We start from the raw sequence: 57,294 nt of genomic DNA, 5'->3' as shown, positions 1-57,294 counted from the left end.
CCGCCTGGGCCCGGGTTGCCGAGACACGAGCCATCTGTGAAAATCTCAACTTGTTTAGTCATGTTTTGATACTATTAGCGAAAGCATTTTTTAAAGCAGAATTCTGCATAGTCTGACACACATATCATTATGAATACCAGTAACAATTCTGATCACCACCGTATCGTTGTGCTCGATACGGAAACCACAGGTATGAACCGAGAAGGTGGCCCGCACTATCTCGGGCATCGGATTATCGAGATCGGTGCGGTTGAGATCATCAACCGCAAACTGACCGGTAAGCACTTTCATGTCTACCTAAAACCGGACCGAGAAATTCAGCCAGAAGCGATTGAAGTGCATGGTATTACCGATGAGTTTTTGCTCGATAAACCGGAATATCGTCAGGTGCACGAGGAGTTTTTGCAGTTTATTCAAGGCGCAGAGCTCGTTGCCCACAACGCCCCCTTCGACGTTGGCTTCATGGACTATGAATTTGGCCTGTTGAATGCGGCGATAGGTAAAACCACCGATTTCTGCCAAGTGACCGATACGCTGGCGATGGCGAAGAAGATCTTCCCCGGCAAGCGCAACAACCTCGACGTGCTTTGTGAGCGCTATGGTATCGATAACTCGCATCGTACATTGCACGGCGCTTTGCTCGATGCGGAGATCCTCGCTGACGTCTATCTGTTGATGACGGGTGGGCAAACCAGTCTGGAATTTAACGCTAATAAACAAGAAGGTGGCGTTGAAGGGATTCGCCGCATTGAAGGGCGAAAATCCCTTAAGGTTTTACGCGCAACGGCCGATGAACTAGATGCGCATCAAAGCCGATTAGATATCGTAGAAAAAAGCGGAACTTGCCTCTGGCGTCAATAGGAGAATCTATGTTGAGGACATTATCAGTCGTTGTCATGTTTTTATTCAGTTGTGTGAGTCAGGCGGCGACAGAATCGACCATGTCCTTACTGGATAACCGTTTTCGTGTTGACCCGACTATCGACCAGATCACTTTTCTTATCTATCGTGAAAATCCGTCTCAGCCCGTGGTGTTGGTTCGCCCCGATGGGCGCAAATATTACGCGTGGAAAACCTACGACAACGTGCGTTGGTATCAAGAGCCCGCGATGGATATCGTTTCGATTGAGAATCCGATGCCCGGGCCGTGGCAAGCGGTGGGCAAAGTAACGCCGAAGAACAATATCCGCTTAATTTCCCATCTCACTTTAAGCACGGATCCGTTCCCTAATCGGCTCTATCGTGGTGAAGTGATTAAGTTTACCGCCCGTTTAGCATCAGATGGACAGCCTTTGGTGCTGCGTGATTTTCTCGACCGGGTGAACTTGCGTGTCACCTTGACTAAATACGTTGAAAATGAACAGGAATTGGTGAAAGAAGCGCGCCCGGTGCCAGTGGTACTCGGCGATTTTAGCGATGATGGGCAAGGTTTGGATGAAAGGCCCGGTGATGGCGTGTTTACCGTGCGATTGCCGATTGAAGTGGAACCGGGTAAGTACCGCGCACGAATCACCTCGGGCAATGGGGTGTTTTTGCGCGCTAAAGAGCAAAATGTGCTGGTTTATCCGAGCCCGGTGTCGACGACTTTTATTCAATCTCGCCGTGAAGGACAGCCGCACCGCTTTGTTGTCTCGGGTGAGCAGGGAATGGTCGCGCCGGGATCTCTTGCGGTGCATATTGAGCAAACTGCGCCGGATTCTTTTGTTAATTATGTACAAGGTCAGGCGCAGAAAGAGGCGCTGAAAGCGGAGATGAGCTTAGACAGCACCCATCAAATCGGCATTTACTCTTGGAAAGGTGACGTGTACGCCACCGATGCGGCTACTCAGCGCCCGCTTGTCTTTCCTATTGCAGAGCAAACCTTTAGCGTGGTTAAGGAAGTCGATATTGAAGCGGCTCGTAAAGCCAAAGAGGCGGAACTCGCCGAGCAGCGCCGTATTGAAGGAGAGCAACGCATGTTGGCGCAACGCGCAGAAGATCGTAAACAAGGTTTAATTATGATCGCGGTGGGTAACTTGGTGGTGATTATTCTTGGTCTGATCGGTTGGTTTGTCTGGAGCAAGATCCGCGCGAAGCGCCAAGCGATTCCAGAAATGCAGTTGGAAGTACCGAAGAAATAGTGGGTTTGAAACAAAGAAACAGTGGGTTGGAAACTTGCGACAAAGGCTTTAAACCCTCTTGTCAGAGAAGGGACTGAGCATACGATCTAACAAAAAAAGCGGGAGCCGATGGCTCCCGCTTGGTTTTTATGCAGTGAAGGTTAAGCGACGTTATCCATCACTTTACTTGCTTGGCTCGCGGCAAGATGCTCGGGAGCAAAGTCATCCACGTTGATGGTGTAGAGGCGATGTTGCTCGGCTTCTTTAAGTAGCTCGGCATCTTCGACACTGATGATCTTACGTTCCAGACCAATTTGTGCCACTTCATCCAAACGCATGAACGGGCGACGCTCACCGATCTCTTTGCACACTTTGTCAAATACCGGCTCCGCTTGCAAAATCACAGACAGTGCCAGCTCAATCTTACCAGCTGCGTTGTGCTCAGTCGGTTGCAGGTATTGATTGCGACCAATACGGCTGCGCGTTGCACATGGTGTTTGCAGAATGCGCGCCACTTGGCTGTCAATTTTGTCGCTTGGCGCTTTACGTACACGACCAAATGGCATGATCAACACGCGTAATGCTTTGCCAATCACCTTGTTCGGGAAGTTCGCCAAGAACTCATCGATGGCCACTTCGGCCTGTTTTAAGCTGTCTTGCAGACCCCAATGAACCAGCGCCAGATCTTCGGCTGGGCGACCATCTTGCTCAAAGCGTTTTAGCGTTGCTGAGCTTAAGTAAAGCTGGCTTAGGATATCGCCCAAACGCGCAGATAAGCGCTCACGACGTTTCAGTGAACCACCGAGAACCGCCATCGAGATATCTGAGAGCAGCGCCATGTTGGCACTGTAACGGTTCAACTGCTGGTAGTAACGCTTGGTCACATCTTTGGTTGGCGTGCTAGAGCCGTAGCCGTCGGTTAAACCAAACCAAATACTGCGCACTAGGTTACTCATGGTAAAGCTCACGTGACCAGCCAGCGCTGCGTCAAATTGCTCAACCGCATCCGATTTATCCGAATAGGCGGCTTCCATTTCTTGCAGAACATAAGGATGGCAGCGAATCGCCCCTTGACCATAAATGATCATCGAACGAGTCAGGATGTTCGCCCCTTCCACGGTCACTGCAATCGGTGCGCCTTGGTAGCCACGAGCCAAGAAGTTGGATGGGCCTAAGCAGATGCCTTTACCACCGACGATGTCCATCGCATCAATAATGCTGCGCTGACCACGATGGGTACAGTGGTACTTGACGATGGCCGAGATCACCGACGGTTTCTCACCCAGATCAATACCTGCCACGGTTAAGTTGCTCGCTGCGTCCATCACGTAGGCGTTACCGCCAAGACGTGCCAGTGCCTCTTCAACCCCTTCTAATTGACCAATCGGTTGTTTGAACTGACGGCGAATGCGAGAGTAGGCCCCCGTCGCCAGCGCCGCGGATTTGATGCCGCCTGTTGAGTTCGATGGCAAGGTGATACCACGGCCAACCGACAGACACTCAACCAGCATACGCCAGCCTTGGCCAGCCATTTTTTGTCCGCCAATGATGAAATCAATTGGCACAAAAATGTCTTTACCGCGGGTAGGGCCATTTTGGAACGGCACGTTGAGTGGGAAGTGGCGATTGCCAATTTCCACGCCTTTGATGTGCGTTGGGATCAAGGCACAGGTAATACCGAGATCTTCTTTATCGCCTAGCAGGCCCTCTGGGTCGCGCAGCTTAAACGCCAAACCGAGTACTGTCGCCACTGGCGCGAGGGTAATGTAGCGTTTGTTCCAAGTCAGGCGCATCCCAAGGACTTCTTTGCCTTCCCATTTGCCTTTGCAAACTACGCCATAATCTGGGATTGAGCCCGCGTCTGAGCCCGCTTCTGGACTTGTCAGAGCAAAACAGGGGATCTCTTTACCTTCCGCTAAGCGCGGCAGGTAGTAGTTCTTCTGCTCTTCTGTCCCGTAATGTTGCAGCAGTTCACCTGGGCCAAGAGAGTTTGGTACGCCGACGGTTGAAGAAAGAACGCCGGAAACGCCAGTCAGTTTTTGTAACACCAATGACTGCGCATAAGCAGAAAACTCCAGACCACCGTATTTCTTCTTGATGATCATGGCGAAGAATTTGTGATCTTTCAGGTATTGCCATACTTCCGGTGGTAAATCTGCCAGCTCGTGGGTCACTTGGTAATCGCTGACCATCGCACACACTTCGTTGACAGGGCCGTCAAGAAACGCTTGTTCTTCAGCCGACAGTTTCGGCGCAGGAATGGCGTGTAATTTTTCCCATTCTGGCTTGCCTTTGAACAGCTCCGCTTCCCACCAAACTGTACCGGCATCGAGCGCTTCTTTTTCGGTTTGCGACATCGCAGGCAATACCTGCTTGAACAGCTTCAGTGCCTTAGCACTGATGAGCGACTGACGCAGTGAGGGCACAGCAAGTGCAGCCAAAAGCAGAAAATAGCACAGCCAACCAACCGAACTGGCGTAGTCAGCAACGGTGAGCGCCAGCATAGTTAAGGTCAGCAGAGTAACGGATTTGGTTAGAGACAGACGGTGATAGAGCGTAAAGCCAAGCACCGCGGTCATCGCCAGTATAGAGAGCAAGATGTCCATATGTGTGTTCCTTATCAGACTGTTTGATTTATGGTACGTCTGTGGGTTGGTAAGAGGTCGAACCAGTTGGCTTAAGTGTAATCAAATTATTAAAGAAATGTAAAACCAAATTCTGAGCAAAAAGTGATCTTAGTAGAGCTAAAATTCTAAATTTGAGATTCCAATGGTGATTTCGACATCAGATCGCCTCAAAGCGCTTTACAAATCGCCGAAATCTCGCCCTCTGGTGTCGACACAATTTCCTGTTTGTGGGTAAACTCAGCCTATCTACGAGCAGGGGAGCAACGCGGCCCTGCCAACGTGAGCGCATTGCGTGACATGACAACAAAAAAAGAGAACATCTTATGTACCAAGATCTGATTAGAAATGAGTTGACGGAAGCGGCTGAAGTTCTGAACAAGTTCCTCAGCGACGAGCACAATCTTGCCCAAATTGAAGCGGCAGCAAAAATGATTGCTGATTCATTCAAACAAGATGGCAAAGTTCTCTCTTGTGGTAATGGTGGTTCCCATTGTGATGCAATGCACTTTGCCGAAGAGCTAACCGGTCGTTACCGTGAAAACCGCCCGGGTTACGCTGGCATTGCTATCTCTGATCCGAGCCACTTGTCTTGTGTCAGCAATGATTTTGGTTACGAATACGTCTTCTCACGTTACGTTGAAGCGGTTGGTCGTAAAGGTGATGTGTTGTTTGGTCTGTCTACTTCAGGCAACTCTGGCAACATTCTTAAAGCGATTGAAGCGGCAAAAGCGAAAGGGATGAAAACCATCGCGCTCACCGGTAAAGATGGCGGCAAAATGGCAGGTCTGGCAGACGTTGAGATCCGTGTCCCACACTTTGGTTACGCCGATCGCATTCAGGAAGTACATATCAAGATCATCCACATCATCATTCAATTGATCGAAAAAGAGATGGAATAACAGAGGCTTTGCCTCTTCTTTGCAGGGAGTTGTTTTAGCATGTGCGAATTGCTCGGTATGAGCGCGAATGTCCCCACTGACATCTGTTTCAGTTTTACGGGATTGATGCAACGTGGCGGGAAAACTGGGCCACATCGCGATGGTTGGGGGATTACCTTTTATGAAGGAAAGGGCTTTCGCACCTTTAAAGATCCCAAACCGAGCTGTGAGTCCAAAATCGCTGAACTGGTGCAAAGTTATCCGATCAAAAGCTGTTCGGTGATAAGCCATATTCGTCAAGCTAACCGTGGCGGTGTTTCGCTGGAAAATACCCACCCATTTACCCGTGAGCTTTGGGGACGTTACTGGACATTTGCCCACAACGGTCAACTGAGTGATTACCACACGCTTGATTCTGGTCGACATCGCCCTGTTGGACAAACCGACAGTGAAAAAGCATTTTGTTGGCTGCTCAACCAGTTAGAGCGACGCTATCCTGAAACTCCACAAGATATGGAAAGTGTTTTCACCTATTTGGCCTCATGCTGCGAAGTGCTAAAGGAAAAAGGGGTGTTTAACATGCTGATGAGCGATGGGGAATATGTGATGACCTATTGCACCAATCATCTGTACTGGATCACGCGTCGCGCCCCGTTTGGCAAAGCCGCTTTACTGGATGAAGATGTGGAGATCAACTTCCAAGAAGAGACCACCCCTAACGATATTGTTTCGGTGATTGCTACTCAGCCTTTGACGGGCAATGAAGCATGGCAACGAATGAAGCCCGGTGAATATGGCCTGTTTCACTTTGGTGAACGGATTATCACCAATGCGCCACAACTCAAAGATGTGCCGTTTGCTGCGCCAAAGCCCAGTTGCCAAGCGCCGACAGAACCACTGGAATAATCAAGATAAAAAGGTTGCGCAAAGCAACCTTTTTTCTTTCCAATGAATCACTTGCACTATTCGTCCGCTGCGTAGCCCGATGCGCCAAGCAGCAAGCCATCGAGATAGGCCGCTCCATTTTTCATTACCAAGCGTTCGTCAGCCAGCCATTTGACTACCAAAGGGTAAATATTGTGTTCCTGAGTTTGCACGCGTGCGGCGAGCGTCGCGGCATCGTCATCCGTAAACACCGGAACTTTGGCTTGTAAAATGACAGGGCCGCCATCGAGTTCTTCTGTCACAAAGTGCACGCTGGCTCCGTGTTCACTATCCCCTGCGTCAATGGCGCGTTGGTGAGTGTGTAAGCCGGGGTATTTCGGCAATAACGACGGATGAATATTGATCATTTTGCCTAAATAGTGGCGCACAAACTCGCCACTAAGAATTCGCATGTAGCCGGCGAGGGCGATGATATCTGGCTGATAAGTGTCGATTTTCTCCATCAACACTTGGTCGAAATCCGCTCGATTAGCAAAAGGTTTCGGATCAACAAAATGGGTCGCCACATCAAATTGCCGCGCGCGTTCAAGGCCGTAAGCCTCTGCTTTGTTAGAAAACACCGCGCGAACTTGGGCGTTAGTGATGGAAGATTGGCAGGCTTCAAGGATCGCCTGAAGGTTGCTACCGCTACCGGAGATAAGTACCACGATATTTTTCATCTGGGTGTCAATGTCCTGGTGAGTCTGTTTATTGCGCTAAAGAGTGGCAGAATACCTAACTCTTTCAGGGTTTTTAGTGGCGTAAATAGCAGAATGAGGACATAAGTCCTCATTCTGTTTGTTTGCCGTCGGCTGAAGGATCAGTGAATCTCAACCTGCTCTTCGCCGCTTTCCGCTTTCGCGATCGCGCCGATAACCCAAGCGTTTTCACCTTCCTCTTGCAGCAGTTTCACTGCGGCTTGTGCTTGCGCTTGTGGGAGAGCGATAATCAGGCCAACACCACAGTTGAATGTGCGATACATTTCGTGTGTGTCTACGTTGCCTTTCTCTTGTAGCCATTGGAAGATCACTGGCCATTGCCAGCTCTTGCCATCAATCACCGCTTTGGTGCCTTCAGGCAGCACGCGTGGAATGTTTTCCCAGAAACCACCACCAGTGATGTGCGAAATTGCATGAATGTCGTGTTCAGCAATCAGTTTTAGACCTGACTTAATATAGATTTTCGTGGGTTCCAGCAGGTGCTCGCCAATGGTACGTCCTGCCAGTTCTTCGTTCTTGTCTGCGCCAGACACTTCAAGAATTTTACGGATAAGCGAATAGCCGTTTGAGTGTGGGCCACTTGAACCGACGGCGATCAACGCATCGCCAACCGCCACTTTACTGCCATCAATGATCTCTTCTTTTTCGACCACGCCAACGCAGAAACCGGCGACATCATAGTCTTCGCCTTCATACATTCCTGGCATTTCCGCGGTTTCACCACCGATCAGAGCGCAGCCCGCCTGTACGCAACCATCCGCAATGCCAGAAACCACGGCCGCAGCGGTATCTACGTCCAGCTTGCCTGTCGCGTAGTAATCAAGGAAAAACAGAGGTTCAGCGCCTTGCACAATCAGATCGTTGACGCACATCGCGACTAAGTCGATGCCGATGGTGTCGTGTTTGTTCATATCCAGAGCGAGACGCAGTTTGGTTCCTACACCGTCGGTGCCCGACACCAAAACTGGCTGCTTGTATTTAGTTGGCAGTTCGCACAGTGCGCCGAATCCACCAAGGCCGCCCATGACTTCAGGACGACGTGTGCGCTTAACCGCACCTTTAATACGTTCGACTAGGGCGTTGCCTGCATCGATGTCTACACCAGCATCTTTATAGCTCAGAGAAGAGTTATTACCACTCACGGGGAAGTCCTCGTTTTAAGTTGGATATGAAAACGGCGCTATTCTACCAGTGCTCGAATATAAAGAGCAAACGTTTGCGCGAGTTTTTTTCTTGCGCTTTGTGACGAGAAATTCGTGACGAAATCGTTTATAATCGGTCAGTTTGTTTAAAATTTATCTATATTGCCGGAGATAGACATGAAAGTTGTTGAAGTAAAACATCCTCTTGTAAAACATAAGATTGGTTTGATGAGAGAAGGTGATATCAGCACTAAGCGTTTTCGCGAATTGGCAACGGAAGTTGGCAGTCTTTTAACCTACGAAGCCACTTCCGATTTTGAAACGGAAAAAGTGACTATTGAAGGTTGGAATGGCCCAGTTGCTGTCGATCAAATCAAGGGTAAAAAGGTCACGGTTGTGCCAATTTTACGTGCGGGTTTGGGAATGATGGATGGCGTTTTGGAGCACATGCCAAGCGCACGTATCAGTGTTGTGGGTATCTACCGCGATGAAGAGACACTTGAGCCAATCCCATATTTCAACAAGCTTGCTTCTAATATGGAAGAGCGCATCGCTTTGGTGGTCGATCCTATGTTGGCGACTGGCGGCTCGATGATCGCAACCATCGACCTTTTGAAAGAGAAAGGGTGTCAGCAGATTAAAGTGCTGGTTCTTGTCGCGGCTCCTGAAGGGATCGCCGCACTGGAAAAATCACATCCAGATGTTGAACTGTATTGTGCGGCAATCGACGAAAAATTGAATGACAAAGGCTACATTGTCCCAGGTCTGGGTGATGCGGGTGACAAAATCTTTGGTACCAAATAAGCCAAAGTAAAACTCGATTGCAAATAAAAACGCCTGGCAGCAATGTCAGGCGTTTTTATTTATACGAGATGAAAGTAGAACTTAGCTTTTCGCTTCGACTTCCTCTTCCATTTGCGCGTTATCCACCACGTGATTCTCGCCCAGGTCTTGTGGCAGGATCAGGTTGAGTGCGATGGCAACGATGCCACAGAGGCTAACGCCTTGTAGGCTGAACTCACCAATACCAAAGGCCATGCCACCAATACCGAACACCAGTGTGACGGCAACAATCACTAGGTTGCGTGACTTGTGCAGGTCAACATGATTTTTGATCAGCGTGTTGAGACCGACAGTCGCAATTGAGCCAAACAGCAAGATCATGATGCCGCCCATCACAGGTACGGGGATGGTTAGTAGGAGCGCACCGAGTTTACCAACCAGAGCGAGGACGATGGCGGTGATTGCAGCCCAAGTCATGATGACCGGATTAAACGCTTTGGTCAGCATAACCGCGCCTGTCACTTCACTGTAGGTGGTATTTGGCGGTGCACCGACCATAGAAGCGGCGATGGTTGCAATTCCGTCACCGGCAATCGTGCGGTGTAGACCGGGTTTTTTCAGGTAATTTTTGCCCGTCACGTTGGAGATCGCCAACATATCACCGACGTGTTCTACGGCGGGAGCGATAGCCACTGGGATCATGAACAGAATCGCGTTGATGTTGAACTCTGGCGTGGTGAAGTTTGGCATAGCGAGCCACGCTGCTTGAGCGACGGGCGTGAAATCAACCACGCCAAAACCTAAGCTGACCGCGTAGCCTGCGGCGATGCCACCACAGATAGGCAGAAGCTTCAGGAAACCTTTGGCAAACACGCTCATGGCGATGGTCACCAGCAGAGAAATGGAAGAGATCCACAGCGCGGCATTGCCATCGACCAGTTGTACTGCGCCATCGCCGGTTTTACCGAGAGCCATATTAACGGCAACGGGTGCCAGGCCGAGACCGATAACAATGATCACCGGACCTACCACCACAGGTGGCAGCAGTTTGTGAATGAACTCCACGCCACGGATCTTGATAAAAGCGCCAAGAATGATGTAAACAAATCCCGCCGCCATCAGGCCACCCATGGTTGCCCCGATCCCCCAAGCTTGGATACCGAACATGATGGGAGCGATAAAAGCGAAAGAAGAAGCAAGGAAAATAGGCACGCTTTGGCGGGTGATCAGTTGGAATAGTAATGTGCCGACACCTGCACCAAACAGAGCGACGTTCGGGTCAAGTCCAGTCAGCAAAGGCACAAGCACCAAGGCACCAAAGGCGACAAACAACATTTGCGCGCCCTGTATCGCGTTTTTCATAAAGGTTCCCTATTAACAAATATGCAGATAAATTCGCGGGATTCTATCACTTTGCAAACGATTGCTAACTAGTTTTGATCAATTTTTTCCAATAATGGTGCTGTTTGCTGAGATCTTATGCAACCGTGTGGCGATTTTTCATTAAACAAAGAAATAGAGCCTATCTCTGCGGTTTTCTTGCTCATGGTTTGATAGTTGCTTATCATCTTACTTCCCACGCAGTAAGTTAGGAAAAGTATGCGCTATTTAGCTTTATTGATGATCGGCTGGTTGGCTTTGCCGGTCTACGCGTTGACCCAGGTTGATATTTATCGTGCTGAAGTGGCTATTGATGCTGAAAAAAGCAATGGTGAAGAGCTGGCTCGTCAGCAAGCGATGCAGCAAGTGATTGTTAGGGCGTCGGGCTCGGTCGATTCGGTGAACAACCCGGTGGTGAGCAAGGCGCTGCAAGCAAGCGCACGTTATATCTCCCAGCTTAGCTACGGCAAGCTTGGTGAGCAGACGTCAGTGAAGCTGCTCTTTAATAGCGCGCAGATCCGTGCCTTACTGACCCAGGCGCAATTGCCTTTTTGGTCGGAAAATCGCAATAACTTGTTGGTTTGGTTGGTGGAAGAGCAAAATTATGACCGCGCGATCGTCTGGGAGCATTCCGGTGGTAGTGTCGTTGATGGGCTAAAATCTGCGGCTCGTGAGCGTGGTTTGCCACTCACTATGCCGATCGGTGATTTTGATGATATTACTGGCATTGCTATTTCAGATTTGTGGGGCGGCTTTGTGCAACCCATCAGTCGTGCCAGTCAACGCTATCCGGTTGATGGCGTGTTGGTGATTCGCGCGCAAGGCAATCAGTTACGCTGGAGCTTATACGATCAACCGCCAGAAGTGATGGAAACGGCAAACCAAGTGCCGATGACAGGTTCAGCAAACGGTGAGGATGCGAGTGCAACTCTAATCAATACCATTGCGGACTTTTATGCCAAGCGCAGTGCTGTGCTGGTATCTGGTGAATCCTCGCAATCAGTTGTGGTGAAATTTCTCAATATCAATAATGCCATCGACTTCTTTAGTTTAGAGAAAGCATTAACGGCGTTCAATTCTGTGGCAAGCCTCGACATTCTTAAAATCAAAGGCAATGAGCTGACTCTGCGTGTTCACTTGCTCGCCTCGCAAGCGGCATTTGAAAAAGAAGCGGAACAGTTGCCGCATGTGGTGAAGTTTGACGACCCGCTATCGAGCCCGGTAGAGGAAGAGACATTGGACTCAGATCCGGCAGCCCTTTCTCCTGAAGAGGGCGCGGCTCCGTCAACGCAAATCCCCCTGCCAGCACAAGATATCAGCGTTACGGAAACCGTTGCTGAGCCTCTATCCAATGGCGATCCCTTAGTGTATGAGTGGCAAGGCCGCTCTTAGAATCCCAATGCGATATTTTGGATTAAAAAAACGCCAACTTAGTTGGCGTTTTTGCATTGAAGCTAAACAGTAAGAAAAACTACTGCTTACCCATTTTCTCGTTGCCAAACTTGGCTTTCTCTTCTTTTTCGATCTGCGACAGTTTTTGCAGTTTCAACCCCAGTTCTTGGCCGCGCGTGCGGGCATACAGGATATTTCCCGCAAAGCCAAGTGCGGTGAGCAGCAGTTCAACCAAAGCCAGCCACCTTTCACCTCCATCCACATACAAGATGGTCAACGCATGCAGAAAGTAGAGCATTAACACAAAGTTAGCCCAAGCGTGCGTGTAAGGTTTCCCCGCAATAATGCCGGGAAGGGGCAACAGTAAAGGGATACACCAAGCGATCGCTAACGCCGTGCTGCTCAAATGTGGATGAGGAGAAAGAGCCAGTTGCCACAGGGCGACCCACGCCAGCAACGCCAAATTGCCAAACAGCGCCAAATAGCGAAAGCGACGCGTCTTGGCGCCCATAGAGAATGAGGACATTTACGACTCCTTTTGCTTACTGGCGATCTGTGCCAGACGTTTTCCTAGTTGCTGTGCCAGTTGGCTCTCTTCTGTAGTCAAGGTGGCTTCGTGGCCGACACTGCTCGCACCATAAGGTGTTCCGCCAGAGCGAGTTTGGTGCAACAGTGGTTCAGAGTAGGGAATGCCCAAGATCAACATGCCGTGATGCAAAAGGGGTGTCATCATGCTCTGTAACGTGGTTTCCTGCCCACCATGCATGGTGGAGGAAGAGGTAAACACGCAGGCAGGCTTGTCTATCAGATCGCCATTGAGCCATAAGTGGCTGGTTTGGTCCCAAAAATGTTTCAGTGGGGCAGCCATATTGCCAAACCACACCGGACTACCCATCGCCAGCCCGTCACACTGTTTCAACTCGTCCAGAGTAACCACAGGATCGCTCGCTTGCTGTGAGCTAGCGGTCAGTTCTGCTACGGTGCGCAAAGTCACTTCACATCCGTTTACGGAGGCAGCGCCACGGGCGATTTGTCGCGCCAACAGTTTGGTTTTACCGTGGCGGCTGTAATAGAGAATGAGAATATGCGTACTCATTGGCAGTTATAGAATCTCCAACACCGCTTCAGGCGGGCGACCGATGCGCGCTTGGCCATTTGCAACCACCACTGGGCGTTCGAAGAGCGCAGGGTGCTTCGCCATGGCGGCGAACAGTTGTTCATCACTGGCTTCGGCCAATTGCAGCTCTTTGTAGAGATCGTCTTTGGTGCGCATCATGTCCCGTACGGAGTCAAGGCCAAGTTGTGCGAAAAGAGTTTGTAACTGCTCGATGTCCAAAGGCGTTTGCAGATATTTCACCACTTCGGGAGTTACCCCGTTTTGCTCAAGTAGTTCTAGCGTTTGGCGGCTCTTTGAGCAGCGAGGATTATGATAGATAACGACTGACATGACATTCTCCATTTCATTATTGTAAGGCGAGGAAGCGATCGCGCTGCACCATCAGTTGATCAATGCGCGCATCATACCTCGCTTGTTCTAAGCTACCCAAAGTGGCCAGTTGGCTGGCTTGGGTGTAGTACTGAATTGCTTTGTTCCAGTTGGCTTGCAGCGCCAAGATCTCTGCTCGTGCCGCCAAATCTTCACCGCTGTTACCTTGACTGATATTGGCGCGCGAAAGCAAATGCCATCCATTGGTATCTTCAGGATTATCATGGGTGTAGCGCTGAAGTAGACGAACGGCTTCGGCGGTTTTTTCCGCTTCAAGCAACGCGTTGGCGTAGTTTATCGTCAGCACCGGGTTGTTGGGAATGCGTTCGAGCGCACTTTTAAGCATAGTTGCCGCTTTCGGTGCTTGTTTCTGCTCGATGTAGAGGTCTGCAAGCGCGTCCAAATAAAAGACGTTGTTGGGATCGGCTGCGCTTAACTTGAGTAAAATCTCTTGCGCTTCGGTAAGCTCTTTTTTGTCGAGATGGATCAAAGCTCTTCCATATTCAAACGCGGCTTTGAGCGCAGGATCGGCTTTTTTTTGTGTACGAGCAAACCAGTCCATTGCCGCGTCGGAATCAATACCTGCGTAGCGCGCGACGATGCGTGCCCGAGCCAAATGGTAATCCAACGACGGCATCTCGCGCAGCGGAGGATAGCTTTGTGCTCTGGCTCGGCTGTCGGTGATGCGATCTTCTGGTAGTGGGTGCGTCAGAAGCATAGGCGGAGGTGTGCTGGCGTAGCGATACTCATCGGCCAGACGAGAGAAAAATCGCGGCATCGCTTGGGCATCATAGCCCGCTTTGGCTAGGGTGTTGATACCAAAACGGTCCGCCTCTTTCTCATTGCTGCGGGTGTAGTTGATTTGGCTTTGCATTGATCCCGCTGTGGTGGCGGTGATGGCTGCAATTCCAGCTTCTGGCGCGGCGATCGCCAATAATAAAGCCCCAGCCAAGGCCGCCAACGTCGCGGGGGAACGTCGAGCTTGTTCTTCCATACTGCGCGCAAGATGCCTCTGAGTGACATGGGCAATTTCATGGGCAATCACAGAGGCCAGTTCGCTTTCGGTACGAGCATGCAAAAACAACCCGGAATGCAGTGCCACATAGCCGCCGAAGAAAGCGAATGCGTTGATATTGCGATCACGAATCATAAAAAAGCGGAATGGGGTTTTGACGTCATTGGCATTGGCTACCAAGCGATGGCCGAGCGTGTCGATGTATTGATTGAGGAGCGGATCGTTAATGATCGGCTGACTGCTGCGCAGCATGCGCATATAAGCATCACCATAAATGAGTTCTTGGTCAATCGACAAAGTGGCACCGGCGGCAGTGCCGATGTCTGGTAAGTTCAATGTATTGGCAAAAAGTGGTGCCGGGGTCACCAGACTCATGGTGATAGAGAGGCTTAGCAAGCTGCGAGCGCGTTTTAACATAGTAATCATTGAGTCTCCATATGGCTGCAACATTAAGACCCGCGGGCATAAAATTGGTTTCGTAAATAATCAGTAAAGAAAGCACAAACGAAGTGCCAAAACACCGGAGTAAACTTGGAGAAAAGCTGGCACCGGCAAAAAAACGCTTTACAATAACACGCCTATGATAAGCAACGGACAAAATAATGGAACCCACACAATTGGATCTCCGAGCGCATCGTTGCCCAATGGCCTTGTTGTTGGCTAAGCGCCACAGTGCAGAGTTAGTTAAAGGAAGTCAATCAGTTATTCTGATTTCAGATCAAAGTTCCCTGCAAGATATTGTCAGATATTTGCAAGCCCAGCGCTTTGAGGTTGAAACTCAGGTAAAGTCCGACTTTTATCTCCTACGTATTTTCAAAAAGGATGTGTCGTCAAATGTTTGAAATGATAAGCCGCTGGTATAAGCGACGTTTTTCAGATCCTCATGCTGCCAGCTTAGTCGCCATTTTGCTGTTCGGTTTCATCACCATCTACTTTTTTGGTCATCTCATTGCTCCGCTGTTGGTCGCCATCGTGCTTGCGTATTTGCTTGAATGGCCAGTAGCACAAATGCGTCGTCTCGGTGTGCCTCGTACCATCGCGGTCGTGACGGTGATCCTGCTGTTCATCGGCATCATGCTGGTGGCGTTGTTTGGCCTGATTCCGACTATCTGGACGCAGGTCGGCAACTTGATCAATGACATTCCTAGTATGTACACCGGTTTGCAAAAGTTCATCGCTACCTTGCCAGAGCGTTACCCGGAGTTGGCCAATTTACAGATTGTTGAGTCGATTGCCACCAACGCGAAGAACAAAGTGTTAGGTATGGGGGAAAGCGTGGTCAAAGGCTCGCTGGCCTCTTTGATCAGCATAGCGACGCTTGCGGTGTATCTGATCTTGGTGCCGTTATTGGTATTTTTCCTGCTCAAAGATAAAGATGAAATGATGAGCATGGCCAGCGGGTTGTTGCCGAAGAACCGCCGTTTGGCCAACAAAGTGTGGCATGAGATGAACGAGCAGATCTCCAACTACATTCGTGGCAAAGTGCTGGAGATTTTGATTGTCGGTGGCGTCAGTTACGTCACTTTTGCGGTGCTTAACCTGAGATACTCGGCGCTGCTTGCTGTCGCGGTCGGCCTTTCGGTACTCATCCCGTATATCGGCGCCGCGGCTGTCACCGTGCCTGTTGCGATTGTGGCACTCTTTCAGTGGGGGATCTCTAGTGAGTTTTACACTTTGCTGATTGCCTACGGCATTATTCAAGCGCTGGATGGTAACGTATTGGTGCCTGTACTATTTTCTGAAGCGGTGAACCTGCATCCGGTGGCGATTATTGTTGCCGTGTTGGTGTTTGGCGGGCTTTGGGGATTTTGGGGCGTCTTTTTTGCTATTCCGCTGGCGACATTAGTCAAAGCGGTGTGGAAAGCGTTGCCAAGCCAAGAAGGGCAAGAAGTCGCGGAATAAAATTAAGCCCGGTGAATGTCCGGGCTTACTCTTTCTAGTTTGCAATACCTTGATGCTAGCCTTGTGCGTTAAGGTAGTTGAGAACCACTTGGTGGTGATCCTTGGTTTTGAACTTGTCAAACACCTGCTCGATAACCCCTTGCTCGTTGATTAAGAAACTGATGCGGTGCAAACCGTCGTAAGTTTTTCCCATGAATTTCTTCAATCCCCATACGCCAAACTGTTCAGCGACTTGGTGGTCCTCATCCGACAGGAGCGTGAAGTTGAGGTTGTCGCGCTCAATAAATTTTCCGAGACGTTTCACCGGATCGGTGCTGACACCCAAAACCACCACATTGTGCGCGTCAAGTTCAGCCTTTACATCTCTTAGCCCCTGCGCCTGTACGGTGCAGCCGGGTGTCATGGCTTTGGGATAAAAGTAAAACAGGACTTTCTTGCCTTTGAAATCGGCCAAAGAGACAGTATTTCCATTTTGGTCGAGCAAAGAGAAGGCGGGAGCTGGCATGCCTGCTGTCAGCGTATTCATGATCGGGCTTCCTTTTTATAGTGTGTTTTTAATGAAGTTGAGTGAACCTTGTACGCTGAGCTTGGTACAAAGATCATTAAAGTCTTCTTGTAGTTGCATTAAGTTGCATTCGCTGTTGACCGACGCAGTAATCGCAATGTGGAACTGATCTTTCTCCAACTGCACCAGAGATTTGTCAATGGTTTGAGCACTGAGCATCGACAACCCAATTTGTTTGTCAGCAAAAAACTGGGTGAACTGTTCGGTGAGGCCGACGCGATCATCTGACTCGATAAACACCTCCAGCGTGTAGCAATTACTCAAGGGGTTGTGCGGCGAGGTGCGTTTCATGATGGTAATGAGATCTTGCTCCTGACCGAGTAACGGCAGGGTGGTTTCGACTCTGGCAATGCCGTTACTGCTGCCAGAGAGCAGCATGATCAAGGTGAACTCATTGCCAAACATGGCAATACGGCTGTCAATGATATTGCACCCTGCCTGAGTGACCAAATGCACGACTTGGTTGCAAATCCCCGGTCTGTCGGTACCCATGGCAGTAATTACCAGATGTTGAGTCATAGCGTTGCTCTTATTGTTCGTTTTCATTTTTCGCAGGATGGTAGCATATCCATTTGTACAAAATGTCGAGTAAGTTCGTTTTTTTATGCAAACGAAAAATATCGACCACTCTTCACCAAGCGCTGACAAGAGGCCCATCTCAAGTAACTATAGTCGAGCGCGAGAGCCTTTTCCCCCAAGGGAAAGTCACAGAAAGCCATATCAATTCAAATATTCATCCACTTGTACTCAGGAAGCGAGTTTGCGCTCTTGTTTTTTTCAATCGCCTTACAGTACCATGCATGAAGAATCAAATGAGGGAGAAAGACATGTTATCAGGAAGTATCGTTGCGTTACTCACGCCGTTCAAGCCAGATGGCGAAGTAGATTTTGATGGTCTACAAAAGTTAGTTGAATATCATATTGCGGCTGGCACAAACGGTATCGTGGCTGTGGGGACCACAGGTGAGTCTTCTACCTTGACGGTGGAAGAGCACGTTAAAGTAGTTAACAAAACGGTCGAATTCGTCAATGGTCGAATCCCTGTTATTGCTGGTACGGGTGCCAATGCCACCCATGAATCGGTCACATTCAGCCGTTTGCTGAATGATTCAGGCATCGATGCCTGCCTAAGCGTCACTCCTTATTACAACAAACCGACTCAAGAAGGTTTGTATCTGCACTACAAAGCCATTGCTGAAGTCAGCACGGTACCACAAATTCTGTATAATGTGCCGGGCCGCACGGCGGTTGACCTTTTGCCAGAAACCGTGGCGCGTTTGGCTGAGATCGATAACATCATTGCGCTTAAAGATGCGACTGGCGATTTAAAACGAGTTGCTCTTCACCGTGAACTTTGTGGCGAAGATTTTATCTTACTCAGTGGTGACGACGCGACTGGGCTGGATTTTGTTAAGCTCGGTGGTCAAGGGGTGATTTCTGTAACCAACAATATTGCGGCGAAAGACATGGCCGACATGTTCCGTTTAGCAAGAGAAGGTCGCTTTGAAGAAGCGGAAATCATCAACCAACGTTTAATGCCACTGCACAAAAACCTGTTTGTCGAATCAAGCCCAATTCCAGTCAAATGGGCCGCGCAACAGCTTGGCTTAATTGAGTGTGGTCACCTTCGTTTACCGCTGACTGAATTGTCAGAAAAAGCGCAGCCAATTGTTGCCAAAGCAATGACCGACGCTGGTATTTTCTAAGATAGATGTAGTAACGCCGGAGCATTCTCCGGCGCTTTAGGAGTTTCAATGAAGTTTTCTCGTCAGTTAGTGCTTAGCTCGCTGGCTGTTTTAGTGCTCACTGCTTGTTCAAGTAGTCCAACTCAACGTCGTCAAGCCAAAGACGATTTTACCTATCTGGAAACCGCTGATTTACAAACGTGGAATCTCCCCGAAGGCGCGACGGCGCAGTTTTATCCCAATTTTGATATACCACAGGGTAATTTTAGCGGCGGGATAGGCCAAGAGGTCGACATTCGTCCACCACAGCAGATTTTGGAATTGATCCCAGGCGCGCGCTATGAACGCAACCAAGGTGAGATCACGCTATGGCTGATCAAACAAGAAGAAGCGGAAGAGGTTTGGCAAACGGTGCTAAACATGCTGGCGGAGCGTCAAATCCCTATCGAGACCAGCTCAGAGACGCATGTTGAAACGGGGTGGCTGGTTTGGAAATCGGAAGATGAAGAGACCGATATCGGCAGCCGTTACTCAGTTGACCGTTTTGAAGCCAACAATCGTTACGGTTTTCGCATTAGCTTGATTGATTGGCGGGAAGGTACGCAAATAAAACCGGTCACCTTAACCAATAAAGAGCGCTACAACGTCTTTATGACCAACCTCGTCACCTCGCAATATGATCAAAACAAGCGGGACGAAGCACAGCGTAAAGCGCAAGAGTTGGTCAAGCAGATCCCCATTACCATGGGCAGCGATCGCAGCGGATTCCCAGTGATTATCGCGCGCACGCCATACAATGTGTTATGGCAGCGTTTGCCAACGATTTTACCGCGTATCGGTTTTAATATCGAAGAGCGCAACCAGTCTCAAGGGACGCTAAAAGCCAAGTACGCGTCACCTGATGATGAGTTTTGGAATGAGATTGGCGTGAAACCGATGGAGCTTAAATCCGGAACCTACACGTTTTTGTTTGGGGATTTGGGTAACCGAACCTCCATTAACGTGACCAACTCTGCGGGTAAGCCCGTGGAAGAGGAACTACTAAAATCCCTCGCACCAGTATTGGCCGCCGTGGCTAAGCAAGAGTAGCCGCCATAGTAAAAGCGCTTATTGATTTAAGATTGAAAGCCGCGTGTCGAAAGACATTCGGCTTTTTTACTTTTGCGATTGCTGACAAATGGCTGTCACAGTGTGTTAGCAATAGGATCGATACGGTGATGAAAGACAAAAGTGTGATGTAGCCTAGTTTGCAATTCCGCTCATAAAGGCAATTTTGTGTAGAATTAAAACTCAGACCAAATTGCCACAAGAGCACCGACTTCGCCATGCCTAGCAAATTCTCGCAGTTAGTTCAGCGCTTTACCCGCGTTGCAAAACCTATCCGTTATACCATTTATCTGCTCTTCGCTTATGTTTTGTATGCGCTGAGTTTGGGCGTCATCCTACCAGCGGTGATAGAGAATAAAGCGCCGCCGATGCTGGCTCAGCAGCTAGGTCGTGAAGTGAAACTCAACCAAGTTGCTATCAACCCATTTTTATTGCGGGTGCGTGTTGACGGTTTTGCCTTGCAAGAAGCCGATGGCGTGCAAGCGTTCAGTCAGTTTGAACGCTTAGAGCTGCAATTGAGTTTTTGGCGCAGCCTATTCACGCTGACGCCGACGCTAGAATACGTCACGCTCTCGGGCCCTCAAGTGCGCATACAGCGTCTGCAACAAGATAACCAAGTGCGCTTTAACTTCAGTGACATCTTGGACACTTTGGCTCAGCAAACGCAGCAAGTTCAACCACCATCGCCGCAAAGCACAGAATCCTCCCTTCCCGCGTTACGTATTGAAAAAATAGAAATCGCCAGTGGGCAATTCCATTTTCAAGACCAGTTAACCGGGGCGCAATTGAACTATCAAGGGCTCAACTTGCATTTGCAGCAGTTTGACACTCAATCGATGCATCTTGTGCCAGCGGACAATTCGCCGAAGCCGACCAAGGAAACGCAGGCCAATCAGTACGCTTTTGCTATTCAGGGAGCAGATAAGAGTGAGTTGCAACTCAGTGGCCAGTTTCAATTGCAACCTTTGTTCGTCGAAGGGACGGTTAAGCTGCAAGGGTTAACGTTGCCACCATTTTGGCCATTTGCCAAAGATCAGATGGATGCGGCGGTCACCGATGGCGTGGTTAACTTTTCTGCCCACTATCTGGCGCAACAAGCAGAGGGAGATTTTCTTTTTGCAGTGAGTGATGGGCAATTTCAGTTGAGCGACCTCACGGTCAGCGCCGAGCAGCAGGCTAAAATCACGTTGCCTCGTTTGGCCGTGCAGGATATCCGGCTCAGTAGCCAAACGAAGGATATTGATATTGCTGCGATTGAGCTACAAGGGCTTTGGCTTGACGCCGAGTTCTCCGATCAAGGGCTCGATCTGCAACGTTTGTTTCGCTTAAAGAATCAGCCCGCCGCCAAGGTAGAAGCCACCGCTGTCGAAGACAACAGCGATGCTGATAGTGCGTGGTTGGTTCGACTTGAGCAATTCTCATTAAGTGAAACAGACCTCAATCTCAAGGAACAAGCGCAAAGCTCAGGAGTATTCTGGCGTGTTTATCCGCTGTCGCTTGTTGCTGGACCAGTAAGCAGCGACCTCAGTGCTGCGGTTGATTACGAGTTGTCACTGGGGCTGAGTTCTAGTACGGCAGCGCCGCCACAAACGGCGCGCGGTGAGGTGACCACCCGAGGCAGTCTCGATGCGAAAGCGCTGAGCGTACAAGGGGAGATGGCAATTGATGGGCTCGATCTCACTCAATTGCAACCGTATCTGACGCCATATGTGAATATCGATTTCTCGCAAGGAAAATTGTCCAGCCAAGGGCGTTATCAGGCAGATGCAAACGGACAAGCAAGTTATCAAGGCACATTGTCGATCGATCAGCTGCTGCTTAAAGATGGCATGCACCATCAGCCGTTGGTGAAATGGCAGAAGATGGCGATAGATTCGCTCCATTTCGATGCGCAAAAGCATGCGTTGGACATTCAGACCATCCATTTTAACGCGCCTTACGCCAAAGTAATGATTGCGCAAGATAAGCAGACCAACATTGGTCATTTGCTGGTCCAGCAGAGCGATACGCAAGAAGAAACGGCCATTAGTGTGCAGAGCGATGAAGCCTCTGTGGCGTCCAAACCGCTGGCTATCGACATTCAAGCCATCACCATTACCAATGGGGCCGCCTATTTTGCTGATGAGTCGCTGACGCCAAATTTTGCATCTGGTATTGAAGCTTTACAAGGCAGTGTGCGTCATCTCTCTTCGACGCCCGGCACCAAAGCGCAGGTCGATATTAGCGGAAAAATCGATAGATATGCGCCAGTGACACTCAAGGGGGAAATCAACCCTTTGATTGAAAAGCCTTATTTGGATCTTGATTTACTGTTCAAAAGCGTTGAACTAACCTCGGTGAACCCCTATTCGGGCACTTATGCGGGCTATTACATCGACAAGGGACAACTGACGCTGGCACTCAATTATCAATTGCAAGAGGACCAATTGCTCGGGAACAATCATTTGGTGATTGATCAACTGCAACTGGGTAAACCCAGCGAGTCGGATCTTGCGACCAGTCTGCCGATCAGTTTGGCGATTGCGTTGTTGCAAGACAAAGACGGAGTCATCGATCTGGGCTTGCAAGTGTCTGGCGATGTCAACGACCCAGACTTCAGTGTGGGCGGTATTATTTTGCAAGCGATCAGCAATGTGATTGTCAAAGCCGTCAGTGCGCCGTTTTCACTGCTAGCGGACTTGGTTGGCGCCGATGAGGAGCTCAATCTCATTGCCTTTGACTCTGGTTCATCGACGCTAAATGCGAAGGAGCAAGAGCGGCTCAGTACGCTCGCCCAGGCCTTGTCATCGCGTCCCAAACTAAAAATTAGCGTGGCCGCTTCAGTGGCACTCGCGCAAGACAGTAAAGCGCTAGCCGAGCAGCAGTTGCAGCAGACGTTATTGCAAAAAAGTGGCTTAGAGACGCTGCCGAGCGATTTTAGTGCCAGTCGACTCTCTGACTCTAAGCCCCTGTCTCAAGCGGCAATGGCTCTGGCTGAAACTCAGTTATCCTTGGATATCGATCAAGAACGTAGCAAAGTCGCCGCGCAGTTGGCTGAAAAAGCGGGTGAGGGGGCGGTGTTAGCGGAACAAGTGGAAACCACTCTCATGATCGGTCTTTATAATCAGCTGCTAAATTCCATAGAGATCAGCAAAAATCAATTGAGCAATCTGGCTGAAGCACGCGCTAAAGCCGTCAAAGCGTTTTTGGTGGATGAGGCTCAATTGGCACCAGAAAGGGTTTTTCTGCTCGACAGTAAAACGCAACTGCGCAGCGAAGAGAGTGCGGTAGAACTCTCAGTCAGCGCAGACTAACGCTTCGCCTTCGTGAAAGCACAGCCACTGGCCTTACGGCTAAGGTCAGTGGTTGCGTTTCTCGTCATCAAGCTGGTGAGCTTTTTTGTCCAGCTCGTTGAGTTTGTCTAAGTCACTTTTATCGCGCTGTTTGTCGATCTGACCTATTTTCATTTTGGCCGTGTACTTGAGCGCCGCAATATTGCCGATGATAACGCTTAGCACAATAAAACTGATGACCCAAGGATTGGTTAAAATCTCTTTCATGTCGCCTCCGGCGGACAAATATTGGCGATAAATTGATTGTAGATGAGCGTCAGGTTTTCCAGAACACACGCCACTCCATCAATTGGATGCGCGTTTAATTGTCGCTGCAAATCGTTGATGGAGAACTGGGCTAAACAGCATGTGGCCGTTGCAATATGGCTGATGTGCCAAGGCTCGCTGGCCACGCCGCCCCGATCTCGCCGGTAGGGCAGGAAAAAGCCATAGTGAGAGACGTTTTGGCTGAGCCAGTGCGAAAACTCTCGTTGGTGGCCACGAGTATATTCCCAAGGTTCAAGCTGTAATGAAACGCCGTCTGGCAGCCGATCACGGGCATAGACATCAAAATCGCAGCCCCAGTGATGACGGCTGGCACCTGGCAGAGCAGACCAGCGCAGAATGGCCAGCATTTTCTCCTGCTCACTCAAAGAGGCTTTGTCCAGAGGCTGCGAATTTTGGTCTAAGATCGCCTTTGGACCGGAAAACTTGCCGTTCCAAATGGATTTTTGCCGAGCAAAATCGCGAAAGCCACTGGCAATTTCCATCTGAAAACCCGCACACTGAGCCGCTTGCACCAAAGTTTGCAGATCGCGCTCGACTTGAGGATGAAGCAAAATGGATTGGGTGCCCACTTGTGCGTCGATCAAGTGAGTATCTACATAACCGGTGAGCTGCTCAGGTGTCATCATGCCAATAGATGCTCCAGCGTTTTCTGGTACATGTCGGTCAGCTTTTCCAGATCATCGATTTTGACGCACTCATTGACTTTATGAATGGTCGCATTCACAGGACCAAGCTCTACCACTTGTCCACCCATGCGGGCGATAAAGCGTCCGTCTGAGGTGCCACCTGTGGTCAATAGTGCAGGCTTGGTTTGATTAACCTCATCCACAGCGGCAACCACGGCGTCTAGCAACGCGCCAGTGTCGGTTAAAAACGGGTCGCCATTGAATGTCCATTTCAGTTCATAGTTCAGATCGTAGCGGTTGAGGGTCGAGGTGACACGCTCGACGATGGTGTCATTATTCAGCTCGGTGCTAAAACGCAGGTTGAACTGGACATGAAACTCGCCCGGAATCACGTTAGATGCGCCGGTGCCTGCTTGGAGGTTAGGGATCTGGAAGCTGGTCGGCGGGAAGAACTCGTTGCCTTGGTCCCACTCGGTGGTGGCCAACTCGTGAATCGCCAGCAATGATTTGTGGACTGGGTTGTCAGCAAGATGCGGGTAAGCGACATGACCTTGCGTGCCTTTGACGGTAAGATCGCCAGTAATGGAACCACGACGGCCGTTTTTCACCACATCACCGACGATGGCGGTGCTTGAGGGCTCACCGACAATACACATATCAATGTTTTCATCGCGTGCCATCAAGGTTTCCACCACGCGCACCGTACCGTTGATAAACGGCCCTTCTTCATCAGAGGTGATGAGAAAACCGATCGAACCTTTGTGGTCTGGGTGCTGCGCAATAAAACGTTCGGTCGCGACCACCATGGCGGCCAGAGAGCCTTTCATATCGGCCGCGCCACGGCCGTATAAGTAGCCGTCTTTTTCTGTTGGCTCAAAGGGAGGAGTGTGCCATTGATCCAACTTGCCCGCCGGAACCACGTCGGTGTGGCCAGCAAAAGCAAACAGCGGCGCTTCACTGCCACGACGTGCCCAGAAATTGGTGGTGTCTTCAAACACCATTCTTTCGATTTCAAAGCCAAGCGCTTGCAATCGCTCGATCATCACGTCTTGGCAACCTGCATCTTCAGGTGTAACGGATTGACGGCTAATGAGGTCTTTGGTTAAAGCCAGTACGGGACTGTCTGTCATCCTTGATAATCCTTAATCAGTGAAAAATTTGCTGATATTGTTCGGCTTTAAAGCCGATATGTAATTGGTTGTCAACACGCAGAATAGGACGTTTGATCATCGCTGGCTGTTCGACGAGCAGGGCAATTGCACTTGCTTCCGTGAGGCTCTCTTTTTGCTCAGCGTTGAGTTGACGGAACGTGGTGCCGCGTTTGTTCAGTACTTGTTCCCAACCGAGCTGCTGACAAAATTCTGCGACCATCTCTGAGCTGATGCCCTGCTTGCGAAAATCGTGAAATGCATAGCTAAGGTTTGCCTCGTCCAGCCACTTTTTCGCTTTTTTTTATCGTGTCACAATTGGGGATGCCATACATGGTGATGGTCATGAGTTCTTCCTTCGAGCTGAATTATTATTTTGACTCTGCATCCTACCAAGAAGCCGTAGAACACTCAAAACTTGCGCAAGAATATTTTGTTGCTGAAAAAAAATCGTACTTTCTTGAGTGTGAATGGAAGGTTATTGATCCGCCTCAACAAAAGGCCGAGGAAAAAAGAAATAATGAATCAGCACAAATTTAGGAGGTGTCAATGGAATTGAGTCCTGTTTTTGCAAGGCGATTATATCTCGCCTTGTTGGTGGAGAACCTAGAAAGGCCAAATGTGCCTAAGTTGATCGAGCAAACGGGTTGGCCTCGTCGTACGATTCAAGATGTACTGAAGGCACTGCCGGGGATCGGCATTGAGCTGATGTTTGTTCAAGATGGGCGACGTCACAATGATGGCTATTATCAACTCTCTGATTGGGGGCCGTTTGATAGTCAGTGGGTGATGGAGCGTGAGAAAGACATCGCCACTAGCCTTGGATTTCGTGCTTAAGCCAGCGTTTGCTGGCTTTTTTCTTGTTCGCCATCTCGCTTTAATCTTTACGGCTCTCTTGCGCGTCGCAGTAATAAGCTGTGCCAAGCAGGCTTACAGAAGTAATGAAATTTTGCGTGGTGATAACATAAATGGTGTTGGCACCGAGCCGGTGAGCATTATTTTTTAGCTGATTGACGGCGCCTTGGATCAAGACGTCGTTAGCAAAAAACAGGTAGCTGTACCAATGACCTTCACTGCCAGTCACAGTCCCAAGATAGTGACAGCTATCGGGATTAAACTGTCCATCAAGGCGGATTTCTAAGCTTTCAGACTCAGTCGTTGCTTTATTGAGTGGTGTGCTACATGCGCTTAATAGGCCTAAACTGGCTAAGGCGACTACTGAACGTTTTAACATCTTAATTTCCTATCCAGAGATAAACGGCAAAACCAAGCCAACTGAGAGCGAGCAGTACCCAAGGCAGCTTTTGCGTTGTTGGCTGAGGAGTATCAACCATCTCAACGTTGTCTTCTAGCGCTAAATTGGTGTGGCTGTCACTTTTGAGCCTGAGCTGTTTTTTTCTCGCTTTGTCTGCTTGGCGATGGCGCTCTTTCTGCTGCTTTTTATACAGAGCGATACCTTTTTCGATGCCTTGGGCGATGAGTTTGGTTTGCTCTTTGGTCTGGCCTGGCTTTTGCGTGGCTCGGGCTATCTTGAGCGCTTCTTGTTGCGACTCGGGGGAGGGCGTTAGGGTATTTCTTTTCATCTTTGTCTAAATCATGTCAATTCCTTAAGGCAGTCTAACCTTCTCGGGTTACTAATTGAATCTTTTGCGTTAAAGTGTCGGCTGTTTCATTGATTTAGTACTTTGCTTTGCGATACTCATTCGACCATTACGACAGCCACGGATACCTGAAAGCGCCACTGATGCTCTGGTTAGGCTGGTTTTTTCTAGTCCGTGCCTGGGTAGTGTTTGCGGTGGCAGGTGTTAGCCGAGAAAGCGGAACACGCATTTTGCAATGGGTGTATCCGGATAACCACACCCTCTACCTTGGGCTGCTGATCGGCATTCCCAGTGTCGGTTTAATGTGGGTGATGGGGTTGAGGAAACCGGATCGCCACTGGGTGGACAAAATTACTCAGAAAGGACGAGCGGCGACGCTGGTACTTATCGCCGTGCAACTGCTGCAAACGCTCTATCACGTCTATTTAGAGCATGGCCAGTTTAACTGGGCCAACGCATTAACTTTGCTACTACTGCTGTGGTTTGGCATTTATCTTTTGAACAGTAAATGGGTCAAAGATTGTTTTAGTGTGCCCAAAATGCCAAACCAGGGCGAAAATCACTGATAATCATCAAAATATCTATCGCTATTTCGCTCTACACTGGGGCAAAAAAGAGGAGTTTATCATGTCACTTGCTCAATCCGCGATCTTGCCAGAAGCTGGGCCTTTTGCCCTGTACACCTTACTGAAAGTGAATCGCAATGCCGCTAAGGTGCTGGCTGAACTGCAATCTTTACCGCAAAAGGTGGAAACGCTCAACCAATCGCAACCCGGCGCCAATCTCACCGTATCGATCGCCTTCAGTAAAGCGTTTTGGCAACAGCTGGACGTCTCAATGCCGGAAGAGCTTATCGATTTTCCTCAGCTTGGCGCAGGTGACATTGTGGCGCCGTCAACCGAGGTTGATGTTCTGCTGCATTTTCATTCACAGCGCCATGACTTGCACTTCTATTTACTCAGAACATTACTGACAGAAATGGCCGACGACGTGACGGTCGTTGATGAAACATACGCTTATCGTTACCTCGACGCGCGTGATATGACCATGTTTATTGATGGCACCGAGAATCCGAAAGATGAACAACGTGCGCAAGTCGCTCTAGTGCCTGACGGCGAGTTCGCTGGTGGCAGTTATGTGATGGTGCAACGTTTTGAACACAACCTGCCCGCTTGGGATCGTCTCAATATTGCGGCGCAGGAGAAAGTGGTTGGCCGAACGAAGCCCGATTCGATAGAGCTGGATAATGTCCCGGCTGCTTCTCATGTTGGCCGTGTGGACATCAAAGAAGAAGGCAAAGGCTTGAAGATTGTGCGTCATAGCTTGCCTTACGGCAGTGTGACTGGCGCTCATGGCCTGCTGTTTATTGCTTACTGCCACACGCTACATAACTTTAAAGTGATGCTAGAGAGCATGTACGGTGTGACCGATGGAAAAACCGACCAGTTGCTGCGCTTTACCAAAGCGGTCACTGGTGCTTACTTCTTTGCTCCTTCGCTTCCGATGCTAAGTGAACTGTCAGTAAAATAAGCGCAAACCTCAAACTGCATCGCGGGGAGCATCAGCTCCCCATTTTTTATCCATTTTTTGCTCAAGATGTCGATGGATTGGTCGATAGGAAGCTAATCCCTCAATCCGTCTGTGAGAGCTCATGGCCATTACCGTCAATACCAACGTCTCTGCTCTGGTAGCACAAAGGCATCTGAGTAGCGCAAGTGAAATGCTCAATCAATCTTTGGAGCGACTGTCGTCAGGCTCTCGTATTAATAGTGCCAAGGATGATGCCGCTGGCTTACAAATCTCCAATCGCTTGCGCGCGCAAATGAATGGCTTGGATATGGCGGTGCGTAATGCCAACGATGGTATCTCTATCATGCAGACTGCCGAAGGAGCGATGAATGAGACCACCAATATTTTGCAGCGAATGCGTGATCTCTCACTGCAATCCTCTAACGGTTCCAACAGCCATGCTGAGCGCATTGCTTTACAAGAAGAGATGTCTGCTCTGAATGATGAGCTGAATCGTATTGCCGAAACCACCTCTTTTGGTGGACGAAAGCTGCTTAATGGTACTTTTGGTTCTTCATCCTTTCAGATTGGCGCGGATTCGGGCGAGGCGGTTCAGGTTCAACTGAACAACATGCGCAGCGACGTGGCGCAGATGGGCGGTTTTAAATATGTCGCCAACTTAGCCGCGGATGGGGACTGGAAAGTGGCTCCAGGGCAAAGCGATTTCAATATCAGCTACGTGAACGCTTATGGGGAAACGGAAAGTATCGATATTGAGGCCAAAGCGGGCGATAACATCGAAGAGCTCGCTACGTACATCAATGGCCAAACGGAGCATGTTTCTGCCTCGGTCAATGAACATGGCCAACTGCAGCTTTACATGGCTTACTCGCAGATTGACCCCATTCTTGGTCAGCCGATATTTTCCGGAGGGCTGGCGGATAGCCTGCAAATGGTCGCTGGCGGGAGTCAAATGGTTGACGAGTTGGACATCACTACCGTGGGTGGGGCGCAAAGCGCAGTCGCGGCACTCGACACGGCACTGAAATACGTGGACAGTAGCCGTGCCCAGCTTGGGGCTTACCAAAACCGCTTTGGTCACGCGATCAACAATCTCGACAATATCAACGAGAACTTAGCTGCATCCAATAGCCGAATCAAGGATACGGATTACGCCAAAGAGACCACACAGATGGTCAAGCAGCAGATCTTGCAGCAAGTGAGCGCTTCTATTTTGGCACAGGCTAAAAACGGTCCCAACTTAGCGCTCACCTTGCTGGGATAACCATGTAAGAGCATGGCTAAAGAAAAAATAACCGCTTTTATCGACGGAAAAAAATAAACCTTTAGCCCTTTTTTGAACTTTTTTATCACTTTTACCCTTTTCATCACGTATTCCTCGCTAAAGAATCTTTTTTCAAAAAAATCGTCTTTTTTTGCTAAAGGATTTTCCAACTGAGCCGTTAATAAAAGTAACTTTGAGAGAACTACTTGGTTTTCCGAGACGTCGGAAACCGTAACATCGGAAAATCAATTGGAGAATTCATCATGGCAGTGAATGTAAATACCAACGTAGCAGCAATGACTGCACAACGTTACCTAAACGGCGCAAACAGCGCACAACAAACGTCGATGGAACGTCTGTCTTCAGGTTTCAAAATCAACAGCGCGAAAGATGACGCAGCGGGTCTGCAAATCTCGAACCGCTTGAACGTACAAAGTCGTGGTTTGGATGTGGCGGTGCGTAACGCCAACGATGGTATCTCCATCGCGCAAACCGCCGAAGGTGCGATGAACGAAACCACCAACATCCTGCAACGTATGCGTGACTTGTCTTTGCAATCGGCTAACGGCTCAAACTCCAAAGCAGAGCGTGTGGCGATTCAAGAAGAAGTGACTGCGCTTAACGACGAGCTGAACCGTATTGCAGAAACCACATCATTTGGTGGTAACAAACTGCTTAACGGCACCTACGGTACCAAATCGATGCAGATTGGTGCGGACAACGGTGAAGCGGTGATGCTGTCACTCAAAGACATGCGCTCAGACAACAAGATGATGGGCGGCATCAGCTACCAAGCAGAAGAAGGGAAAGACAAAAACTGGACCGTTTCTGCCGGTGACAACGACCTGACTATCTCACTGACCGATACATTTGGTAACGAGCAAGAGATCAACATCAACGCCAAAGCGGGTGATGACATCGAAGAGCTGGCCACCTACATCAACGGTCAAACCGACCTGCTGAAAGCCTCTGTCGGTGAAGGCGGCAAACTGCAAATCTTCGCCGGTACCAACAAAGTGCAAGGCGAGCTCTCTTTCTCGGGCAGCCTAGCGGGTGAGCTTGGCATTGGTGAGGGCAAAGAAGTAACGGTAGACACCATTGACGTGACCAGCGTGCAAGGTGCGCAAGAGTCGGTAGCGATTCTCGATGCGGCGCTGAAATACGTGGACAGCCACCGTGCAGAGCTGGGTGCGTTCCAGAACCGTTTCAACCACGCAATCAGCAACTTGGACAACATCAATGAGAACGTGAACGCGTCGAAGAGCCGTATCAAAGATACCGACTTCGCGAAAGAGACGACTCAATTGACCAAAACACAAATTCTGTCGCAAGCATCCAGTTCGATTCTTGCTCAGGCGAAACAAGCGCCAAACTCAGCGCTTAGCCTACTGGGTTAATTTTAACCCTACAGAAAACTCATTGGCTCGTGGTGAGAGATGAGCGAGTAAAGCCTGACTTCGGTCAGGCTTTTTATTGCTTCTTAGCCAAGTCAGAGTATTGACGAAGCGACAGTGAACGCCGCATAAATCAACTTGAGATCACACTTTCGTCCGTTGGATGAGAAAATAGCGAAAAAAACTAAAATTCTCCTAAAGGTATTCTTAGCGCCGCCGTTACAGGACTGAGAGAAATGAGATGTGCCAGAGTGAGGTGAGAGACACGATGGTACATCAACTAAAGCCTAAGGAGATCAATTATGGCTATTAACGTAAACACCAACGTGTCAGCGATGACCGCACAGCGTTACCTAAATCAGGCTGCTGAAGGTCAACAAAAATCAATGGAGCGCTTGTCCTCGGGCTATAAAATCAATAGTGCGAAAGACGATGCCGCTGGCCTACAAATTTCTAACCGTTTGAACGCGCAAAGTCGTGGTCTGGATATGGCAGTGAAAAATGCGAACGACGGCATTTCAATTGCTCAGACCGCTGAAGGTGCGATGACGGAAAGTACCAACATCCTACAACGTATGCGTGACCTTGCGCTGCAATCGTCTAACGGTTCTAACTCTAAAGCAGAACGTGTGGCGATTCAGGAAGAAGTGACCGCGCTGAACAAAGAACTGAACCGTATCGCTGAAACCACCTCATTTGGTGGTAACAAGCTGCTAAACGGTACTTATGGTTCGCAATCTTTCCAAATCGGTGCCGATTCTGGTGAAGCCGTTATGCTCTCCATGGATAGCTTACGTACCGACACTGACGCAATGGGCGGTATGAGCTACAAGTCAGAAGACGGCGTTGCAGCAGATTGGAAAGTCACCAACAATACTGACCTCACCATGACTTATACTAATAAGGAAGGTGAAGAGAAAGAGATCACCATTAACGCAAAAGTGGGTGACGATCTAGAAGAAGTGGCAACTTACATCAACGGCCAGAACGAAGACGTGAAAGCGGCGGTGGGCGAAGGTGGTAAACTGCAATTGTTTGCTTCTTCTCAACGTGTGCAAGATGGCCAAGTTGAGTTTGGTGGTGGTTTAGCATCTGAGCTGACGATTGGCGATGGTGAGAAAACCAACGTACAGAAGATCGACGTAACTAGTGTTGCAGGCTCGCAAGAAGCGGTGTCTATCATTGATGGCGCACTGAAAGCGGTTGATAGCCAACGAGCCTCTTTGGGCGCGTTCCAAAACCGTTTCAACCATGCGATCAGCAACCTGAGTAACATCAACGAGAACGTAAACGCATCGAATAGCCGTATCCGAGATACTGACTACGCGAAAGAAACGACTCAGATGACCAAGACTCAGATTCTGCAACAAGCGAGTACTTCGATTCTGGCGCAGGCGAAACAGTCACCATCTTCGGCTCTTAGCTTGTTGGGCTAATCAGAGCGAGCTAAATTCAGGTTTAGCTCAGCTTTGATGAGTAATAGCTCATAAAGGTGGAAGGGAGATTGTTATGGAAATATCATCCTACACATCGAACATCCAGCCTTACGGCTTGCAAAATGGCACAAATGTTGCTTATGACAAAAGCGGTGCTGTGCCTAGCATGTCAGGTCCGAAAGAGAACTCTTCGCCGGAAACGGTGAAAAATGATGATGCTAACTTTTCAATTGAAGCTGCGGTAAAAATGTCGCAAGAGCGGCAGCAGCTCAATCGGGAAGAAAGGATCAAAATGGTGGAGAAAATGAATGAATTTATCTCTTCCATTAATAAAGGGGTCTCTTTTAAAGTGGACGAGGAATCAGGCAAAGATGTTGTGACGATTTATGAAGCCCGTACAGGGGACATTATTCGTCAGATACCTGATGAAGAGATGCTAGAGATATTCAGACGCTTAGTCTCACAAGCTACCCGATCTGGTTTGTTGGTAGATAAAGTGTAAGTCGTTGTTGAGGTGATTCAATGAGTTTAGGCCCTTTGGGGATGTCTGGTGGCATGGATATCAATTCCATGGTCAGCAAAGTTGTCGATGCAGAGCGTGTGCCAAAGCAGCAACGTATCGACAACGAGCGGGCCCAAATTGATACCAGCATCAGCGCCTATGGCCGGCTTAGAGAATCGTTGGATACGATGAAAAATATGATGGCGAACTTTCGTCAGGAGAAGGCTTTTGCTGTGCGCAAAGTCGACACGACTGACGATAGTATCGTCTCAGCCACTGCAACTACCGATGCGATTGCCGGTAAATATGCCATCGATGTGTTGCAGCTTGCTCAGAGCCATAAGGTGGCTTCGGACGTTCTGGCCGAAGACGCAAAATTTGGCCCTGGGAAGCTGCAGATTTCGCTTGGAGAAAAAACCTTTGACGTAAATGTCAGTGCCGATTCGAAACTGATTGATGTCGTTAGAGGTATCAACGCTTCTGGTAAAAACACGGGCGTTCGCGCATCGATCATCAACGATGTGGAAGGCCCCCGCCTGATCCTTGCCTCGACAGTCTCAGGTAAGGATAACCAAATTCGTATTCATGTGGACGCCGAGCGAGGCGATCCGCTGAAAAAACTCGAGTACAAAACCCTAGAAGAACGTGTCAAAGCGCTGGAAAAAGCGCGTATTGCCGCCGAAGAGGTGATGCAAGAGGTAAAACCTGACTCGGCAACAGCCTCTGCTGACAGTGTGGAACAAGGCGCAGAACCTCAGTTTGACGAGCAGGGCAATCCCATTCCCGCCGCAGAGGGGGCAAGGGATGCAGACAGTGACACCGAACTGAAAACAGACACTGATATCGCTGCTAAAGGCGATGACATGTCCCCTGATACGCAGAGCGACGAGCCTATCTCCAGCTTTGGTGCCGATGCCGCGAGAGCGGGTCAAGAAGCGCTTGATGCTGCCCAAGCCGCTGCATCGTTACTCCCACAAGACAACATTCCTGGCTGGACCGAAACTGCCTCCGGCACCTTACTCGACTCTTACTATACGCCCGAGCTTGAATTAGACGAAAAGGCGATAGAGAAAGCCCCTGATGTTCCTGGCTGGACCAATACCGCTTCTGGAACCTTGACCGACTCTTACGTGACGCCTAAAGAGGCACAAGCCAAATTAGAGGCCGAACAAGAGAAAGTCCAACAAGAGCTGGCTCAAGAGAAAGCGCGCATTGAAGAACAACTGGCGCAAGAAAAAGCCCAGTTAGATGAAAAGGTCGCTAAAGGGGAACTGACGGAAGAGCAAGCCAAGCAAATTCAACGCGCTAAGCTCGATCCGCAAGAGCGTGAGCGCCTTGAACGTATCGATCAGGCGCAAGAGGCGCTACAGCAAGCTCAAGAGTCCTTTGATACCTACAATGGTATGACTGAGGTGCAAAAAGGTCAGGATGCCATGGTCGTTCTGGATGGTGTTGCCCAGCTGTCGAGTAACAACAACATCATCGAAGATGCGATTGAAGGTGTCGATTTGGCCTTAAAAGGCACAACACCACGCAACAAAGCGCCAGCAGAAATTGGCGTTGAATACGATAGAAATAGCGTGCGCGAGGATATTGAGACCTTCGTCAACGCGTACAATCAGTTTTACCAAACCGCCAAATCCTTATCGGGTGTTGATCCGGCGACTGGGCAAAAAGGCCCTCTGGCGGGAGACAGCACTGTGCGTAATGCTGATTCACGACTTAAGAGCGTTTTTTCATCCCGAATTGAAAAAGCGCCAGAAAATCTCAAATCACTGACCGAATTTGGTATCACAACCACGCGTCAGGGAACACTGGAGATCAACTACGACATGTTGGATCGCCAGCTTAATAACAACTTCAACAAGTTGGAAGACTTCTTTGGTGGCAACACTGGATTTGCTAAACGTGTTGAAGATGCCATTCATGGAATCACCGGAGTGACCGGATCGATTCGTACCCGTGAGAAGAGTTTATCGGAACAAACTTACCGTTTATCCGATGAACAAGCGGCATTGGATCGCCGGATCAACAGCCTCCAGGAACGCACTCACGCGAAATTTACTGCAATGCAGGACGCAACGAGTAAAATGCAAGGGCAACTTGGCGCTCTGATGAATGCATTAGGATAACGTTGAATGACCTTGCTGGCACAATTGTGTGATTTGGATCAATTAATTTCTCTCGAACTGGAAAAAGACGAAATTAGTGCTGAAGATTTGCAGCGGCTGGTCGATAACAGGGAACAGTTATTGCAGAGCCTTCTTCAACAAGTGGCGCAAAACCCACAGTTGAAGAGTGAAGAAGAGTGGCGTTTGATGATCACTCGGACAAAAAGGTTGCTGGAACGTATGCAAGAAGAGACCAATAAAACCGGTTTACAATTGCAAAAGTTCAGACGAGGTCAGCGTTCGCTTCAACAGTACAAAAAGTTTACATAAAAGAGGAATACTATGCGCGGTTCATTACAGGCTTACAAAAAAGTTTCAGTGGATAGCCAACTCAGTGCTGCGTCTCCGCATAAAGTCATTCAAATGCTGATGGCGGGTGCGATTGAGCGTCTGATCCAAGGCAAAGCGGCCATGCAGGCGGGTAATATTCCGGTCAAAGGTGAGCGTCTGGGCAAAGCACTCGACATCATCATTGCGCTACGTAGCTGTTTGTCGATGGACGATGGTGGTGATATTGCACGCAATCTTGATCAATTGTACGAGTTCATGATCACGCAAATTTCCAACGCCAACCACAAGAACGATCCTCAACCAATTGATGATGTTATCGACATTATTCGTGAGGTTAAGTCTGCTTGGGATCAGATTCCGAACGAATATCACAATTTGACAGCAGCCGCAGTTGGTATCTGATGTGATATCAAACTTTTAACCGAGCTCACACCTCGTAATTGCTTGGTTGCCTTATTTTTTTATTCAAATAAAATAGAAGCCATTAGTAGCCCTAATGGCTTTTTTTGTTGCTGATTTTTCTGTTTTGTCTATCGTTAGTTGAGTGAAGTTGATAAAACGCTCACTTATTACCGTATCTCAAGATCTGGCCGCAACATACCATAAAACAAAGGCAATTATTCGTACTTATGCAAGGTTTGGCAAAGCTGCTTGTAATCGAAGATGATGAAAAAAATCGTCTCAATTTAAGCAATATATTGGAATTTGTTGGGGAAAATTGCGAAGCACTCCCTTCTGCTCAGATAGAAAGTGTTGATTGGTCAACGGTATGGTCTGGTGTGATCGTTGGCTATGTGCATGATCGTTCACTGGCAGCGGTGATGGCTAAGCTCCACTCGGCACATCATATCCCTTTACTGGTTATGGGCGATTTTGCCCATCCGGTTGACGACATGCCAAACTTAATTGGTGAATTGGAATTCCCGCTAAATTACCCGCAACTCAGTGAAGCGCTGAGACACTGCAAAGAGTTTCTTGGCAGAAAAGGGGTCAATGTTGTTGCTTCTGCGCGTAAAAATACCCTTTTCCGTAGCTTAGTTGGCCAAAGTATGGGTATCCAAGAGGTACGTCATTTGATTGAACAGGTGGCGGATACAGAAGCCAACGTACTGATTCTAGGAGAATCAGGCACAGGCAAAGAAGTGGTTGCACGTAATATTCACTACCATTCTACACGTCGCAACGGTCCTTTTGTGCCGATCAACTGCGGTGCGATTCCGCCTGATTTGCTGGAAAGCGAGCTGTTTGGCCATGAAAAAGGCTCATTTACTGGGGCGTTAACCACACGCAAAGGGCGCTTTGAGCTGGCCGATGGTGGTACCATTTTCTTAGATGAAATTGGCGACATGCCAATGGCGATGCAAGTAAAACTTTTACGTGTGTTGCAAGAGCGTTGTTTTGAACGCGTCGGAGGCAATGCGACGTTAAAAGCGAATGTGCGTGTTATCGCCGCGACACATCGCAATCTGGAAAACATGATCGACGATGAGAAATTCCGTGAAGATCTCTACTATCGGCTGAACGTCTTTCCAATTGAAATGCCTGCGTTAAAAGAGCGCAAAGAAGATATCCCGCTTCTGTTGCAAGAGCTGATGAGCCGTTTGCAAGCCGAGGGTGGACAGCCTATCTGTTTCACTCCCAGAGCGATCAATTCCCTGATGGAGCACGACTGGCCCGGTAATGTGCGTGAGCTCGCCAATCTGGTCGAACGTATGGTGATCCTTTATCCCAACAGTTTAGTAGATGTCAATCACTTGCCAACCAAGTATCGTTACAGCGATATCCCGGAGTTTCAGCCGGAGCTCTCTTCGTTTGCTTCCGTTGAAGAGCAGGAACGGGATGTGCTGGAGGATATTTTTTCCGAAAATTTCGATTTTTCTGAGAAAAGTGATTTTGATAGTAATATCAACGCACCGCAGTCTCTTCCGCCGGAAGGGGTGAACCTAAAAGAGTTGTTGGCGGAACTGGAAGTGAACATGATTAACCAAGCGCTAGAAGCGCAAGGTGGGGTGGTCGCACGTGCGGCGGACATGCTTGGGATGCGTCGGACGACATTAGTTGAAAAAATGCGTAAGTATAACATGCAGCGTTAGCCTCTTATTGAGGCGTCAACTTCTTGTCTCTCTGTTAACGTATTGAAAAATATATATAATAGCCTGGCATGCATTTTGCGTGACAGGCTATTGTAGTTTTATAGGCGAGAATTCGACACTCCATGGATAACCTCATCAATCAGTCTCACTTAGATTCGGTAGAAAGTCAGGTAGAACGTTACAAACAGGTTTTGGATGTGATGCCTGCGGGTGTTATTTTGCTCGATACTCAAGGGGTGGTCAGAGAAGCTAATCCCGAGGCGCATCGTATCCTGCAAGTGCCACTGGTGAACGAAAAGTGGTTTTCTATTATTCAGGCCGCGTTTGCTCCGCGTGACGATGATGGACACGAAGTGTCGCTGCGTAATGGACGCAAAGTGCGCTTGGCTATCTCGGCGTCGGCAACGGGCCAATTGATTCTAATTACCGACCTCACCGAAACTCGCCTGTTACAGTCGCGAGTGAGTGATTTGCAGCGCTTGTCATCGCTTGGCAGAATGGTTGCATCGCTGGCCCATCAAGTCAGAACCCCGCTCTCCAGTGCTATGCTTTATGCATCGAACTTGGGAGCGCCAAATTTGCCCAGCGCCACGCGGGAGCGTTTTCAATCCAAGTTGATGGATCGCTTGCAAGATTTGGAAAAGCAGGTCAATGATATGCTGTTGTTTGCCAAGGGGGGAGACAATAAAGTCATCAAGCCGTTTACTATCGAGCAACTGGTGAGTGAATATCAACCCATGGTCGAAACCGCGCTGCGTAGTAACCAGATTGACTACTGCCAAGAAGTGGAAGGTGAGCAGACGCAAATTCTCGGTAATGTGAATGCCATCGCTTCTGCTTTGAGTAATCTGGTGATGAATGCTATCCAGATCGCCGGAAAAGAAGCTCAGATCGATGTCTATTTCCGCCCAGTCAATGGCGAGCTTCGCATTTCTGTGCAAGACAGCGGCCCGGGCGTGCCCAAAGAATTACAAAATAAGATAATGGAACCCTTTTTCACTACTCGTTCACAAGGCACAGGCCTTGGGTTAGCGGTGGTGCAAATGGTGTGTCGTGCCCATGATGGACGGCTAGAACTACTTTCTGAAGAGGGCGATGGCGCGTGTTTTACCATGTGCCTGCCTCTTGAGCGCAATCAGCTTGCTTCGACGGAAGCAGAGAATTAACCACATTGGAGATCTGAAATGGCTCAAAGCAAGGTGTTAATCGTAGAAGACGACGAAGGTCTGCGCGAAGCGCTGGTCGATACATTGGCATTAGCGGGGTATGAATGGCTCGAAGCAGATTGCGCCGAAGATGCGCTACTCAAACTCAAAGCCCATTCGGTGGATATTGTGGTCTCTGACGTACAAATGGCCGGCATGGGTGGGCTTGCACTATTGCGCAGCATCAAGCAAAACTGGCCAAATTTGCCTGTGTTGCTGATGACAGCGTATGCCAATATTGAAGACGCTGTGTCAGCGATGAAAGAAGGGGCGATTGACTACATGGCCAAGCCTTTCGCGCCAGAAGTGTTGCTCAATATGGTCAGCCGTTACGCCCCTGTCAAATCGGACGACAATGGTGACGCGGTAGTGGCGGATGAAAAGAGCTTACGACTGCTTGCGCTGGCCGACAAAGTCGCGCGCACCGACGCCAACGTGATGGTGCTTGGCCCAAGTGGTTCGGGCAAAGAAGTGTTATCGCGCTACATTCATAATGCGTCGCTGCGTAAAGACGGGCCATTTGTTGCGATTAACTGTGCCGCGATCCCAGATAACATGCTAGAAGCCACCTTGTTTGGCTATGAAAAAGGGGCGTTCACTGGCGCAGTGCAAGCTTGTCCGGGCAAATTTGAACAGGCGCAAGGTGGTACGATTCTACTCGATGAGATCAGTGAAATGGATCTCAACCTGCAAGCCAAACTGCTGCGCGTACTGCAGGAGCGAGAAGTGGAGCGCCTGGGTAGCCGCAAGAGCATCAAGTTGGATGTGCGCGTCCTAGCCACCAGTAACCGTGACTTAAAGCAGTATGTTTCCGAAGGGAATTTCCGAGAGGATTTGTATTACCGTCTGAATGTTTTCCCATTGACTTGGCCTGCGCTACGTGAGCGCCAAGGGGATATCGTACCGCTCGCCAAACATCTGGCAGAGCGTCACTGCATGAAACAGGGGATTGCGGTACCTCGTTTTTCACCTCAAGCGCTGGACAAACTTACGCATTATCCTTGGCCGGGTAACGTGCGCGAGCTAGACAACGTGGTGCAGCGAGCCCTCATCTTAAGTGAAAACAGCGATATCGAGCAGGATCATATCCTGTTAGAAGGGGTAGATTGGCAAGACGCCAACAGTTTGCAAAATGTGGTGCAGCAGACCAGCGATGTCGTAGTGCCGGACGTCAAACCGGTCGCGCAGCCTGATGCGTTTAGCCGTAGTATCGTTGGCGGAGATAGCTTAGGTAGCGAATTACGAGATCAAGAGTATGCCATCATTTTAGAGACTTTAATTGAATGCCAAGGTCGCCGCAAAGAGATGGCGGAAAAACTGGGTATCAGCCCGAGAACCTTGCGCTACAAACTGGCTAAGATGCGTGATGCTGGTATCGATATCCCGGGATGAGTGTTCGCTGTTGGTCAGTTTAGTCAAGAAAGGGTAAACTGTGCCCTTGGTATGGCATGCTAATTGCGTTGTCAATATTACAGCGAAATGTCTGGTCAAACTTTTGGCGTTGAGGTGAAGATGAGAATTGACGGATTACAAGGCGAAATGCGCGCCATGATGTTAGAGGCGACCAACACATCTGCGCCTGCGACAGGGGCGAAAGTCAGTGCTGATTTTGGCAATATACTGAGTCAGGCCATCAATAATGTGAACGCGTTGCAGAAGTCATCCAGTGATTTACAAACCCGTTTTGACCGCGGCGATGCGGATGTCTCACTCTCTGATGTGATGATTGCCAGAAACAAATCCAGTGTGGCGTTTGAGGCCACCTTGCAGGTAAGAAACAAGCTGATTGAGGCATACAAAGACCTCATGAATATGCCAGTTTGAATTTAGGTAGTACATTGTGGCTGAAGAGAAGAAATCAACGGATCTGACAGTGACTGACGGAGCATCCAACAACGCCATGGTTGCTCAATCAGACATGGATCTCGACGGACAAAACCCCGATTTGGATGAGCGCAGTTCGTCCAAGTTTGATATGGCCGTTGGTGATCTTGATCTGTTGCGTCAGATTGTTCTTGTGGTTTCCATTTCCATCTGTGTGGCACTGATCGTCATGCTGTTTTTCTGGGTAAAAGAGCCCGAAATGCGTCCGTTGGGAATTTTTGAAACCGAAGAGCTGATCCCGGTTCTCGATCATCTCGATCAACAAAAAATCAATTACAAACTGGACGGCAACACCATTTTGGTGGAAGCCAGCGAGTTTAACTCAATTAAATTGGACATGGTCCGCTCGGGGCTGAATCAAAATACCCAAGCCGGTGACGATATTCTGCTGCAAGACATGGGCTTTGGCGTTTCGCAACGTTTAGAACAGGAGCGTTTGAAACTCAGCCGTGAACGACAGCTAGGCAAAGCCATCGAAGAGATGAAGCAAGTGCGCAAAGCGCGTGTGCTGCTTGCGCTGCCAAAACAAAGTGTATTTGTGCGCCACAATCAAGAGGCTTCCGCTTCGGTATTTTTGACCTTAGGCACCGGTGCTAACCTCAAACAGCAAGAGGTGGATTCGATTGTCGACATGGTGGCGAGCGCTGTACCGGGCATGAAAACCTCTCGCGTCACCGTCACAGATCAACATGGTCGATTACTAAACTCTGGTTCACAAGATCCAGTCTCCGCAGCTCGTCGCAAAGAGCAAGAGTTAGAGCGCAGCCAAGAGCAGATGCTGCGAGAAAAAATTGACTCTGTGCTTATCCCTATTTTGGGTTTTGGCAATTACACCGCGCAAGTTGATATTGAAATGGACTTTAGTGCGGTCGAGCAAACACGAAAGGCGTTTGACCCCAATACCCCAGCCACGCGCAGTGAGTATGCGTTAGAAGATTACAACAACGCCAACATGGTGGCGGGTGTGCCGGGTGCGCTCAGCAACCAACCGCCGGCAGATGCCTCTATCCCGCAAGATGTCGCTCAAATGAAAGACGGTTCGGTGACGGGGCAAGGTTCGGTGCGCAAAGAGTCGACGCGTAACTTTGAGCTTGATACCACCATCAGTCATGAACGCAAGCAGACTGGTATCGTGACACGTCAGACGGTGTCAGTGGCGATCAAAGATCGCGCAGCGGTCAACTCGGATAACGGCAGTGTCACCTATACTCCTCGTAGTGAAGCGGAAATTAATGCTATCCGCCAAGTGCTGATTGGTACGGTCGGTTTTAATGAAAACCGCGGCGACTTACTCAATGTATTAAGTATACAGTTTGCTGAACAGGAACCTGAAAAGCTGGCTGACGTACCGATTTGGGAACATCCAAACTTCAACGACTGGGTGCGCTGGTTCGCAAGTGCCTTGGTGATCATTGTGGTGGTGTTGGTGTTGATTCGTCCAGCGATGAAGAAACTGCTCAACCCTGCGAGTGACGATGAAAATGAAATGTACGGGCCTGATGGCCTGCCGATTGGCGCCGACGGTGAAACCAGTTTGATTGGTAGTGACATCGAAAGTAGTGAGTTGTTTGAATTTGGGTCAAGCATCGACCTGCCAAATCTGCACAAAGATGAAGATGTGTTGAAAGCAGTGCGTGCATTGGTTGCAAACGAACCTGAGCTGGCGGCTCAAGTTGTGAAGAATTGGATGACGAATGGCTAACGAAATTGCAAATCAGGAAGCAAGCGGCGAGATGGATTCAACAGGAATCGATATTTCGACCATCACTGGCGAAGAAAAAGCAGCGATTTTGCTGCTGAGTCTCAATGAGCAAGATGCGGCAGGCATTATCCGTCATTTAGAACCGAAGCAGGTTCAGCGGGTGGGCAGTGCCATGGCGAAAGCCAAAGATCTCAGCCAAGACAAAGTATCGGCAGTGCACCGAGCGTTTCTGGAAGATATCCAGAAATACACCAACATTGGTATGGGCAGCGAAGACTTCATGCGCAATGCGCTGATCGCGGCACTGGGTGAAGACAAAGCCAATAACTTGGTTGACCAAATCCTTCTCGGCACAGGCTCTAAAGGTCTGGATTCCTTGAAGTGGATGGACCCAAGACAAGTGGCGAGCATCATTGTTAACGAACACCCACAAATCCAAACGATTGTATTATCCTATCTGGAAGCGGATCAATCAGCGGAGATCATCTCCCAGTTCCCAGAGCGGGTACGCTTGGATTTGATGATGCGTATCGCTAACTTAGAAGAAGTTCAACCGTCTGCACTGGCAGAGCTGAACGAAATCATGGAGAAGCAGTTTGCCGGTCAAGCGGGTGCGCAGGCGGCAAAAATTGGCGGCCTGAAAGCAGCGGCCGAAATCATGAACTACCTCGACAACAACGTTGAAGGCTTGTTGATGGAGCAGATCCGCGATCAGGACGAAGATTTGGCAACGCAGATCCAAGATCTGATGTTCGTATTCGAAAACCTTATCGAAGTGGACGACCAAGGTATTCAGAAGTTGCTGCGTGATGTTCCTCAGGACGTGCTGCAAAAAGCACTCAAAGGCGCCGACGATGGTTTGCGCGACAAGATCTTCAAGAACATGTCGAAACGTGCTGCTGAGATGATGCGCGACGATATCGAAGCGATGCCGCCAGTGCGGGTAGCCGACGTGGAAGCCGCGCAAAAAGAGATCCTCGCTATCGCAAGGCGACTGGCCGACAGTGGCGAAATTATGCTCTCCGGTGGCGCAGACGAATTCCTCTAATCGATTATTTCCTCGCCCCGTTTCGGGGCGTTGTTTTCTGTACAAAGGTGTAAGTGCATGGCGGAAAGAAAACGTGGTTTTATTCGTCCTGGCGAAGATGACGCAGTCCCACAGCCAAAACGCTGGGGCTTGCCGGATTACGGTGCTGAGGTAAACAAACAAGCGAAAGAGACCGCTTTTAACTATGACCCCGGCTGGATGCCCGACTTTGAGAAAGCAGAAGAAGAGCCAGTTCTTGAATTAACCGAAGAACAAATCGAGCTCATCAAGCAAGGGGCTTATCAGGAAGGGCTATTTCAAGGTCAAGAGGCTGGCTTCAAACAAGGTTTTGAAAAAGGTAAGGAAGAGGGCTTTGCGGTCGGTCAAGCTGAAGGGCTAGAACAAGGTAAAGCGGAAGGCATCGCCGCCGGTGAAGAGCATGTTAAACAACAAGTTGAAACGTTTGTTAGCCTCGCCAATCAATTTGCTCAGCCGCTGGAGCTGATGAGTAACCAAGTTGAAAAGCAACTGGTGGACATGGTGCTTTGCTTGGTGAAAGAGGTGGTTCACGTTGAGGTGCAGACCAACCCGCAGATCATTCTTGATACCATTAAAGCCTCGGTAGAGAGCTTGCCTATCGCTGGTCATCCCATCACTTTGCACCTGAATCCTGAAGATGCCGAGATTGTTCGTTCCTCATATGGTGAAGACGATCTGGCGTTTCGCAACTGGACACTGGTCTCTGAGCCGTCACTCAATCGTGGCGATGTGCAGATTGAAGCTGGCGAGTCGAGCGTCAGCTATCGCATGGAAGAGCGCATCAAACACGTGATACAAAATTTCTGTGGCACCAATCGTCACCACGGAGGCGAATAATGATCTCGCTGGCGGAGCGACTGAAAAGTTACAAAGTACAAGGGTTGACCACACGCCCAGTTGCCGCTGGTAAATTGGTGCGCGTGATTGGTTTGACATTAGAAGCAACCGGTTGTCGTGCGCCTATCGGCAGCCTCTGTTTGGTCGAGACGATGACCGGACAAATGGAGGCGGAAGTGGTTGGCTTCTCCGGTGATAACCTGTTTTTGATGCCCAGTGAACAGATCACGGGAATTTTGCCTGGTGCTAAAGTGACGCCATTAACGGGTGAAAGCGGTTTGCCCGTAGGCATGGAGCTGCTTGGCCGAGTGATTGATGGTGTAGGCAATCCGCTTGATGGATTGGGGCCGATTTATACTGAGCACCGTGCTTCTTTCAATGCCCAACCGATGAATCCTTTGGCGCGCAAACCGATCACTGAACCGCTGGATGTCGGATTAAAAGCGATTAATGGTTTGCTGACCGTCGGTAAGGGGCAGCGTATCGGGCTATTCGCCGGTTCTGGTGTCGGTAAATCGGTCACGCTTGGAATGATGACGCGTGGCACCACCGCGCAAGTGGTGGTGGTGGGGCTGATTGGTGAACGGGGACGAGAAGTTAAAGAGTTTATCGAGGAGATCCTCGGAGAAGATGGTCGTAAACGTTCGGTAGTGGTCGCCGCGCCTGCGGATGCTTCGCCACTGATGCGCCTCAAAGGGTGTCAAACGGCCTTGACGATTGCGGAATACTTTCGCGATCAAGGGCTGGATGTATTGCTGCTGATGGACTCTCTGACACGTTTTGCACAGGCGCAGCGTGAAATCGCGCTCTCTGTGGGTGAGCCACCAGCGACGAAAGGTTATCCACCGTCAGTTTTTGCCAAGTTACCTGCGTTAGTTGAACGTGCAGGCAATGGTGGGCCACAACAAGGCTCGATTACCGCCTTTTTTACTGTGCTTACCGAGGGTGACGACTTACAAGATCCGATTGCCGATGCGTCGAGAGCGATTCTCGATGGTCACATCGTATTGTCACGTGAAATGGCAGACGCGGGGCATTACCCAGCCATCGACGTTGAAAAATCGGTCAGTCGTGTGATGCCGCAGATCACCACCGACGAGCATGTGTTGATGTCTAAAGCCGTGCGGCAGATTTTGTCTATTTGTCGGAAAAATCAAGATCTGGTGTCGATCGGTGCCTATAAGCCGGGAACGGATCAAGCTATCGATAGCGCCTTTACCCTCAAGCCAAAGTTGGACGCCTATTTGCAGCAGCAAATGAAAGAGACAGTGCCGTACGCCATGTGTGTCAACATGCTAAAAAACGTGTTGGGAGTGTAATCACTGATGGAAAACGCGATGGACTTTCTGCTTGAGCAGGCCAAAGAGAGGGAGAACCAAGCGGTTCTGACCTTAAACAAAGCGAAAGCCGAATTAGAAAGTTACTACCGGCAGGTGGAGCAGATCGAAAAGTATCGCCTCGACTACTGCCAGCAACTGGTCGAACGCGGAAAAAGCGGTTTGAGCGCCAGTCAGTTTGTTCATCTCAACCGCTTTCTCAACCAGCTTGACGAAACGCTGGCAAAACAGCGCGGAGCAGAAGCGCACTTCAAACAGCAAGTCGAAAATAGTGAGCACTATTGGTTAGAGGTACGCAAGCAGCGCAAATCCTATGAATGGATGATCGAAAGAAAGCAACAAGAGAAACAGAAAGCCGAAGCCAAACGAGAGCAGAAGCAAATGGACGAGTTTTCGACCCTTAATTACGCTAGGCGCAAACCAAATTATTAGTCAGCTCTCAAAATGGCGTGTTTCTTGCAGGTCAATTACCTAAAATCCCCACTGACGCTTATCCAATAAGTGCTGCGAAGAGACTGTGACTATGAATGTGAATCTGCAATCGGTATCTATAACAGGTAAAACAGCAGGAACGACAGCTGAAGCTTCAAGCAAAGAAGTCACTGGCGAGGTGGCCGAATCAGGCGGTTTTCTTCAAACTCTCGCCAAAGTCTTTTCTGGGCAAACGGACGACAAGAAAGCCGACAAAACCGACAGCAGCGTTAAAGATGGGGCTCCTCTCAAAGCAGGAAATCTAACTGCTGAATCTGAAACCACACAAAACAGTGAAGGTGAAGCTGTCGATGGCGCTTCGCTTGAAGGCTCGGAAAGCAGTGATGAATTGTTACAGGTGGGAAAGACGCAAACAGAAGGCTCTGCTCAGTCTGAGGTACAGGTATCTTCTGCAGGGCAGAGCGAGACTGTAGCATCAACATCCTCCGCCAACGCTCAAACAACCGGTGATGCTGCCGCAGATGTAGGCGTAACCAAGAGCAATTCTTCTACAAAAGCTGGCAGCGACAAACAAGCGGTGCAAGAGAGCGTCATGCATGAAGGCTCAAAAATTCTCGGCCAGTTGGAGCAAGCTAATGCCACTTTGCAGCCTAAAAACGGTGGCAAAGCATTGCCGACAAAAGCAGCCACCGAGGCAGTGTCGCCTCACAATTCAGCGGATGGATTGCCGAGTCTTCAGGTAGAGGAAGGTGATGCGACGGCGCTTAACGCAAATGCGCTCACCGCAGAACAGGTCGCTTCTTTACCAGGCTCGGCGCAAGTTGGCGTCAGTCGCCAAAGCGCAGACTCTTTGCCGCCTTCTGCAGCAGGTTCACTTCAATCCACATCGGATCCGTTGGTGCAGTTACAGCCTCAGGCGCTGTCAGTGTCTAGCGTTGCCGCAGGAGCTTTGCCGCCGGAAACTCTTGCTGCTGATCCTGCTACGGCCGCTCAAATGACCAATGGGCAAATTGAGTGGCACGCAACTGCCGGGTTGCAGATGCAAGCACAAGATGAGAGTCCGCTACCCCTTCAGCAGCAAGTTTCCTCTGAGCTGCCAGTGATGCTAGTTCCTGCGCCGCGTTTAGCCGAAATTGAACAAAAGTTAGCGACAGAGCAAGCGCTCAATGGGGAAGATCAGCAGATTTTGCAAGGGCTACTTGATGGCCAGCTGCAAGCTGAAGATCCTGCGGTACTGGCAGCCTTACCCGCACTAAGCACAGTGCTGGTGGCGGCGAGCAATGCGGAATTAAATACGCTGCGAAGTGACGGGGCCGCCAACGCGCCTCGAGCTGCAATTGACTGGAACCAAGCTGCGCCGATAGATAATGCGCACACTGCCAAAGAGAGCGGCGCAAAACTGGCCGCAACCACCACGGCGCTCTCTCAGGCGGTGCATAGCGCTTTGCAAAACAGCCAACCCGCACAAGCGTTAGTGACACCGCAGCCCACCAGCGATAAAGCTCCCACTACCGGGCTGCCTGATGGCTTAGCGCCAAATGCGATGGCTGCGCTGCAGAGTACTGCGCAGCCCAATGTGACGCCAACAAAAGGGCTACAAGCGGCGTTGGCGGCCAGTGGCTTAACCGCGCTGAAAGGAAAATCAGCGAGTGAGCCGAGTAGTGAACGTGCCACCAACACAACGCAAAGCAGTCTCTACAGCGCGCAAGGCGCGCCAACCACCAACGGGCAAGTACGCGCTGAAGCTGCTTCACAAGTGCCAATGCAACTCACGCGTGAAATGGCCAGTGATCAGGTTGCGGAAAAAGTGCAGATGATGATGTCCAAAAACCTGAAGAATTTGGATATTCGTCTTGACCCGCCCGAGCTTGGGCGAATGCAGATCCGCATGACCATGAATAACGATTTGGCCCATGTACATTTCACTGTGAGCAACCCACAAGCTCGTGAGATGATTGAACAAACCCTGCCTCGCCTGCGAGAAATGTTGGCGCAGCAAGGCATGCAATTGGCGGATTCTTCGGTGCAGCAGCAGGCATCTGGCCAGCAGCAGCGACAATACTCTGCTGGTGGACAAGGTGATGGGCAACAAACTGGCCGATTTGCCTCTGGTAATGATGAAAATCTTGAGCCTGAGATGAAACTTGATGTAAATGTGGCATCAAAGCGTGATGGAATCAGTTTTTACGCATAAAATACAAGTTGTTAAGTTTACGGGATAAAACAGATCATGGCAGAAGAACTACAAACGGGTGAGGAAGCACCGAAAGGCAAAAGCAAACTTCTGATTATCATCGTCGCTGCGGTAGTGTTGTTATTGGGTGGCGGTGGGGCTGCATTCTTTTTAATGGGCTCCGACTCAGCAGAAGAGGCGGCGACCAAAGAGCAAGTGGAAGCAAAACCTATTGAAAATCCGGTCGCTTACGTCAATATTGCTCAGCCCTTTGTCTTTAATGTCACTGGCGATAGCCGGGATCGTATGGTGCAAATCAAAGTCCAATTGATGGTGCGCGGCTCAGAAAACGAAAACCTCGCACGTTACCATTCGCCACTGATTGAAAGCTCGCTGCTATCCACTTTCGCCTCGGCGACGGTGGATCAGCTTCGCTCACCAACTGGGCGTGTTGAACTGCGCGATAAAGCGACAGAAGATATTAAGGCGGCGCTGACCAAGTCGGTCGGCCAGCCAGTGATTGAGAAAGTTCTGTTTACCGATTTTGTGATTCAGTAGGTATCGTGTGACTGATTTATTAAGCCAAGACGAAATTGATGCGCTGCTCCACGGGGTAGATGATGTCGATGAGGTAGATGAGCCGATAGATAACGACCGAGACGGTGCGGTTAACTTCGACTTCTCTTCGCAAGATCGCATCGTCCGTGGTCGCATGCCGACGCTGGAGCTTATCAACGAACGTTTTGCCCGTCATATGCGCATCAGCCTGTTCAACATGTTGAGAAAAACGGCGGAAGTGTCGATCAACGGCGTACAGATGATGAAGTTCGGTGAATATCAGAACACCTTGTACGTACCCACCAGTTTGAACATGGTGCGTTTTCGACCCTTGAAAGGCACGGCGCTGATTACCATGGAAGCGCGTCTGGTGTTTATTCTGGTGGAGAACTTCTTCGGTGGTGATGGCCGTTTTCACGCTAAAATTGAAGGGCGCGAGTTCACGCCTACCGAACGACGCATCATTCAGTTGCTACTAAAAATCGTTTTTGAAGACTACAAAGAAGCGTGGTCGCCTGTGATGGGGGTAGAGTTTGAGTACCTCGACTCTGAAGTGAACCCCAGTATGGCCAACATCGTCAGTCCGACGGAAGTGATTGTGGTGAGCTCGTTCCATATTGAAGTCGACGGCGGCGGCGGCGATTTTCACGTGGTCATGCCTTATTCGATGGTGGAACCGATCCGTGAACTGCTGGATGCGGGTGTGCAATCGGATAAGATGGAAACCGACGTACGTTGGAGTTCTGCTTTACGTGAAGAGATCATGGACTGTCCGGTAAACTTTCGCGTCAATTTGCTGGAGAAAACCATTTCTCTGCGTGATCTGATGGAGCTTCGTCCGGGGGACGTCATTCCGATAGAAATGCCCAAACATGCAGTGATGTTTGTTGAAGAATTGCCAACCTATCGCGTCAAAATGGGCCAGTCTAACGACAAGTTGGCCGTGCAGATTTCACAAGAAATTGAGCGCCCGCATGTGGTGAAAACCGATTTAACTTTCTTGGGTAAGGACATCATGTCTGAGCTGGAAAGTGACGATGATAATGAAGATTAATAACGAAAATGAAAACAGGATATGACTATGGCATCAAGTGAAGATGAGAAGCTGGCAGCAGAGTGGGCGGCGGCTCTGGGTGAAGACCCTTCCGCGCCTGATGTTGATATTGATGAAGTGATGGCCGCGCCGCTGGAAGAGCTGAAAGATACATCGAAGCCCATCACCGCCGATGAGCGACGTAAACTCGACACCATTATGGATATCCCTGTGACCATCTCGATGGAAGTCGGGCGTTCACAAATCAGTATCCGTAACCTGCTGCAACTCAACCAAGGCTCGGTGGTTGAGCTTGACCGTTTGGCGGGTGAATCTTTAGATGTGTTGGTTAACGGCACATTGATTGCGCATGGTGAAGTGGTGGTGGTTAACGACAAGTTTGGTATTCGTCTTACCGATGTGATTAGTCAGACGGAACGCATCAAGAAACTGCGCTGATATGATGAGCCCGATGACAAACAAAGTACGGCTGATAAGCGGGTTAGGAGCACTGAGCGGGTTGTTCAGTGCTCCTCGTGTTTGGGCCGCGCCAAGCGCGCCAGAGCTTAATCTAGCGACCACCTTCGGTTCTTTGTTGCTGGTGATCGCCTTTATCTTATTGCTGGCCTGGCTAATGAAGCGCCTGCAAGCTCCGGCGTTCGGTCAGCAACATGGGCTAAAAATCGTTAGCCAGATCGCAGTTGGTACGAAAGAACGGATTGCGGTGGTGCAGGCGGGTGAGGAGCAATTTCTCGTCGGGATTACCGCACAGTCCATTCAACTAATTGCCCGTTTAGAACAGCCGTTAAAACAGGAGGAACTGGTTAAGAGTGCCTTTGCGTCGCAATTTAGCCAGTTACTAAAAAAGCATGAACAGTAAACACTTTTTCCCTTCTTTGTGGCTGACCTTATGGCTGCTGATGTTGTCCCTGCTCTCTCCTCTTGCGCTGGCTCAAGCGGAAGAAACGTTGCTGCCGGATAATCTGGCGGCGGGCAGCAGCGTTACCCTCTCCGAGATGAAAAATGGCTCTGCGCAAAGTCGCAGCATGAGTGTAGGACAAGGGGGTGGCATTCCGGCGTTCACCATGACCACCAATCCAGATGGCAGTGAAGACTACTCGGTTACACTGCAAATTCTTGCGCTTATGACCATGCTGGGCTTCTTGCCTGCCATGGTGATATTGATGACCTCTTTTACCCGGATTGTGGTGGTGATGTCGATATTGCGCCAAGCGATGGGCTTACAACAGACGCCATCAAACCAAGTGATTATTGGCATCGCGCTGTTTTTGACTTTCTTTATCATGTCTCCGGTGATCAATGAAGTGAATGAACAGGCGGTGCAGCCCTACTTAAATGAGCAACTGACCGCGAGACAAGCGTTTGATGTCGCTCAGGGACCAATCAAAGCGTTTATGCTCAAGCAAACCCGCGTCAAAGATCTGGAAACCTTCGTCAATATGTCGGGGGAGCAGGTGGCCAACCCAGAAGACGTATCGATGGCGGTCTTGATTCCCGCATTTATTACTTCGGAGCTGAAAACGGCATTCCAAATCGGATTTATGCTCTTCCTGCCCTTTTTGATCATCGACTTGGTGGTTGCATCGGTGCTGATGGCGATGGGTATGATGATGCTCTCGCCAATGATTGTTTCGCTGCCGTTTAAATTGATGCTGTTTGTGCTGGTTGACGGGTGGAATCTTATTCTGACGACGCTGGCTGGCAGTTTCGCCTTATAGCAGGGAGAGAGCATGACACCTGAAATATTTGTTGAGCTATTCCAGGATGCACTATGGATGGTATTGATCATGGTCTGTGCCATCATTATTCCCAGCTTATTGGTCGGTTTGATTGTGGCGATTTTTCAAGCGGCGACCTCGATCAACGAACAGACCTTGAGCTTTTTGCCGCGTCTGATCATCACGCTACTGGCTTTGATGCTGTTTGGTCACTGGATGACGCAGATGATGATGGAGTTCTTTTTCTCGCTGATTGAACGCCTGCCTCAGGTTCTGTATTGACGGTTTGATGAGATGGAGTACCCAACCACTATCATCCTTGACTGGATAGCCAACTACTTCTGGCCTTTTGCTCGAATCTCCTCCATGTTGATGGTGATGACAGTCACTGGGGCGCGTTTTGTTTCGCCACGCATCCGCCTTTATCTCAGTCTGGCGGTGACGTTTGCGGTAATGCCAGCACTCCCAGCCGTACCTCAAGAGATCGAACTGCTCTCTTTTCAAGGCTATCTGACGGTGTTTGAACAAATCGTGATTGGCGTGGCGATGGGAATGGTGACGCAGTTTTTGATTCAAACCTTTGTTATGCTTGGCCAAATTTTGGGTATGCAATCAAGCCTTGGTTTTGCTTCAATGGTTGACCCGGCCAACGGGCAAAACACCCCTTTGCTTGGTCAACTGTTTATGTTTTTGGCGACCATGTTTTTCCTCGCCACCGACGGGCACTTGAAAATGCTGCAATTGGTGGTGTTCAGTTTTAAAACCTTGCCGGTGGGTCTCGGCTCGCTCAATGCCGTGGACTTTCGCGAACTCGCGCTCTGGCTTGGCATTATGTTCAAAGTTGCGCTCAGTATGTCGCTCTCTGGCATTATTGCCTTGCTGACGATTAACCTCTCGTTTGGGGTAATGACACGTGCTGCGCCACAGTTAAACATTTTCTCGCTCGGCTTTGCTTTCGCGTTGCTCGTGGGTTTATTACTCTGTTGGTATATTCTTGCTGGCCTTTACAGCCACTATGAACTGTACTGGATAGAAGGTGAAGAACAGATTTGCCGCTTTATTCGGCTAAATTGCTAGGAGGCTGAATTGGCAGAGTCAGACGGTCAAGAACGTACCGAAGATGCCACCCCCCGACGATTACAACAAGCAAGAGAGAAAGGCCAAGTTGCGCGCTCGAAAGAGCTTGCCTCGGCTTCTGTGCTTATCGTAGGGGCAGTGGCACTGATGTGGTTTGGTGAGCCTTTAGCTCGCGCTCTATTTAAGATCATGGGGCGGCTATTTGATCTCACCCGAGAAGAGATTTTTGACACTGCAAAACTGCTGGATATTGCAGGTGGGGCAATAACAGCTTTGCTTGTGCCGCTGCTGTTGATCCTCATTACGCTTTTTATTGCCGCTGTCATAGGGGCTGCTGGGGTGGGGGCATCAGTTTTTCTGCTGAAGCAGCGATGCCTAAGCTGTCTAAAATGAATCCACTGAGTGGCTTAAAGCGCATGGTTGGATTGCAGAGTTGGGTGGAGCTGATCAAATCGATTCTCAAAGTCGGTCTTGTGACTGGCGTGGCCATCTATCTCATCCAAGCTTCGCAAGCCGATTTGATTCAACTGAGCATGGATGTTTATCCACAGAATATTTTTCACTCGCTCGATATTTTGCTCAATTTTATTTTGCTGATCAGCTGCTCTTTGTTAATCGTCGTAGCCATCGACATTCCGTTTCAGATCTGGCAACACGCTGATCAGTTAAAAATGACCAAACAGGAAGTGAAAGACGAGTACAAAGACACCGAAGGTAAACCGGAAGTCAAAGGCCGTATTCGGATGTTGCAACGAGAAGCGGCGCAGCGCCGCATGATGGCGGATGTACCAACGGCCGATGTTATTGTCACCAACCCGGAGCACTTTTCGGTTGCACTGCGCTACAAGCAAGGCACTGATCGCGCGCCAGTGGTGGTTGCCAAAGGTTCTGATCACATGGCGATGAAGATCCGAGAGGTGGCTCGGGAGCATGATATTTACATAGTGCCAGCACCGCCGTTAGCGCGTGCTCTCTATTACACCACAGAGCTTGAACAAGAAATTCCCGAAGGGCTGTTTACTGCAGTGGCGCAGATCCTAGCCTACGTATTTCAGCTCAAACAGTATCGCAGACGTGGTGGACACAGGCCAAAACTACAGGATTACGATCTACCCATTCCACCGGATATGCGCCATTAAGCATTCAATTTCAAGCGATTTGTGCAGTCAATTGTTTGGCGCAACTCTGGTATAGAGATTGCTTGTTCCGCTCTTTGAAAGTTGCTCACCGATAGTTAAGTGCCCGCATTTTCAGGTGACAAGCGAGTTAAGTTCCACCCAACCGAGACGAAGTAATGGCTAAAAAATTTACTCTGCCGTTTGCAGATAAGTTGCCTAAAATTCCCCAACGCTCCATGCCTGCAATCGGCGCACCCGTGATGGTGCTGGCGACGCTGGCGATGGTGGTATTGCCTATCCCCGCGTTCCTGTTGGACATGTTTTTTACCTTCAACATCGCCCTGTCGATGGTGGTGTTGCTGGTGACCGTTTATACGCGCCGTCCACTCGATTTTGCGGCGTTTCCGACCGTGTTGTTGATTGCAACGCTGTTACGTTTGGCTCTGAACGTTGCTTCGACGCGAGTGGTTTTGCTGAAAGGTCATGAAGGGGGCGATGCAGCCGGTAACGTGATTGAAGCCTTCGGTAACGTGGTTATCGGCGGGAACTATGCTGTTGGTTTAGTGGTGTTCCTCATCCTGATGATCATCAACTTTATGGTCGTGACCAAAGGTGCGGGGCGTATCTCTGAAGTGAGTGCACGCTTTACCTTAGATGCGTTACCGGGTAAGCAGATGGCGATTGACGCCGACCTTAACGCAGGCTTGATTGATCAAGAGCAAGCCCGTTTGCGCCGCTTTGAAGTGACCAAAGAAGCGGACTTCTACGGTTCGATGGACGGTGCCTCCAAGTTTGTCAAAGGGGATGCCATCGCGGGTATCTTGATCCTGTTCATCAACATCATTGGTGGCCTGTCTATCGGCATGGCGCAGCATGGTCTGGGCTTCTCTGAAGCCATCCAGATTTATACCCTTTTGACCATCGGTGACGGTCTGGTTGCGCAGATCCCATCACTACTCTTGTCGATTGCGGCAGCCATGATGGTGACACGGCAAAACACCGATGAAGATATGGGTGAGCAACTGATATTTCAGATGTTCGATAACCCGAAAGCACTGATGATTACCGCTGCCATTTTAGGCGTGATGGGTATTGTCCCAGGCATGCCCCATTTCTCCTTTTTGCTACTAGCGCTTGCTGCGGGTGCGGGAGCGTACTTTATCGATAAAAAGCAGAAGCAAAAAGCCAAGCAGCCCAAAACCCCAGCCGTTATAGATACCAGCAACGCGCCTTCGGTGCGTGAGCTTTCTTGGGATGATGTACAGCCAGTGGACATCATTGGCTTGGAGGTAGGCTATCGGCTGATCCCCTTGGTGGATAGGGACCAAGGTGGTGAACTATTAGAGCGGGTCAAAGGGGTGAGAAAAAAACTGTCGCAAGACTTTGGTTTCCTCATTCCCCCGGTGCATATTCGTGACAACCTTGAGCTTACGCCCAACAGTTATCGCATTACTTTAATGGGCGTTGCTGTCGGGGAAGCAGAAATTCGCCCAGACCAAGATCTGGCGATCAACCCTGGTCAAGTGTATGGCATGATTGATGGCGAACCGACAATCGATCCTGCATTTGGCCTTGAAGCAGTTTGGGTCCGCCCAGAGCAGCGTGAACATGCGCAGGCGCTGGGGTATACCGTGGTCGATTCCTCGACGGTGTTAGCAACGCACATGAGCCAGCTTTTAACCAACAATGCCTCGCAGCTGCTTGGTCACGAAGAAGTGCAGAACCTGCTGGAGATGCTGGGTCGTAGCGCACCGAAATTGGTGGAGAATTTTGTCCCTGACCAGCTGCCGCTTGGTGTGGTGGTGAAGGTATTACAAAATCTACTTAATGAAGCAATCCCAATCCGCGATATCCGTACCATAGTGCAGACCATGGCTGAGTACTCTTCGAAGAGTCAAGAACCCGACATTCTCACAGCGGCAGTTCGTATCTCACTGAAACGTCTAATTGTCCAAGAAATCAATGGAATAGAGCCTGAGCTGCCTGTGATAACCTTGATTCCAGAGCTGGAACAAATATTGCATCAGACCATGCAAGCGTCGGGTGGCGAGTCTGCGGGGATTGAACCTGGTCTCGCAGAGCGTCTGCAAGCCTCTCTGAGTATGGCAACTCAAGAACAAGAGCTGAAGGGCGAACCTGCGGTCTTATTGACCTCCGGCATGTTGCGTTCAACTCTGGCGAAGTTTGTGAAAAACACAATACCAAATCTCAGAGTGCTCTCGTATCAGGAGATACCAGACGAGAAACAGATCCGCATTGTACAGGCAGTGGGTAACTAATAGTTAAACCCTGTTAAATGGACGAATGGTTTGAAAATAAAACGATTTTTTGCCAAAGACATGAGAACGGCGCTCCTGCAAGTGAAAGAAGAGCTGGGAGCGGACGCAGTGATCATGTCCAATAAAAAAGTGGCCGGAGGGGTGGAGATCGTTGCTGCCATTGACGGAGACAGCGCGTCTTCGACTTTTGCTGCTACATCAAACCGCAGACAGACAGCAAATGCGCTTCAAGAGTCCGGGCAGTTTTCAAGTAGCTCAGCTGGGCGTCTTGCTTCTCGTGCGGTTGAAGATGATCGCGTCAGTTTGCGTAGTGAAAGCAGTGCAAAGAGCGACAATGGTTCTATGACCAAGCGCTTTGCCAACATGCTGAAGCAATACAACCAACAGAGCGATGAGCCACAACGCAAAAGCGAGAACGAAGATTCGTTATCAGCACTGCTGCAACGTCAATCCAAGCACCGTGACGATCAACATAGCTCAGTGCGGGTGCGTGAAAACTCACCGCTCGCGAAGTTAATCGCCGAAGACCGACGTATTGATAAGCCGCAACCCCGCCTTGATCCAACTCGTTATGATCGCCGTCAGCTTCCTCAGGAAAGCGATGAATCGGCCAACGAGTTGGAGAACATGCGTGAAGAGATGACCTCAATTCGTCGTCTGCTTGAACATCAAGTTTCTGGCCTTCTTTGGCAAGAAGTGGAGCGTAGAGAACCGCTGCGCGCCATGCTGATCAAGCGCCTTGAACGTATGGGTGTTTCGCCGGAGCTGGCAGACCAAATGGCTTGCTACATTCCCGAAGACACCAAACCCGCGCGCGCTTGGAAAGCACTTTTGGCACTGGTTTCAGATCAAATTGCCATCACCAAGCAAGATATCCTTAAGCGAGGTGGCGTTGTTGCCCTGCTTGGCCCTACAGGAGTAGGGAAAACCACCACTATCGCTAAACTCGCGGCTCGTGCGGCGATGGAGTACGGGGCGAATAACGTTGCCTTGGTCACCACAGATACCTATCGAATCGGTGCACATGAGCAACTCTCCATTTACGGCAGAATTATGGGCTGCCCGGTAAAAGTTGCTAAAGATTCTAAAGATTTAGCCGATGTAATCTACCAATTGAGAAATAGAAAACTCATTTTGGTTGATACCGCTGGTATGGGGCAGCGTGATGTACGCCTGTCCGAACAGTTAGACACGTTAATGCAAGAAAGTGGCGAAGTAATCCATAGCTACCTCGTTCTTCCCGCAACGGCGCAACGCAGAGTCCTTCAGGAAACTATCGAACATTTCCGACGAATTCCTTTGTCAGGTTGCATCCTGACTAAGCTCGATGAATCGTTGAGCTTGGGGGAGTTTATCAGCGTTGTAATTCAAAACGCTTTACCCGTGGCTTATATCGCCAACGGACAAAGAGTTCCTGAAGACATCGTGATTGCACAACCGAAATACATGATCGCGAAAGCGAATGAACTGCTTGAGAAGTCGACAGAGAATGAAC

General features: G+C 49.6%; 57 protein-coding genes and 2 pseudogenes (2 of these 59 only partly in view). 42 read left to right on the top strand and 17 right to left on the bottom strand.

The annotated features are described in order from the left end of the window. On the bottom strand, positions 1-62 hold the 5' end (the start) of the coding sequence (gene rnhA / locus EA26_RS16720; RefSeq protein WP_039430257.1) for a ribonuclease HI. It extends 400 nt beyond the left edge of the window; the window shows 62 of its 462 coding nt (coding positions 1-62); its start codon is at positions 60-62; the stop codon falls past the left edge of the window. A gap of 67 nt (positions 63-129) precedes the next feature. Between rnhA and dnaQ the strand changes: the two genes are divergently transcribed. Then, on the top strand, positions 130-861 hold the full coding sequence (gene dnaQ / locus EA26_RS16715; protein ID WP_039430256.1) for a DNA polymerase III subunit epsilon: 732 nt from the start codon (positions 130-132) through the stop codon (positions 859-861). Positions 862-869: 8 nt separating this feature from the next. Then, complete coding sequence (locus EA26_RS16710; RefSeq protein ID WP_039430254.1) at positions 870-2,120, top strand: TIGR03503 family protein; 1,251 nt, start codon at positions 870-872, stop codon at positions 2,118-2,120. Positions 2,121-2,260: 140 nt separating this feature from the next. Here EA26_RS16710 and fadE read toward each other — a convergent pair whose 3' ends face one another. Next, positions 2,261-4,705 (bottom strand): acyl-CoA dehydrogenase FadE, encoded by a 2,445-nt coding sequence (gene fadE, locus EA26_RS16705; RefSeq protein ID WP_039430252.1) that lies wholly within the window; start codon positions 4,703-4,705, stop codon positions 2,261-2,263. Positions 4,706-5,049: 344 nt separating this feature from the next. Here fadE and lpcA point away from each other — a divergent pair, with 344 nt between their 5' ends. Together lpcA and EA26_RS16695 are read left to right on the top strand one after the other, a co-directional pair. Continuing rightward, positions 5,050-5,625 carry a D-sedoheptulose 7-phosphate isomerase gene (gene lpcA / locus EA26_RS16700; protein ID WP_039430250.1) on the top strand — a complete coding sequence of 192 codons (576 nt, stop codon included), beginning with the start codon at positions 5,050-5,052 and terminating at the stop codon, positions 5,623-5,625. A gap of 39 nt (positions 5,626-5,664) precedes the next feature. Next, complete coding sequence (locus EA26_RS16695; RefSeq protein ID WP_039430248.1) at positions 5,665-6,510, top strand: class II glutamine amidotransferase; 846 nt, start codon at positions 5,665-5,667, stop codon at positions 6,508-6,510. A gap of 56 nt (positions 6,511-6,566) precedes the next feature. On the opposite strand, the gene purN is transcribed toward EA26_RS16695, so the two are convergent. Further along, on the bottom strand, positions 6,567-7,208 hold the full coding sequence (gene purN, locus EA26_RS16690) for a phosphoribosylglycinamide formyltransferase (RefSeq protein WP_039430247.1): 642 nt from the start codon (positions 7,206-7,208) through the stop codon (positions 6,567-6,569). 140 nt (positions 7,209-7,348) lie between these two features. Next, positions 7,349-8,389, bottom strand: a complete 1,041-nt coding sequence (purM, locus tag EA26_RS16685) for a phosphoribosylformylglycinamidine cyclo-ligase (RefSeq protein WP_039430245.1) — start codon at positions 8,387-8,389, stop codon at positions 7,349-7,351. A 177-nt stretch (positions 8,390-8,566) separates the two neighbouring features. Between purM and upp the strand changes: the two genes are divergently transcribed. Next, positions 8,567-9,193: a uracil phosphoribosyltransferase gene (gene upp / locus EA26_RS16680; RefSeq protein WP_039430243.1), complete on the top strand. Its 627-nt coding sequence runs from the start codon at positions 8,567-8,569 to the stop codon at positions 9,191-9,193. Between the two features lie 81 nt (positions 9,194-9,274). On the opposite strand, the gene EA26_RS16675 is transcribed toward upp, so the two are convergent. After that, on the bottom strand, positions 9,275-10,534 hold the full coding sequence (locus tag EA26_RS16675; protein ID WP_039430242.1) for a uracil-xanthine permease family protein: 1,260 nt from the start codon (positions 10,532-10,534) through the stop codon (positions 9,275-9,277). A gap of 237 nt (positions 10,535-10,771) precedes the next feature. Between EA26_RS16675 and EA26_RS16670 the strand changes: the two genes are divergently transcribed. Beyond that, positions 10,772-11,944 (top strand): DUF2066 domain-containing protein, encoded by a 1,173-nt coding sequence (locus tag EA26_RS16670; RefSeq protein ID WP_039430240.1) that lies wholly within the window; start codon positions 10,772-10,774, stop codon positions 11,942-11,944. Positions 11,945-12,023: 79 nt separating this feature from the next. On the opposite strand, the gene EA26_RS16665 is transcribed toward EA26_RS16670, so the two are convergent. From EA26_RS16665 to bepA, 4 genes are read right to left on the bottom strand one after another with little or no spacing between them, the layout of a single operon-like run. Further along, the gene (locus EA26_RS16665; RefSeq protein WP_039430239.1) at positions 12,024-12,470 is read right to left on the bottom strand and encodes a DUF2069 domain-containing protein; all 447 of its coding nucleotides are present in this window, start codon (positions 12,468-12,470) and stop codon (positions 12,024-12,026) included. Further along, on the bottom strand, positions 12,471-13,040 hold the full coding sequence (wrbA, locus tag EA26_RS16660) for an NAD(P)H:quinone oxidoreductase (protein ID WP_039430238.1): 570 nt from the start codon (positions 13,038-13,040) through the stop codon (positions 12,471-12,473). It lies immediately after the preceding gene. A 6-nt stretch (positions 13,041-13,046) separates the two neighbouring features. Further along, positions 13,047-13,391, bottom strand: coding sequence for an arsenate reductase (glutaredoxin) (gene arsC / locus EA26_RS16655; protein WP_039430236.1), 345 nt, complete (start codon positions 13,389-13,391; stop codon positions 13,047-13,049). 16 nt (positions 13,392-13,407) lie between these two features. Then, entirely contained in the window at positions 13,408-14,862 is a 1,455-nt protein-coding gene (gene bepA / locus EA26_RS16650) for a beta-barrel assembly-enhancing protease (RefSeq protein ID WP_039431617.1), read from the bottom strand. Positions 14,863-15,047: 185 nt separating this feature from the next. Here bepA and EA26_RS16645 point away from each other — a divergent pair, with 185 nt between their 5' ends. After that, complete coding sequence (locus tag EA26_RS16645) at positions 15,048-15,287, top strand: sulfurtransferase TusA family protein (protein ID WP_039430235.1); 240 nt, start codon at positions 15,048-15,050, stop codon at positions 15,285-15,287. Continuing rightward, positions 15,280-16,347 (top strand): AI-2E family transporter, encoded by a 1,068-nt coding sequence (locus EA26_RS16640; RefSeq protein ID WP_039430234.1) that lies wholly within the window; start codon positions 15,280-15,282, stop codon positions 16,345-16,347. The genes EA26_RS16645 and EA26_RS16640 overlap by 8 nt, the downstream gene beginning before the upstream one ends. Before the next feature lie 55 nt (positions 16,348-16,402). Here EA26_RS16640 and bcp read toward each other — a convergent pair whose 3' ends face one another. Together bcp and EA26_RS16630 are read right to left on the bottom strand one after the other, a co-directional pair. Then, entirely contained in the window at positions 16,403-16,873 is a 471-nt protein-coding gene (gene bcp, locus EA26_RS16635) for a thioredoxin-dependent thiol peroxidase (RefSeq protein ID WP_039430233.1), read from the bottom strand. Positions 16,874-16,888: 15 nt separating this feature from the next. Next, positions 16,889-17,431: a glycine cleavage system transcriptional repressor gene (locus tag EA26_RS16630; protein WP_039430231.1), complete on the bottom strand. Its 543-nt coding sequence runs from the start codon at positions 17,429-17,431 to the stop codon at positions 16,889-16,891. Between the two features lie 308 nt (positions 17,432-17,739). Between EA26_RS16630 and dapA the strand changes: the two genes are divergently transcribed. The 3 genes from dapA (at position 17,740) to EA26_RS16615 (ending at position 22,997) form a co-directional block, all read left to right on the top strand. Continuing rightward, positions 17,740-18,618: a 4-hydroxy-tetrahydrodipicolinate synthase gene (gene dapA, locus EA26_RS16625; RefSeq protein ID WP_039430229.1), complete on the top strand. Its 879-nt coding sequence runs from the start codon at positions 17,740-17,742 to the stop codon at positions 18,616-18,618. A 48-nt stretch (positions 18,619-18,666) separates the two neighbouring features. Beyond that, positions 18,667-19,686 carry an outer membrane protein assembly factor BamC gene (gene bamC / locus EA26_RS16620; protein ID WP_039430227.1) on the top strand — a complete coding sequence of 340 codons (1,020 nt, stop codon included), beginning with the start codon at positions 18,667-18,669 and terminating at the stop codon, positions 19,684-19,686. A gap of 236 nt (positions 19,687-19,922) precedes the next feature. Then, complete coding sequence (locus tag EA26_RS16615; RefSeq protein WP_039430225.1) at positions 19,923-22,997, top strand: DUF748 domain-containing protein; 3,075 nt, start codon at positions 19,923-19,925, stop codon at positions 22,995-22,997. Positions 22,998-23,042: 45 nt separating this feature from the next. Here EA26_RS16615 and EA26_RS16610 read toward each other — a convergent pair whose 3' ends face one another. The 4 genes and pseudogenes from EA26_RS16610 to EA26_RS16595 form a co-directional block, all read right to left on the bottom strand. Then, a complete protein-coding gene (locus tag EA26_RS16610) occupies positions 23,043-23,243 on the bottom strand; it encodes a DUF2897 family protein (protein WP_039430223.1) in 201 nt (66 codons plus the stop codon). Next, positions 23,240-23,926, bottom strand: a complete 687-nt coding sequence (locus EA26_RS16605) for a M15 family metallopeptidase (RefSeq protein WP_039431614.1) — start codon at positions 23,924-23,926, stop codon at positions 23,240-23,242. The genes EA26_RS16610 and EA26_RS16605 overlap by 4 nt, the downstream gene beginning before the upstream one ends. Further along, positions 23,926-25,059, bottom strand: a complete 1,134-nt coding sequence (gene dapE / locus EA26_RS16600) for a succinyl-diaminopimelate desuccinylase (RefSeq protein WP_039430221.1) — start codon at positions 25,057-25,059, stop codon at positions 23,926-23,928. Before dapE ends, EA26_RS16605 begins: the two co-directional genes overlap by 1 nt. A gap of 16 nt (positions 25,060-25,075) precedes the next feature. Continuing rightward, a pseudogene (locus EA26_RS16595) lies at positions 25,076-25,424 on the bottom strand (ArsC family reductase). Between EA26_RS16595 and EA26_RS16590 the strand changes: the two are divergent. Further along, a complete protein-coding gene (locus EA26_RS16590) occupies positions 25,423-25,617 on the top strand; it encodes a hypothetical protein (RefSeq protein ID WP_039430219.1) in 195 nt (64 codons plus the stop codon). The pseudogene EA26_RS16595 and the gene EA26_RS16590 sit on opposite strands and share 2 nt — an antisense overlap. 9 nt (positions 25,618-25,626) lie before the next feature. After that, positions 25,627-25,914 (top strand): winged helix-turn-helix domain-containing protein, encoded by a 288-nt coding sequence (locus EA26_RS16585; RefSeq protein WP_039430217.1) that lies wholly within the window; start codon positions 25,627-25,629, stop codon positions 25,912-25,914. 40 nt (positions 25,915-25,954) lie between these two features. Here EA26_RS16585 and EA26_RS16580 read toward each other — a convergent pair whose 3' ends face one another. Together EA26_RS16580 and EA26_RS16575 are read right to left on the bottom strand one after the other, a co-directional pair. Continuing rightward, positions 25,955-26,311: a DUF4156 domain-containing protein gene (locus EA26_RS16580; RefSeq protein WP_039430215.1), complete on the bottom strand. Its 357-nt coding sequence runs from the start codon at positions 26,309-26,311 to the stop codon at positions 25,955-25,957. 1 nt (position 26,312) lies between these two features. After that, the gene (locus EA26_RS16575) at positions 26,313-26,660 is read right to left on the bottom strand and encodes a DUF2956 domain-containing protein (protein ID WP_039430214.1); all 348 of its coding nucleotides are present in this window, start codon (positions 26,658-26,660) and stop codon (positions 26,313-26,315) included. A 107-nt stretch (positions 26,661-26,767) separates the two neighbouring features. On the opposite strand from EA26_RS16575, the gene EA26_RS16570 reads away from it, so the two are divergent. The 29 genes and pseudogenes from EA26_RS16570 to flhF all read left to right on the top strand — a co-directional run. Then, positions 26,768-27,244 carry a DUF2919 domain-containing protein gene (locus tag EA26_RS16570; protein WP_039430212.1) on the top strand — a complete coding sequence of 159 codons (477 nt, stop codon included), beginning with the start codon at positions 26,768-26,770 and terminating at the stop codon, positions 27,242-27,244. A 61-nt stretch (positions 27,245-27,305) separates the two neighbouring features. Next, the gene (locus EA26_RS16565; RefSeq protein WP_039430210.1) at positions 27,306-28,208 is read left to right on the top strand and encodes a Dyp-type peroxidase; all 903 of its coding nucleotides are present in this window, start codon (positions 27,306-27,308) and stop codon (positions 28,206-28,208) included. 121 nt (positions 28,209-28,329) lie between these two features. Next, complete coding sequence (locus EA26_RS16560; RefSeq protein ID WP_039430209.1) at positions 28,330-29,472, top strand: flagellin; 1,143 nt, start codon at positions 28,330-28,332, stop codon at positions 29,470-29,472. A gap of 263 nt (positions 29,473-29,735) precedes the next feature. Beyond that, the gene (locus EA26_RS16555) at positions 29,736-30,869 is read left to right on the top strand and encodes a flagellin (protein WP_039424645.1); all 1,134 of its coding nucleotides are present in this window, start codon (positions 29,736-29,738) and stop codon (positions 30,867-30,869) included. 299 nt (positions 30,870-31,168) lie between these two features. Continuing rightward, a complete protein-coding gene (locus EA26_RS16550) occupies positions 31,169-32,302 on the top strand; it encodes a flagellin (protein WP_039430208.1) in 1,134 nt (377 codons plus the stop codon). A 73-nt stretch (positions 32,303-32,375) separates the two neighbouring features. Further along, positions 32,376-32,804, top strand: coding sequence for a flagellar protein FlaG (gene flaG / locus EA26_RS16545; protein WP_039430207.1), 429 nt, complete (start codon positions 32,376-32,378; stop codon positions 32,802-32,804). 20 nt (positions 32,805-32,824) lie between these two features. Further along, entirely contained in the window at positions 32,825-34,936 is a 2,112-nt protein-coding gene (fliD, locus tag EA26_RS16540) for a flagellar filament capping protein FliD (protein WP_039430206.1), read from the top strand. Between the two features lie 6 nt (positions 34,937-34,942). After that, positions 34,943-35,245: a flagellar rod protein FlaI gene (locus EA26_RS16535; protein ID WP_039430205.1), complete on the top strand. Its 303-nt coding sequence runs from the start codon at positions 34,943-34,945 to the stop codon at positions 35,243-35,245. Positions 35,246-35,257: 12 nt separating this feature from the next. Then, positions 35,258-35,668: a flagellar export chaperone FliS gene (gene fliS, locus EA26_RS16530; RefSeq protein ID WP_039430204.1), complete on the top strand. Its 411-nt coding sequence runs from the start codon at positions 35,258-35,260 to the stop codon at positions 35,666-35,668. Between the two features lie 227 nt (positions 35,669-35,895). Then, positions 35,896-37,359, top strand: a complete 1,464-nt coding sequence (locus tag EA26_RS16525) for a sigma-54 dependent transcriptional regulator (RefSeq protein ID WP_039430203.1) — start codon at positions 35,896-35,898, stop codon at positions 37,357-37,359. Positions 37,360-37,481: 122 nt separating this feature from the next. After that, complete coding sequence (locus tag EA26_RS16520) at positions 37,482-38,525, top strand: sensor histidine kinase (RefSeq protein ID WP_039430201.1); 1,044 nt, start codon at positions 37,482-37,484, stop codon at positions 38,523-38,525. A gap of 18 nt (positions 38,526-38,543) precedes the next feature. Then, positions 38,544-39,956 carry a sigma-54-dependent transcriptional regulator gene (locus EA26_RS16515; protein WP_039430199.1) on the top strand — a complete coding sequence of 471 codons (1,413 nt, stop codon included), beginning with the start codon at positions 38,544-38,546 and terminating at the stop codon, positions 39,954-39,956. Between the two features lie 120 nt (positions 39,957-40,076). Then, positions 40,077-40,388: a flagellar hook-basal body complex protein FliE gene (gene fliE / locus EA26_RS16510; RefSeq protein WP_039431612.1), complete on the top strand. Its 312-nt coding sequence runs from the start codon at positions 40,077-40,079 to the stop codon at positions 40,386-40,388. Between the two features lie 76 nt (positions 40,389-40,464). After that, a complete protein-coding gene (gene fliF / locus EA26_RS16505) occupies positions 40,465-42,150 on the top strand; it encodes a flagellar basal-body MS-ring/collar protein FliF (protein WP_152593755.1) in 1,686 nt (561 codons plus the stop codon). Then, on the top strand, positions 42,143-43,198 hold the full coding sequence (gene fliG, locus EA26_RS16500; protein ID WP_039430194.1) for a flagellar motor switch protein FliG: 1,056 nt from the start codon (positions 42,143-42,145) through the stop codon (positions 43,196-43,198). Before fliF ends, fliG begins: the two co-directional genes overlap by 8 nt. 57 nt (positions 43,199-43,255) lie before the next feature. Further along, on the top strand, positions 43,256-44,053 hold the full coding sequence (gene fliH, locus EA26_RS16495) for a flagellar assembly protein FliH (protein ID WP_039430193.1): 798 nt from the start codon (positions 43,256-43,258) through the stop codon (positions 44,051-44,053). Next, complete coding sequence (fliI, locus tag EA26_RS16490; protein WP_039430190.1) at positions 44,053-45,372, top strand: flagellar protein export ATPase FliI; 1,320 nt, start codon at positions 44,053-44,055, stop codon at positions 45,370-45,372. Before fliH ends, fliI begins: the two co-directional genes overlap by 1 nt. Before the next feature lie 6 nt (positions 45,373-45,378). Then, the gene (gene fliJ / locus EA26_RS16485; RefSeq protein ID WP_039430188.1) at positions 45,379-45,822 is read left to right on the top strand and encodes a flagellar export protein FliJ; all 444 of its coding nucleotides are present in this window, start codon (positions 45,379-45,381) and stop codon (positions 45,820-45,822) included. A 91-nt stretch (positions 45,823-45,913) separates the two neighbouring features. Continuing rightward, positions 45,914-48,016, top strand: a complete 2,103-nt coding sequence (locus tag EA26_RS16480) for a flagellar hook-length control protein FliK (protein WP_039430185.1) — start codon at positions 45,914-45,916, stop codon at positions 48,014-48,016. Positions 48,017-48,052: 36 nt separating this feature from the next. After that, positions 48,053-48,553, top strand: coding sequence for a flagellar basal body-associated protein FliL (fliL, locus tag EA26_RS16475; protein ID WP_039430183.1), 501 nt, complete (start codon positions 48,053-48,055; stop codon positions 48,551-48,553). 7 nt (positions 48,554-48,560) lie between these two features. Further along, complete coding sequence (gene fliM, locus EA26_RS16470; protein WP_039430181.1) at positions 48,561-49,607, top strand: flagellar motor switch protein FliM; 1,047 nt, start codon at positions 48,561-48,563, stop codon at positions 49,605-49,607. A gap of 27 nt (positions 49,608-49,634) precedes the next feature. After that, complete coding sequence (gene fliN / locus EA26_RS16465; RefSeq protein WP_039430179.1) at positions 49,635-50,045, top strand: flagellar motor switch protein FliN; 411 nt, start codon at positions 49,635-49,637, stop codon at positions 50,043-50,045. Between the two features lies 1 nt (position 50,046). Further along, entirely contained in the window at positions 50,047-50,466 is a 420-nt protein-coding gene (fliO, locus tag EA26_RS16460) for a flagellar biosynthetic protein FliO (protein WP_039430178.1), read from the top strand. Then, positions 50,456-51,325 carry a flagellar type III secretion system pore protein FliP gene (gene fliP / locus EA26_RS16455; RefSeq protein WP_039430175.1) on the top strand — a complete coding sequence of 290 codons (870 nt, stop codon included), beginning with the start codon at positions 50,456-50,458 and terminating at the stop codon, positions 51,323-51,325. The genes fliO and fliP overlap by 11 nt, the downstream gene beginning before the upstream one ends. Before the next feature lie 12 nt (positions 51,326-51,337). Continuing rightward, positions 51,338-51,607: a flagellar biosynthesis protein FliQ gene (gene fliQ, locus EA26_RS16450; RefSeq protein ID WP_039430173.1), complete on the top strand. Its 270-nt coding sequence runs from the start codon at positions 51,338-51,340 to the stop codon at positions 51,605-51,607. Positions 51,608-51,619: 12 nt separating this feature from the next. After that, positions 51,620-52,402, top strand: a complete 783-nt coding sequence (gene fliR, locus EA26_RS16445; protein WP_039430170.1) for a flagellar biosynthetic protein FliR — start codon at positions 51,620-51,622, stop codon at positions 52,400-52,402. Positions 52,403-52,411: 9 nt separating this feature from the next. Then, positions 52,412-53,541: pseudogene (gene flhB / locus EA26_RS16440) on the top strand (flagellar biosynthesis protein FlhB). 155 nt (positions 53,542-53,696) lie between these two features. After that, a complete protein-coding gene (gene flhA, locus EA26_RS16435; protein WP_039430168.1) occupies positions 53,697-55,799 on the top strand; it encodes a flagellar biosynthesis protein FlhA in 2,103 nt (700 codons plus the stop codon). A gap of 30 nt (positions 55,800-55,829) precedes the next feature. Further along, a protein-coding gene (gene flhF, locus EA26_RS16430; protein WP_039430167.1) for a flagellar biosynthesis GTPase FlhF crosses the window boundary here: on the top strand, positions 55,830-57,294 show its 5' portion. Its footprint extends 35 nt past the window's final position; only the first 1,465 of its 1,500 coding nucleotides appear in the window; its start codon is at positions 55,830-55,832; the stop codon falls past the right edge of the window.

This window comes from Vibrio navarrensis (assembly GCF_000764325.1).
Taxonomy (GTDB): domain Bacteria; phylum Pseudomonadota; class Gammaproteobacteria; order Enterobacterales; family Vibrionaceae; genus Vibrio; species Vibrio navarrensis.
Note: the sequence above shows the minus strand (reverse complement) of the source record. Positions and strands in the feature narration are given on the sequence as shown.

Excerpts from the sequence above, each read along its gene's own strand:
- dnaQ (WP_039430256.1), top strand. The coding sequence starts at position 130 with ATGAATACCAGTAACAATTCTGATCACCACCGTATCGTTGTGCTCGAT.
- EA26_RS16710 (WP_039430254.1), top strand. The coding sequence starts at position 870 with ATGTTGAGGACATTATCAGTCGTTGTCATGTTTTTATTCAGTTGTGTG.
- fadE (WP_039430252.1), bottom strand. The coding sequence starts at position 4,705 with ATGGACATCTTGCTCTCTATACTGGCGATGACCGCGGTGCTTGGCTTT.
- lpcA (WP_039430250.1), top strand. The coding sequence starts at position 5,050 with ATGTACCAAGATCTGATTAGAAATGAGTTGACGGAAGCGGCTGAAGTT.
- EA26_RS16695 (WP_039430248.1), top strand. The coding sequence starts at position 5,665 with ATGTGCGAATTGCTCGGTATGAGCGCGAATGTCCCCACTGACATCTGT.
- purN (WP_039430247.1), bottom strand. The coding sequence starts at position 7,208 with ATGAAAAATATCGTGGTACTTATCTCCGGTAGCGGTAGCAACCTTCAG.
- upp (WP_039430243.1), top strand. The coding sequence starts at position 8,567 with ATGAAAGTTGTTGAAGTAAAACATCCTCTTGTAAAACATAAGATTGGT.
- EA26_RS16675 (WP_039430242.1), bottom strand. The coding sequence starts at position 10,534 with ATGAAAAACGCGATACAGGGCGCGCAAATGTTGTTTGTCGCCTTTGGT.
- EA26_RS16670 (WP_039430240.1), top strand. The coding sequence starts at position 10,772 with ATGCGCTATTTAGCTTTATTGATGATCGGCTGGTTGGCTTTGCCGGTC.
- EA26_RS16665 (WP_039430239.1), bottom strand. The coding sequence starts at position 12,470 with ATGTCCTCATTCTCTATGGGCGCCAAGACGCGTCGCTTTCGCTATTTG.
- wrbA (WP_039430238.1), bottom strand. The coding sequence starts at position 13,040 with ATGAGTACGCATATTCTCATTCTCTATTACAGCCGCCACGGTAAAACC.
- arsC (WP_039430236.1), bottom strand. The coding sequence starts at position 13,391 with ATGTCAGTCGTTATCTATCATAATCCTCGCTGCTCAAAGAGCCGCCAA.
- bepA (WP_039431617.1), bottom strand. The coding sequence starts at position 14,862 with ATGTTAAAACGCGCTCGCAGCTTGCTAAGCCTCTCTATCACCATGAGT.
- EA26_RS16645 (WP_039430235.1), top strand. The coding sequence starts at position 15,048 with ATGGAACCCACACAATTGGATCTCCGAGCGCATCGTTGCCCAATGGCC.
- EA26_RS16640 (WP_039430234.1), top strand. The coding sequence starts at position 15,280 with ATGTTTGAAATGATAAGCCGCTGGTATAAGCGACGTTTTTCAGATCCT.
- bcp (WP_039430233.1), bottom strand. The coding sequence starts at position 16,873 with ATGAATACGCTGACAGCAGGCATGCCAGCTCCCGCCTTCTCTTTGCTC.
- EA26_RS16630 (WP_039430231.1), bottom strand. The coding sequence starts at position 17,431 with ATGACTCAACATCTGGTAATTACTGCCATGGGTACCGACAGACCGGGG.
- dapA (WP_039430229.1), top strand. The coding sequence starts at position 17,740 with ATGTTATCAGGAAGTATCGTTGCGTTACTCACGCCGTTCAAGCCAGAT.
- bamC (WP_039430227.1), top strand. The coding sequence starts at position 18,667 with ATGAAGTTTTCTCGTCAGTTAGTGCTTAGCTCGCTGGCTGTTTTAGTG.
- EA26_RS16615 (WP_039430225.1), top strand. The coding sequence starts at position 19,923 with ATGCCTAGCAAATTCTCGCAGTTAGTTCAGCGCTTTACCCGCGTTGCA.
- EA26_RS16610 (WP_039430223.1), bottom strand. The coding sequence starts at position 23,243 with ATGAAAGAGATTTTAACCAATCCTTGGGTCATCAGTTTTATTGTGCTA.
- EA26_RS16605 (WP_039431614.1), bottom strand. The coding sequence starts at position 23,926 with ATGACACCTGAGCAGCTCACCGGTTATGTAGATACTCACTTGATCGAC.
- dapE (WP_039430221.1), bottom strand. The coding sequence starts at position 25,059 with ATGACAGACAGTCCCGTACTGGCTTTAACCAAAGACCTCATTAGCCGT.
- EA26_RS16590 (WP_039430219.1), top strand. The coding sequence starts at position 25,423 with ATGAGTTCTTCCTTCGAGCTGAATTATTATTTTGACTCTGCATCCTAC.
- EA26_RS16585 (WP_039430217.1), top strand. The coding sequence starts at position 25,627 with ATGGAATTGAGTCCTGTTTTTGCAAGGCGATTATATCTCGCCTTGTTG.
- EA26_RS16580 (WP_039430215.1), bottom strand. The coding sequence starts at position 26,311 with ATGTTAAAACGTTCAGTAGTCGCCTTAGCCAGTTTAGGCCTATTAAGC.
- EA26_RS16575 (WP_039430214.1), bottom strand. The coding sequence starts at position 26,660 with ATGAAAAGAAATACCCTAACGCCCTCCCCCGAGTCGCAACAAGAAGCG.
- EA26_RS16565 (WP_039430210.1), top strand. The coding sequence starts at position 27,306 with ATGTCACTTGCTCAATCCGCGATCTTGCCAGAAGCTGGGCCTTTTGCC.
- EA26_RS16560 (WP_039430209.1), top strand. The coding sequence starts at position 28,330 with ATGGCCATTACCGTCAATACCAACGTCTCTGCTCTGGTAGCACAAAGG.
- EA26_RS16555 (WP_039424645.1), top strand. The coding sequence starts at position 29,736 with ATGGCAGTGAATGTAAATACCAACGTAGCAGCAATGACTGCACAACGT.
- EA26_RS16550 (WP_039430208.1), top strand. The coding sequence starts at position 31,169 with ATGGCTATTAACGTAAACACCAACGTGTCAGCGATGACCGCACAGCGT.
- flaG (WP_039430207.1), top strand. The coding sequence starts at position 32,376 with ATGGAAATATCATCCTACACATCGAACATCCAGCCTTACGGCTTGCAA.
- fliD (WP_039430206.1), top strand. The coding sequence starts at position 32,825 with ATGAGTTTAGGCCCTTTGGGGATGTCTGGTGGCATGGATATCAATTCC.
- EA26_RS16535 (WP_039430205.1), top strand. The coding sequence starts at position 34,943 with ATGACCTTGCTGGCACAATTGTGTGATTTGGATCAATTAATTTCTCTC.
- fliS (WP_039430204.1), top strand. The coding sequence starts at position 35,258 with ATGCGCGGTTCATTACAGGCTTACAAAAAAGTTTCAGTGGATAGCCAA.
- EA26_RS16525 (WP_039430203.1), top strand. The coding sequence starts at position 35,896 with ATGCAAGGTTTGGCAAAGCTGCTTGTAATCGAAGATGATGAAAAAAAT.
- EA26_RS16520 (WP_039430201.1), top strand. The coding sequence starts at position 37,482 with ATGGATAACCTCATCAATCAGTCTCACTTAGATTCGGTAGAAAGTCAG.
- EA26_RS16515 (WP_039430199.1), top strand. The coding sequence starts at position 38,544 with ATGGCTCAAAGCAAGGTGTTAATCGTAGAAGACGACGAAGGTCTGCGC.
- fliE (WP_039431612.1), top strand. The coding sequence starts at position 40,077 with ATGAGAATTGACGGATTACAAGGCGAAATGCGCGCCATGATGTTAGAG.
- fliF (WP_152593755.1), top strand. The coding sequence starts at position 40,465 with ATGGTTGCTCAATCAGACATGGATCTCGACGGACAAAACCCCGATTTG.
- fliG (WP_039430194.1), top strand. The coding sequence starts at position 42,143 with ATGGCTAACGAAATTGCAAATCAGGAAGCAAGCGGCGAGATGGATTCA.
- fliH (WP_039430193.1), top strand. The coding sequence starts at position 43,256 with ATGGCGGAAAGAAAACGTGGTTTTATTCGTCCTGGCGAAGATGACGCA.
- fliI (WP_039430190.1), top strand. The coding sequence starts at position 44,053 with ATGATCTCGCTGGCGGAGCGACTGAAAAGTTACAAAGTACAAGGGTTG.
- fliJ (WP_039430188.1), top strand. The coding sequence starts at position 45,379 with ATGGAAAACGCGATGGACTTTCTGCTTGAGCAGGCCAAAGAGAGGGAG.
- EA26_RS16480 (WP_039430185.1), top strand. The coding sequence starts at position 45,914 with ATGAATGTGAATCTGCAATCGGTATCTATAACAGGTAAAACAGCAGGA.
- fliL (WP_039430183.1), top strand. The coding sequence starts at position 48,053 with ATGGCAGAAGAACTACAAACGGGTGAGGAAGCACCGAAAGGCAAAAGC.
- fliN (WP_039430179.1), top strand. The coding sequence starts at position 49,635 with ATGGCATCAAGTGAAGATGAGAAGCTGGCAGCAGAGTGGGCGGCGGCT.
- fliO (WP_039430178.1), top strand. The coding sequence starts at position 50,047 with ATGATGAGCCCGATGACAAACAAAGTACGGCTGATAAGCGGGTTAGGA.
- fliP (WP_039430175.1), top strand. The coding sequence starts at position 50,456 with ATGAACAGTAAACACTTTTTCCCTTCTTTGTGGCTGACCTTATGGCTG.
- fliQ (WP_039430173.1), top strand. The coding sequence starts at position 51,338 with ATGACACCTGAAATATTTGTTGAGCTATTCCAGGATGCACTATGGATG.
- fliR (WP_039430170.1), top strand. The coding sequence starts at position 51,620 with ATGGAGTACCCAACCACTATCATCCTTGACTGGATAGCCAACTACTTC.
- flhA (WP_039430168.1), top strand. The coding sequence starts at position 53,697 with ATGGCTAAAAAATTTACTCTGCCGTTTGCAGATAAGTTGCCTAAAATT.